The sequence below is a fragment of the Pseudomonas sp. P4_C8 genome (genome assembly GCF_056401975.1).
Genome location: NZ_JBFUIH010000010.1, coordinates 1 through 56,454 on the forward strand (window position 1 = coordinate 1; position 56,454 = coordinate 56,454).

Below are 56,454 nucleotides of genomic sequence, written 5' to 3' on the forward strand. Positions count from 1 at the left end.
GCCCAGAGCGTCTTCGCCTGCGACCTGAAAGACCTGCTTGGCAAGATCGACCGCCACTGTCGTACAGGCCGACACATCGGTTGAAGACAGGGACTGTTTAAGCGTCGTATTCTTTTTCATGGACTCGCCCTCGCTGCCGTTGGCTTCTTAGACTGCCACCGTGGCGCATTGACGCCTCGGCGTGGGCGAGTCCATCCAATTACAGGTAGAGCAGAATTCAATCCCCCAGTTTGAACACTAGTGCCTTCAAGCCACACTCAATGTCCGCATCCGGAAACTCCGGCGGATTCTCCAGCCGCTGTTCAAAGCGCAGGCTCGGTGCCTCACGCATAACGCCGTCGATGAGGAAGTCAGACCCGAACGCCGGGTCGTTCATGCAGGCCAGCACCGTACCCTCAGGGCTGAGCAGTTCCGGCAACCGGCGTAACACACGCTGGTAGTCCTTGGTCAGCAAAAAACTGCCTTTCTGAAAGGACGGCGGGTCGATGATCACCAGGTCATAAGGCCCCTTGCCAATCACCTTGCCCCAGGATTTGAACAGGTCATGGCCGAGAAAACTGACCTGGCTCAAGTCGTGCCCGTTGAGTCGGTGATTATCGCGGCCACGACTCAGGGCCGGGCTGGACATGTCCAGATTGACCACGTGCTCGGCGCCACCCTCGATGGCGGCGACCGAGAAGCCGCAGGTGTAGGCAAACAGGTTCAACACGCGCTTGCCCTGGGCATTGGCCCGCACCCAGTCGCGGCCGTAACGCATGTCGAGAAACAGGCCGGTGTTCTGCTTGCGGCCCAGGTCCACGCGATAACGCAAGCCGCCCTCGGTGATGGTCATCTCATCGATCACCTCGCCCAGCAGCCATTCGGTGGTGCTTTGCAGCAGATAACGATGTTGCAGCAGCAAGGTATGTGCGCCGGATTGGGTCCACTCGTGTGACTGGGTGATCTGCATCAACAGTCGTTTCAAATCTTCCAGCTGCGACGCTTCCGGCTCTTTGAACAGCGCGACCAGCACTACACCCTGCAGCCAGTCGACGGTCAACTGCTCCAGCCCCGGCCAGCAGCGGCCACGGCCGTGGAACAAGCGGCGGGTTTCTGCGGGGGCCGTTGCCAGTGCCATCAGCAAATGGGTGTGGAGGGTGGCGAGCGCGTCTGGGTTCATCGGGCAGGGTCGGCAATTTGAGGGGGCGGCATTTTAACCACAATTGCGGGGCAAGGCGCGTTGCAACGTGTCGAGAGTTATCACGTTTAATTTAACTTTACGTGAGGATTTGGCGATCTGTCCGCTCACATACTCGGCCCCATCGATCAACTGCCGGGAGCCAGACATGTCGCAGCTATCTGCTTCACCCCGCGTCAGCAGCCATCCGCGCTGGCTACGGCTGACCCATTGGCTGAACGCCCTGGCGGTGCTGGTCATGGTCACCAGCGGTTGGCGAATCTACAACGCATCGCCGATTTACGATTTCAGCTTTCCCAAGTCGATCACGCTCGGTGGCTGGCTGGGGGGCGCACTGCAATGGCACTTCGCGGCGATGTGGTTTCTCGCTATCAATGGCTTGATTTATCTGGCCTTCAACCTGTTCAGCGGTCGTCTGAAACGCCGTTTCTTTCCCGTTTCGCCCAAAGGTGTCTTGCATGACCTGTGGGCAGCGTTGCGAGGACGGTTGGGGCATGCCGACCTGAGTCATTACAACCAGGTGCAACGGCTGGCGTACCTGTTCGTGATGGTCGACATCACGCTACTGGTGGTTTCCGGGCTGGTGCTGTGGAAGTCCGTCCAGTTCCCGCTGCTGCGCGAGTTAATGGCGGGTTACGAAGGCGCGCGACGGGTGCATTTCTTCGCGATGTCTTTGTTGGTGGCCTTCGTTGCGGTGCATCTGGTGATGGTCGCGCTGGTTCCCAAAACGTTGTGGGCCATGATCGTCGGTCGCAAGGAGCAGGTATGAAAAAGCGCATCGAAAGTACCGGGCTGGACAAGTCATCGATCCTGACAGACGCCCGGAAAATCCTTGCCCCGCAGATCACCGACCGCTCGCGTCGCTCGTTCCTGCTGCGTGGCCTGACCCTCGGCGGTGTGGCGATGTTGTCCGGCTGCAACATCACCGACAACGAAAGCGTCGACACCGCGCTGTCCGCCATGTCCCGCTTCAACGACCGGGTGCAGGGCTGGCTGTTCAACCCCAACGCCATGGCACCGACCTATCCCGAGTCGATGATCACCCGGCCATTCCCTTTCAACGCCTACTACGGCATTGACGAGGCGCCGACAGTGGAAGAGGAGAGCTACCGACTGGAAGTCACCGGCCTGGTCGCGGACAAGCGCAGTTGGCGGCTCGAAGAACTGCGCGCCATGGCGCAGACCGAACAGATTACCCGGCACATTTGCGTCGAAGGCTGGAGCGCGATCGGCCGTTGGGGTGGCGTGCGGTTCAGTGATTTCCTCAAGCGCGTTGGCGCCGACACCGATGCCAAATATGTCGGTTTCAAATGCGCGGACGACTACTACACCAGCATCGACATGGCCACCGCGCTGCATGCGCAAACCTTGCTGACGCTGACCTACGACGGCGCGGTGCTGCCGCGCCAGTACGGCTTCCCCATGAAACTGCGCATGCCCACCAAGCTTGGCTACAAGAATCCCAAACACATTCAGGCGATTTTCGTCAGCAACACCTACAGCGGTGGCTTCTGGGAAGACCAGGGCTACAACTGGTTCGGTGGCAGCTGACACGCAACTTCACTTGTCCGCAACCTGAGCTTCAAGGAGTTTCATCATGAAAAAGTTAGCCACCACCGTACTGTCCATGTGCATCGCACTGGGCGCCGCAAGCGTGTTTGCCGCCGATACCACGAGCAGCGACAGCATGAGCAAGGACTCGATGTCCAAGGATGCCATGTCCAAAGACGCGACGATGAAGAAGGACTCCATGGCCCAAGACACGATGAAGAAAGACAGCATGTCCAAGGATGCAATGTCCAAGGACGCCATGAAAAAAGATGCCATGTCCAAGGACAGCATGAGCAAAGACGCCATGAAGAAGGACGCCGCGTCGCAGTAATCCAATACGACTCAATCCCTGTGGGAGCGAACCTGCTCCCACAGTTCTTGCAGCTTCACAGTTCCCACATTCCCATAGCTGTGTGCAGGGTATGACTTGAAGTCATGCCCTCATGACTTTTAATGGTTACAGCCCCGCAAACCCCCAGTGTTAAAAAATCGCAAACCAGCTCATCAACAACAAAAAAGAGCGTTTGCAACCATGACTCATCATCACTGCCGCGTCTTCGCCAGCGACCTGCTGCGCTCTTCGAACCCCGACATTTGCCACGCCAGGCCCGCTGCCTGCGTGCGCTTCTGATCAACCCAAACTCCCTGAAGAGTAACGACTCATGAAAGAACTCGACCTGTACATCGGTGAAGGTTTCGAAGGCCCGGGCGTAAATGCCGCGCACATCAATATTCTGATCGGCCCGCGCAACGGTCCGGCCGGCCAGGCGTTTGCCAACAGCCTGGCGTCCCCAAGCCAGGGGCACTGCCCATTCATGGTGATCGCCCAGCCAAACATTCCGGTCAAGCCAATGACCCTTTATGTCAACAAAGCGGCGATCAGCAGCGACCTGCACGGCAACGCCACCTGGGGCGCGTCCCAGGCCGGTATCGCCAAGGCCGTGCTTGAAGCGCTGCTGGACGGCACCTTGCCGCCGGAAGCCGAAGACGAATGGGCCATCGTCACCGCCAACTGGGTCAACCCGGCCTGCGATGACCTCGATGCGGTCTACCTGAACAACTACAACGCCTGCCGCACGGCGATTCGTGCCGCGCTGACCGGCAAGCCGGAAACCGCGCAACTGGCGGATGTGGTCAATCACATCAGCAACCCTTTCTACACGCCAAAAGCCTGAGGTCCGCGCCATGCAATACATTCGTTTGGGCAACTCCGGCCTGCAAGTCTCCCGCCTGTGCCTTGGCACAATGAACATGGGCACCCCGGACTGGAAGCCGTGGATCTTCGATGAGAAGAAAAGCGAGCCGATCGTCGCGCACGCGCTGGACAACGGCGTCAACTTCATCGACCTGGCGGACTTCTATTCCGCCGGTGTCGGCGAAGAAGTGGTGGGGCGCATCGTCAAGCGCCTGGTCCGTCGCGAAGACCTGGTGATCACCACCAAAGTCGGTTACGGCACCCGCATCGGGATCAACGCCAGCGGCCATTCGCGCAAGCACATCATGGACAGCATCGACGCCTCGCTGAAGCGCCTTAACATGGACTACGTCGATGTGTTCATGCTGCATTACTTCGATGTGAACACGCCGGTCGAAGAAACCATGAGCGCGATGAACGACATCGTGCGCTCCGGCAAAGCGCGCTACATCGGCGTCTCGACCATGCTCACCGGGCAATTGGCGAAGATTCTCATGGCTTGCGAGCGCAACGGTTGGGTCAAGCCGATCAACATGCAGCTGCAATTGAACTGCGCCTACCGCGAAGAAGAGCGCGAGATGATCCCGTTCTGTCGTGATCAAGGCCTGGGCGTCTCGGTGTTCAGCCCGCTGGCCCGCGGATTGTTGACCGGCGATGTGCAGTCGACGCGCAACCAGACCGATTTTTTTACTCAGCAGATGTACAGCGACGAAGCCTCGTTCGAAATCGCTCATTCGGTGCAACGCGTGGCCCGCGCCCGTGGCGTTTCGAATGCGCAAATCGCCCAGGCTTGGGTGGCCAACCATCCGGGTGTGGATTGCATGTTGGTGGGCGCAGACACCACCGAGCAATTCGACAGTGCGCTGGCCGCGCTGGACACCCAGCTCGACGCTGAAGAACTGCACGAGCTGGAACGCAATTACACCCCGTGCGACGTGATCAACGATTACACCGCCGGCAAACGAATTTTGCGTTCGGCACGTCCGGGTCTGGAACGCTTCACCCTCACCGAGGCTGTCGCATGAGCGCGCTGATCCGCACTGGCAATTTCATCGACGGTCAATGGTCGTCCGGTGGTCCGAGCTACTCGGTATTCAACCCGGCCAACGGCGAGTTGATCACCGAAGTACAAAAGGCCGGAGCCCAAGAGACCCGCCTGGCCATTGACGCCGCCAACCGAGCGTTACCGGCGTGGCGCAAGCTCACCGCCAAGGAACGCAGCCAGAAGCTCAAGCGCTGGAGCGAGTTGATGCTGAGCAACCAGAAGGATCTGGCGACCCTGCTCAGCCGCGAACAAGGCAAGCCGTTGGCCGAAGCCATGGGTGAGGTGGTCTATGCCGCGAGTTTTCTGGAGTGGTTTGCTGAAGAAGCCAAGCGCGCTTACGGCGACGTGATTCCGAGCCACAAGGCTGATGCACGGATCATCGTGGTCAAGGAAGCCATTGGCGTGGTCGCCGCGATCACCCCGTGGAATTTCCCTTTGGCCATGGTCACGCGCAAGGTCGGCCCGGCATTGGCCGCCGGTTGCACGATGATCCTCAAGCCTTCGGAAGAAACGCCGCTGTCGGCCTTTGCACTGGCGGTGTTGGCAGAGCAGGCCGGTATTCCGGCGGGTGTGTTCAACATTGTGTCTGGCGATGCGGTCGCGATTGGTGGTGCGCTGCAAGCGTCCAGCATTGTGCGCAAACTGTCGTTCACCGGCTCCACGCGCACTGGCAAATTGCTGATGCGCCAGGCGGCGGACACGCTGAAAAAGGTCTCGCTGGAACTGGGTGGCAACGCGCCGTTCATTGTCTTCGACGACGCTGATCTGGACGCTGCGGTCAAAGGCGCGATGGCCTCGAAGTTCCGCAACACCGGGCAGACCTGCGTCTGTGTTAACCGTTTCTTCATTCAGGACGGCGTCTACGAAGCCTTCACCGGCAAACTCGCGGAAGCCGTTGCGGCGATGCGCGTGGGCAGTGCGCTGGACGGCGAAACCGAGCAAGGCCCATTGATCAACGCAGCGGCGCTGGCCAAGGTCGAACTGCACGTCGACGATGCGCTGGAGAAGGGCGCCAAGCTGTTGTGCGGTGGTCGTCGTCATGCGCTCGGCGGTACGTTTTACCAGCCGACCATCCTCGCCGAAGCCAGCAGCGAAATGCTGATCGCGCAGGAAGAAACCTTCGGCCCGGTGGCAGCCTGCTTCCGTTTCAAGGACGAAGCCGAAGTGCTGCAAAAGGCCAACGACACGCCGTTTGGTTTGTCGGCTTACTTCTACAGCCGCGACATCGGTCGCGTATGGCGCATGGCCGAAGGCCTGGAAGCGGGCATGGTCGGCATCAACGAAGGGATCATTTCCACGGAAGTGGCGCCGTTCGGCGGCATCAAGGAATCGGGCCTCGGTCGCGAGGGTTCGAAGTACGGTCTGGATGACTATCTGGAAATCAAATACTTGTTGATGGGTGGTCTGTAACCTCCCAAAAACCCTGTGGGAGCCAGCTCGCTCCCACAGTTGAAACGATTGATTTCATTTCTCCGTCAATAACAACAATTGGAGAGTTATATGTCCGTTAAATCGGTACATATCGATGACCTGCCCATTGGTCGATTTCATATCAAGATCGCCGGGCTGACCTTCGGTGCCCACTTCACCGATGGCTATATCCTGGGCCTGATCGGTATCGCCTTGACGCTGCTCAATCCGCAAATGCAGCTCGATGCGTTCTGGCAGGGCCTGATCGGTGCATCGGCACTGATCGGCCTGTTCCTGGGGAGTCTGTTTTTTGGCTGGTTTTCCGATCGCGTTGGTCGACAGAAAATTTTCCTGGTCAGTTTCCTGCTGATCGCTGTGGCGTCGGTCATGCAGTTTTATGTCGAAACGGCCATTGGCCTGGTGCTGTGTCGGATCCTGATCGGTATCGGCCTGGGCGGCGACTATAGCGTTGGACATGCCATGTTGGCCGAGTTTGCGCCGAGAAAGCACCGTGGGATATTGCTCGGCTCGTTCAGTGTCGTCTGGACTTGCGGCTATGTTGCCGCGACCTTCATCGGGACGGCGATGCTCAGCCTGGGCGACGATGCCTGGCGCTGGATGCTGGCATCCTCGGCGATCCCGGCGGTGGTGATTTTGATTGCCCGCATTGGCACGCCGGAATCGCCGCGCTGGCTGGTCAATCAGGGCCGTATCGCCGAGGCGCGAGCAGTCGTCAAAAAATTCCTGGGTGATAATGTCGAACTCGACGAAACCCGCTCCACCGAAACCCGCTCCGGTTATGCCGTGCTGTTCAGCCGTGAATATCGCAAGCGCACGGCGTTCAACTGCCTGTTCTTCGTCTGCATCGTCATGCCGTATTTTGCGATTTACACCTTCCTGCCGACGATTCTGCAGAAAATGGGACTGGCCGAAGGCTTCGGCACTGAGATGATGCTCAACCTGCTGTTGATTCTCGGCGCACTGATCGGCATTTGGTGCACGGTAAAGTTTTCCCGTCGCGGCTTCCTGATCAACTCGTTCATCATTCTGGCGGTGGCGTTGTTCCTGCTGGCGGTGTTGCCGAGCAGTGCGGCCTGGCTGATGGTGTTGGTGTTTGGGGTGTTCACCTTGGTGCTGTCGGCGGTGAGCAATCTGGTGGGGGTGTTCCCGGCCGAGAGCTTCCCGACGGAAGTGCGCGCCAGCGGTATCGGCCTGGCCACGGCGGTCAGCCGTCTGGGTTCGGCGGTAAGTACCTTTCTACTGCCGCTGAGCGTGGCCGGGATCGGCATGAGTCCGACAATGGCCATTCTGGCCGGGGTTCTCGCGTTCGGGGCCTTGATTTCCTGGGCGTGGGCTCCTGAGACCAAATCCCTGACCCTGAGCCAGGCAGGCAAGGCGCAGAGCCCGGTGGAGGGTGGTGCAGCGGCGGTGGTGAAAGTGGCTGCGCAGATCTAAGGACCTGATAAAGATCCAAATGTGGGAGTGAGCCTGCTCGCGATGACGGAGTGTCAGTCGACATCAATATTGACTGATCCGCCGCCATCGCGAGCAGGCTCGCTCCCACAGTGGTATGGGGGGCTCAGGGATTACTGACCAACCCCAACCAATCCGTAAACAACCGCACCTTCGACAACCCCTGTTTGTCATTCGCCACATCCAGCCAATAGCCATACGGCCCGATCACTTCCACCGGGGTAATCGGCAGCAGGCTGCCATTGGCCAACTCTTTCTCGATCATCTGCCGATCAATCACCGCCAGCCCACCACCGGCGAGCGCGGTGTGAATCACCTGATCCAGCGTGCTGAATTCCAGTCCTTGCTCCGCATCGACATCGTCCCGTCCCGTCGCTGCCAGCCAGTTTTCCCAGACCTTCAAGCGTTTGCCATCGTGCAGGATGTGCAGCAAAGGAAACTTCCGCAGATCCGGCGGTTGCCCCTCGCTAAACAACTCCGGACTGGCCACGGCGATGTGCCGCTCCATCACCAGCAATTGACTGCTGCAATGGCTGGCGGCTTCGAGACCGAAGCGGATGTGGCAATCGATCTCGGCGAGGCTGTCGTGGCCGGCCTGGTTGGTCACGCTCAGGCTGATGTCAGGATAGCGCTGGCAGAACACGCGCAAATGCGCGGACAACCAGCGTGTCGCCCAGGTCGGCGGCGCGAGGATTCTCAGGCGCTGGCGCAGGTTGGGCACGCGCACGGCTTGCAGGGCACGTTCAATGTGGTCAAAGGCTTGCGCCAGGTGCGGGGAGAGGGCGATGCCGGATTCGGTCAGCGACAAGCCCTGGGGCGTGCGCACGAACAGCGCGACACCAAGGTAGTCTTCCAGTTGCTTGATCTGTCGACTGACCGCCCCTTGAGTGACGTTCAGGGCCAGCGCCGCCTGGCTGAAACTGCGATGGCGCGCGACCTCTTCGAAGACGCGCAGCATATTGAGCGAGGGCAGTTGACGCATCGAAGGAGGGCTCCGTACCGGTCTCCGGTGTTGCGTCGGGCCGGGCTATTGTTTTTATCGGTATGGTTATGAGTACCTATCTGACTATTGGCAACGGGCTGATGCAAGTGTTGTCTGCACTGACGCCTTCGCGGGCAAGCCCGCTCCTACAGGTTTAGTGTGCGCCGCAAATCACTGTAGGAGCGGGCTTGCCCGCGAAGGCGTCCTCAAAGACGCTAAAAATGCTGGATCAGAAGTAATACCCGACGTTCATATACACCTGATTCTCCCACTGATCACTCCCGCCAGCCCCCAGACTCTGGGTATAGCTGCTACCCCCAATGTACGGATCGTTTTTGCCAAACAACCATTCCGTAGCGACCCACAATTTGCTCACTGAAAACGAGCTGCCCACGATCATCCGTTCAGAGGTCTTGAACCCGCTTTCGGATTTGTCGAAGGCGCTGTAGTTGGCGTACACCTTGACCCCGCTGACCTGATCGAACAGGTATTTGCCGGTCACGTCGTAACTGAGATCTGCCACGTACAGGTTGCCGCGACTGGCGACGTTGTACGTGCCGTCATAACCGCCGAAAGTGACCAGTTCATCGGTGCCAGGGTTGCGCGGCGACATCTCTTGTCGCGCGGCCTGCAACTGCACGCCCCATGGGCCGTTTTTGCCCATGTAATGCACGGCTGCGGCATTACGCCGGCCGTTGTCATCGGTGTCCTGGTTTTGAAGGGATGACGTCAGGCCGGAGAGGCCAATTTCCGATTTCCACGGTCCCAGATCCAGGGCTTTGGCCACCCGTAGCGCTACGGCGTGGCGTTCCTGGTTGTTGCTGCCGTCGGTGACGTAACTGTCGGCTTCGGAGACAACGCTGGAGTAGGTGGCGCCGTTGCTGGTGCCTTTGCCTTGCCACGCCGGGCGCAGGTAGTAACCGGTCTGGATGTTCCAGTCGCCGATTTGCTGGATGTACTTGGTGCCGACTTCTGACAGGTCTTCCACACCGATGACGTTGCCCAGGGTTTCGAAGAAGGTGCTGCCAAAATACGGCTGCAAACCGAAAGGCACCTGGTTCAGGCCGACCTGGACCTGTTGGTCCGGGTTGAACTTGTAGCCGATCCACGCCGTCTCGGCGAATTGGACGTCACCGACTTTATCGGTGTACTGATACGGGTAGGCTCGACCGTAAAAACGGTACTTGGCCGCGCCGATCCAGGTGTCGGAGTTGTACTTGGCCGAGAGGAAGGCCGTGTCGAAATTTAGTTTCTGAATGTCACGGTCGGGGTCATAGTCCCAGCGCACACGAACCGCGCCGCCGAGGTCGAGGTTGTCGGTCACTTGCACGGCCATGGCAGGGGCCGCAAAGGTGCAGAGCAGAGCGATGTGCAACGGACTAAGGCGCAGAGAAGCAGGGAAGGGCATGGGCAACTCTCGGTTATTTTTATATGAGATGCCGGCCAGTCTTGCGATCAATGGTGTGTTGAACAAACGATAAAAAATGTGCAGAAACCTTCCTCAGATGCATGTTACTGAGAAAATCCTGTAGGACAATTTCTGGCGGTCGTGGGATGCTTGGCCGATCAGATACCGCTTTCGAGTGCTTTACATGAAACGCAAAATGCCCGGTCTTAATGCCCTCAAGGCGTTTGAAGTGGCCGGCAGCACCGGTAGTTTTACCCGCGCCGCCGAGTTGTTGAACGTGACCCAGAGCGCGGTCAGTCGCCAGGTGCGTCAGCTGGAAGAACAGCTCGGTGAGAGCCTGCTGGAGCGCCGCCACCATCACCTGGAACTGACCAGCGCCGGGAAAGTGTTGTTGCGGGCGCTGCATCAATCCTTTGACAAGATCGAGCTGACGGTGCGCAGCATCCAACAGAAAACCCATTCCAATCGCCTGCACATCAACGCACCGCCGACCTTTACCAATCGCTGGCTGATGCCGCGCCTGGGGCGCTTGCGGGAAAAACATCCTGAGTTGGAGTTGAGCATTACCACGCGTTTGCAGGATAGCCTGGCGGAAACCAGCACCCTCGATTGTGCGATCCGTTTCGGCGATGGCGAATGGGATGGCCTGAACAGCTCGATGCTGATCCAGGAGCGGCACATCGCCGTGTGCTCCCCGACCTTGTATGCGCGGGAGTGGAGCGAGCAGGGCATTGACCTCAATCGCCTGACATTGCTGCATGTGCTGGCCCGTGAAGACCAGCGCTACCTGACCTGGAAACATTGGCTGGACGCCGCACGCATCACCGGGGTCGACACCCAGGGCGGCTATGAATTCGACTTGCTGGACCTGGCGATTCGCGCGGCCATCGACGGCCTGGGCATTACCATCGCCGACTGGCACATGGTCGCCCCGGAACTGGCCAGCGGGCAGTTGACTCAGGTGCTCAACGTGCACGTGGATGGGCACCAGTCCTACTGGCTGGTGACCCGGCCGGAGCAGACCCTGATGCCGCAATTGCAGGTGTTCAGTCAGTGGTTGCAGGAAGAAATCTGGTTGGCACAAAGACAACTCGAACCCTCAACCGCCGCCCTCTAATCCACACAGATCCCCTGTAGGAGTGAGACCGGCTTGCCGGCGATAGCGTAGTGTCAGGCGATGAAGTTGTCGGCTGATACACCGCTATCGCGAGCAGGCTCACTCCTACAGTAAATCCCATTGCTTTGGGGGTAACCTGCATTTTTCGAATGTTTGCCCGCTCAATAAATCGTTTGTTCAACTCGCTCGGGATGCCAAGACTGGTCGAACTGGATAAAAACAACGATGGGCGATGCACATGCGACTCGAGCGAAATTTTGTTAACGGCCAATTCATCGAACCTGCCAGCGACGCGCTGATCGCAGTCTATAATCCTGCGACCGAAGCACTGGTTGGCCACGTCTCGGCGGCCACTGCTGTGGAGGCGGTCAATGCGGTCGAAGCCGCTGCCGCCGCGCAAAAGGTCTGGGGCAAACTCACCAGCATCGAGCGCGCCGAACACCTGCGCTCCTTCGCCGATGCCCTGGATGCCTGCGCTGAAAACATCGGTGCTGCCCTGGCCGCCGAATCCGGCAAAAGCGTTGCCGATGCCAGCAACGAAGCCCGTTACGCCGCGCAGATCACCCGTTATCACGCCGAGTGGGCACGCCGCATTGAAGGCGAGATCATTCCCAGCGACTCCCCGAACGAAAACCTGTTTCTGCACCGCGAGGCAATTGGTGTGGTTGCCTGCCTGATTCCGTTCAACTACCCGGTCTATACACTGCTGCGCAAAATCGCCCCGGCGCTGATTGCCGGCAACACCGTGGTGGTGCGCCCAAGCAACAACACACCGACCTCGGCGTTTGAAATCGCCAAGGCCGTGCAGCAATCCGGATTGCCGGCCGGGGTGGTGAACATCCTGACCATGGACCACGCGACTGCCGCCGCCGTTTGCACTCATAAGGCGGTCGGCCTGATCACCCTGACCGGCAGCGTCAACGCCGGGCGCATCGTGCTCGATTACTGCAAGGCCAACATTGCCAAGCCATCGCTCGAGCTGGGCGGCAAAACCCCGGCGATCATCGAAGCGGATGCCGATCTTGAAGCGGCCGCTAGCGCCATCGTCGCCTCGAAGACCACCCACTGCGGTCAGTTGTGCACGGCCGTGGAGCGGGTCTACGTGCAGGAAAGTGTCTACGACCAATTCCTCGCGCTGCTGAAATCGAAAATCAGCGCCGTGAAGTTTGGCGACCGCGCCACCGACGCCAGCCAGATGGGGCCGTTGGTCAACGCCAGTTCGCAACAGAACATTCACGCCATGGTCGAACGCGCCATCGCGGACGGCGCGGTCCTGGAAACCGGTGGTTTTATCCCACAAGGCAAAGGTCATTTCTACCCGCCGACCCTGCTCAGCGGCTGCCGTCAGGACATGGAAATCATCCAGGAAGAGATCTTCGGCCCGGTGTTGCCGGTGCTCAAGTACGGCGACATCGACGAAGCCCTGGCAATGGCCAACGACCATCAGTTCGGCCTGTCCTCGGTGCTGTACACCGAGAACTACCGCACCACGATGAAAGTCGCCAACGCCATTGAAGCCGGCGAGCTGTACGTCAATCGCACCCCGGCCGACCCGTATCAGGGCTTCCACGCCGGCTGGAAACGTTCAGGGCTGGGCGGCGATGACGGCAAGCACGGCATGCTCGAATTCACCCAGACCCGTCTCGTGGTCATGAAGTACTGATCCACCAGGCACACGCTTCACGCAGCACCCATAAAAACAATTAACAGGGCTGCCCGGACCACCGGGCAGCCAGAGGTCACCTAGATGTCCAAGCATGCATCCACTGCTGCCGCTGTTCAGGGTTCGAACGCGGGTTCAATAAGCCACAGTGACAAGGGAAGTCGCTATTTCCAATTGATGCTATTGGTACTGGCCGCCGGTGCGATCTACCCGATCCTGTACCTGCGTCAGGTCTACCAGACCACCATGCTCGACGTGTTCCAGATCAGCCACAGCGAGCTGGGTTATCTGTACTCGATGCTCGGTACGATTTTCCTCCTCAGCTACTTGCCTAGCGGCTGGCTGGCTGACCGCATCGCCCCACGCTTTTTGATTTTCTTCTCGCTGGTCGCCACCGGTGCCTTGGGCCTGTGGTACTCCACCGCGCCGTCGATGACCGGGTTGATGATCATCTTCGGTTGCTGGGGCCTGACCACCGGCCTGACGTTCTGGGCTTCGGTACTCAAGCGCGTAAAAATGATTGCGCATCACACTGAACAGGGTCGGTTCTTTGGCATCCTCGATGGCGGTCGCGGCCTGGTCGAAGCGTTGCTGGCCACTGTCGCACTGGCCCTGTTTGCCTTCGCCACCGAAACTCGTGGCGAGTCGGCGGCAGAGGGCTTCAAACACGTCGTCTATCTCTATGCCTTTACTTGCATCGCCATCGGTTGCGTGCTGGTGTTGATCAAAGACCCAAAGTCGATGGACGACACCGCGCCGGTGGAGAAGGGCAAGTACAACCTGCTCAGCGACCTGGCCACCCTGGTGAAAATCCCTGAGTTGTGGCTGGTGACGGCCATCGTGTTCTGCGGTTATCACATCTTCTGGGCCACCTACAGCTTCTCCGATTACCTGCAAGGCGGCGGCATGACCGCGGTCATGGCGGGCACCATCACCACCCTAAAATTGTGGATGCGCCCGATTGGCGGGATCGGCGGTGGTTGGCTCGGTGACAAGTTTTCGAACATCTCGGTGCTGATCGTGGCGCTGTTCTGCGCGACGTTGGCGATGGTCGGCCTGGTCGTGTTCCCGGCGCTCAACAGCATGGGCCTGCTGATCGGCACGGTGATTTTCATCGGCCTGATGACCTACGCCATTCGTGGTTTGTACTGGGCGATCCTCGACACCTGCAACATTCCGCTGCGCATCACCGGCCTGGCCATTGGCATTGTCTCGGTGGTCGGTTACCTGCCGGACGCGTTCATTCCCTTGATCAACGGCTACCTCACTGAGCATTACCCGGGTGCCTTTGGTTACAAGCTGTATTTCAGCTACATCGCATTCGTCGGCCTGCTCGGGACCTTCGCGGCCCTGACCTTGCGCGCTCGTATCAATCGTAAATCTTTGAACAAGACTTCTTTGAAATAAGCAGGTGTCTGTGATGAAAATCGTCGCCTTAGAAACCCATATCGTCGCCGTTCCGCCACCGCACATCGGCGGCATGTATTGGTTGTTCGTCAAAATCAAAACCGATTGCGGCATCGAAGGTGTGGGCGAAATCTACGCCGCGACCTTCGGCCCCAAAGCCATGTTGCCGATCATCGAAGACGTGTTCGAACGCTACCTGCTCAACCAGGACCCGCACCACATCGAACGCTTCTTCCGCCAGGCCTATTCGAGCGGTTTCACCCAGCGTCCGGACCTGACCATGATGGGTGTGGTCAGCGGTCTGGAAATGGCCTGCTGGGACATCATCGGCAAAGCGGCGAACAAGCCGGTGTATGAACTGCTGGGCGGCAAGGTCCACGAACGCCTGCGTTCCTACACCTATCTCTATCCGGTGAACAGCAAGGGCGAGTACGACTACGACGACCCGGACCTGGCGGCCGAGTGCGCCATCGAGAACATGAACAAAGGCTTCACCGCCGTGAAGTTCGACCCGGCCGGGCCGTATACCGCGTACTCCGGGCACCAGATCTCCCTGGAAGTGCTTGAGCGCTGCGAAACCTTCTGCCGCAAGATCCGCGAAGCGGTGGGCGACAAATGTGACCTGCTGTTCGGCACCCACGGGCAAATGGTCCCGTCCTCGGCGATTCGCCTGGCCAAGCGCCTGGAGAAGTACGACCCGCTGTGGTTCGAAGAACCGGTGCCGCCGGGGCAGGAAGACGCCATGGCGCAGGTCGCGGCCAAGACCTCGATTCCGATTGCCACGGGCGAGCGACTGACCACCAAGTACGAATTCTTCAAGCTGTTGCAGGCCGGTGGCGCGTCGATTTTGCAGATGAACGTCGCCCGCTGCGGTGGTCTGCTGGAAGCGAAAAAGATCGCCAGCATGGCCGAAGCCTATTACGCGCAGATCGCCCCGCACCTCTACAACGGGCCGATTGGTGCGGCCGCGAGTTTCCAGTTGGCGACCTGCACGCCGAACTTCCTGATCCAGGAAAGCATCATGACCTGGGGCGGGTTCCATGCCGAAGTCCTGACCAAGCCGCTGCAATGGGAGGACGGCTACATCATCCCGTCCACCGAGCCGGGCCTGGGCGTGGAGCTGGACATGGACGTGGTGCGCAAGCATTCGCCGTACACCGGCGAGCGCCTGCACCTGCAAATGGCGCCGACCCCGGCGGACGTCAAAGACACATCGCCAGCCAGAGGCTGACAGGCCTGACGCGGTTCCTGTGGGAGCCAGCCTGCTGGCGATAGCGGTGGATCAGTCGACATTGATGTTGAATGTCAGGCCGCCATCGCCAGCAGGCTGGCTCCCACAGGGGATCGCATCGTCCATCCGAATTTTGTACAACGACTTACGCGGTAACCCTGCATGACATACGACTACATCATCGCTGGCGCTGGCGCCGCAGGCTGCATCCTTGCCAACCGGCTCTCGGCCAGCGGCAAACATTCGGTGTTGCTGCTGGAAGCGGGCGGCAAGGACAGTTCCCTGTGGTTCAAGATCCCGGTCGGCTTCGCCAAAATGTATTACAACCCGACCTTCAACTGGATGTATTACAGCCAGCCACAAAAGCAGCTGAACAGCCGCGAAATCTACGCACCACGCGGTAAAGTGCAGGGCGGTTCGGGATCGATCAACGCGATGATCTACGTCCGCGGCCAAGCCCACGATTTTGATGATTGGGCGGCCAACGGCAACGAAGGATGGGGCTTCAAGGACGTCCTGCCGTATTTCCGCAAACTGGAAAACCATCCGCTGGGCGACAGCGAATACCACGGCTCCAGCGGCCCGATCAGCATCACGCCGATGAAGGGCCAGACCCATCCGATTTGCGATGTGTTCCTCAAGGGCTGCGACGAGCTCGGCTATCCGCACAGCGACGATTTCAACGGGCCAAAATTCGAAGGCTCGGGCATCTATGACGTCAACACCAAAAATGGCCAACGTTGTTCCAGCAGCTTTGCGCATCTGCACCCGGCGCTGTCTCGGTCGAACCTGACCGTTGAGCATTTCGCCCTGGTGGATCGCGTGTTGTTCGATAACGACCGCGCAACCGGGATTTCCATCACCCAGCACGGCGTGGTGCGAACCTTCACCGCCAACAAGGAAATCATCCTTTGCGCCGGTGCAGTAGACACGCCGAAGATCCTGCAACTGTCCGGTGTCGCGGATCAGGCGCTGCTGGCCAAACACAAGATCCCGATGGTCAAGCATCTGCCGGCGGTGGGGCAAAACCTGCAGGATCACCTGTGCGCCAGTTACTACTACAAGGCCAATATCCCGACGCTCAACGATCAACTGAGTTCATTGTTCGGTCAGTTCAAACTCGGTCTGAAATACCTGTTCACCCGCAAGGGCGCGCTGGCGATGAGTGTCAATCAGGCCGGCGGATTTTTCCGTGGCAATGAGCAGCAGACCCACCCGAACTTGCAGCTGTACTTCAACCCGCTGTCGTACCAGATCCCGAAAAACAATAAGGCCAGCCTCAAGCCGGAGCCGTACTCAGGCTTTCTGTTGTGCTTCAACCCGTGCCGGCCGACCAGTCGCGGGCACATCGAGATCGCTTCGAAAAACCCGCGGGACGCAGCAAGGATCGACCCGAACTACCTGAGCACGCAAAAAGACATCGACGAGGTCATCCAGGGCAGCCGCTTGATGCGCAAAATCATGCAGGCACCGGCGCTCAAGCGCATCACGGTTGAAGAGGTATTGCCGGGGCCAGTCGTCGAAACCGACGAACAGATGTTGCAATATTTCCGCGAAAACAGCGGTTCGATCTACCACCTGTGCGGTTCCTGCGCGATGGGGGCGGACGAGCAGAAGTCTGTGGTCGACAAACGATTGAAAGTCCATGGGCTGGAAGGATTGCGCATTGTCGATGCATCGATTTTCCCTAACGTGACGTCCGGCAATACCCACGCGGCGGTGTTGATGGTGGCAGAGAAGGGCGCCGATCTGATTTTGCAGGACGCCTGATTTCGTCGCCTCTGAGTATCAAAAATGAATTTCCGCCAAGACTGCTGCTCATAATTGATAGAGAGCGGATTTAGCGCGCGAAAATCATGGGTGTATTCAGGGAGTGGCAAAATCATGGGGCCAGTATCGACGGCAGGCACGAACGTTTCTGGCGGGTTGATTCTTGTGGTCGAAGACGATCCGTTGATCCTGGAATTTCTCTGCGAAATCCTCCAGGAAGAAGGGTTCGTGGTTAAGTCACAGACTAGCGCGGATGCCGCTTCAGCGTACCTGGAGCAGCACTCCGACAATGTCCGTCTGTTGCTCACCGACATCAGCATGCCGGGCACGCTCAATGGCGCTGACCTCGCCAATCAGTTTGGCGACCGCTGGCCAGACAAGCCGATCATGATCATGTCCGGTTTCGAAACACCACAAAGCTCCGGCGTGAGGCATTCAGTCTCGTTTATCAAAAAGCCCTGGGCGCTCGGCCAATTGCTGGACTGTGTCGAAGGCGCCTTGAAGTCCAAGCCCGTCAGCTGAAGCGCTATTGCGCCTCCTGAGCCCGTCTCGCAAGTAAATGCTACATTGCTGGCTTACCTGCCTGGCCCTTGCGAAAGGAAGCTGATCCTTGTCTGCTCATCCATCCGTTTTCAACACTCCTTACCGCGCCTTCCTGTTCGATATGGACGGCACTGTCCTCAACTCCATCGCCGCCGCCGAGCGGATCTGGACGATCTGGGCCTTGCGCCACGGGGTGGATGTCGCGTCCTTCCTGCCGACCATTCACGGCGTGCGCGCCATTGATACGGTCAATCGCCAGGGGTTGCCGGGGGGTGATGCCGAATCTGAAGCGGCGTGGATTACCCAGGCGGAAATCGAGGACGTGGAAGGCGTAGTCGAGGTTCGTGGTGCGGCGGCTTTCCTTCAGGCCTTGCCGGCCGGTAAATGGGCAATCGTGACCTCTGCACCAAGAGCACTGGCCTTGCGCCGGATGGCGGCGGCGGGGATTCCCGAACCTGATGTCATGGTGACGGCCGAAGATGTCAGCGCCGGTAAACCGGATCCTGCGGGGTATCGACTGGCGGCGAAACGGTTGGGTGTTGAGGTGACGGAGTGTTTGATCTTTGAAGACGCCACGGTAGGGATTCTGGCAGCGGAAGCGGCAGGGGCGGATTTGGTGATCATCACCGAGACGCATGAGCATGCGATTCAGACGCAACATGCAACGTTGGCCAATTATCAGTCGGTAACCGCATCTGTGGACCCTGACCACCATATCCGCCTCAAATAAATCTAATTGTAGGAGTGAGCCTGCTCGCGATAGCGGTGGATCAGTCATATCAATACCGACTGATCCACCGCTATCGCGAGCAGGCTCACTCCTACATGGATCGGTGTCGTGGCTAATAGATTCCGGGAATCAGCCGCCAGGTGTTGGCGCAATAACTGTCGTACTCACCACCAAACTTCGCCCTCAACAGCGCTTCCTCAGCGTGAATCCGCGCAATCAGCGGCATCACTGTCAACGCCGCCAGCAACAGCCCGACACCCGAACGAAACGCCAGCGCCCAGCCCACGGCAATCACCAACATTCCCAGGTAGCTGGGGTTGCGCAGGCGTCGATAAATCCCGTCAGTGACCAGCCTGTGCCCCGGCTGAATCGCCACCAACCCGCTGAAGCGCTTGCCCAGCACAAACACGGGCCACAAGCGTAACGCACCGCCAGCGATGAACAGCAACGCACCGATCCAGCGCAGGCCTTCACCGCCGAATGTCCAGACGTCAATCCGGTCGGTGTAGGCAGGCAAGAACCCGCTGAGCAATCCAATCACCCCGAACGCCGGAAGCACCCAGCGATTGGCCCGGTCCTCACGTTCGCCGGAACTCAAGTTGACCTCGGTGAACAGCGAAGCCACGGTCATCACCACGGTCGCCAAGGCAACCACCACTAACGGCGCATGTGTAAAAAATGCCGCAAACCCGCCCAATCCCCACACCGCAAGACCGAGGTAGGCGAGGGTGCCGACGATGGCGAAAAACGCCAGTTTGGGCGAGATTTTCATGAGCACCTCGTGATGTGCAATGACCCTTTTCAGCTTAGAGGCCCGATGTTGCTCACGCGTTCAACCCGGACCTGGCATTGCGCCGAATCACCTGCGGCGGTTGGCCGAATGCCCTAAGGAAGGCTTCGCGCATGCGGCGCCGGTCAGTGAAGCCGACCTCGGTGGCGATCTGATCGAGGGTCAGGCGCCCGCGTTCGAGCATCTGCCGCGCCACCTCCAGTCGCAAGTTTTCGATGGCCCTGGCCGGCGTTTGCCCGGTCTCGGCGCGAAAGCTGCGGCTGAATTGCCGAGGGCTGAGGCGCGCCACGTCTGCCAGTTGCTCCACCGACAGGGGCGAGGCCAGGTGTTCCCGGGCATAGCCGAGAACGGTCTGAATGCGGTCGGATTTTGGCGCCAGTTCGAGCAACGCCGAATGCTGGGACTGGCCGCCCGCACGACGCTGATACATCACCAGTTTCTGTGCCACGGAACGCGCCAGTTCCGCGCCGTGATCCTTCTCGACCATGGCCAGCGCCAGGTCGATGCCGGCGGTCATGCCGGCCGAGGTCCAGATCGAGCCGTCAACCACGTAGATGCGGTCTTCTTCCACTTTGATCAATGGGAATCGCGCTTGCAGCTCCCGGGCATAGGCCCAATGCGTGGTGGCCCGCCGTCCATCGAGCAGACCGGCCTGGGCCAGTACAAATGCCCCCGAACAGATCGACGCCATCCGCCGTGTGGTGTCCACGCGGCGGCGCAGGTATTTCAGTACGCCTTCGGGCGACTGTTCGATGATGGCATCGCCGCCGACCACGATGACGGTATCGAACACCCGTTCATCGAAGGCCTGGGTTCCGACACTCAAACCACCGGAGGCGCGCAGCGTGCTGCCGTCTTGTGAGATCACACTGACGTCATACAGCGTCTCACCGGCGCTGAAGTTGGCGTACTCGAACACCGACATGGCGGCCAGCGCCATGGACTGGAAACCCTCGAACACCACAAATGCCACGGCAGTCATCGCTAGACCCTCAAAAGGACATGTCCTGAAAACGTACTTTAAACGTCATTTGAGACAAGTGTAAGAGGCTTTATAACGGTTCACACCCGGCGAACTGTTCGCCTCACTGTGAAGGAAACTCAACATGGCTCTCTCATCCAAAGGCACAGCACTGATTACTGGCGCTTCTTCGGGTATCGGCGCGGTGTATGCCGACCGTCTAGCCCGCCAGGGTTACGACCTGATTCTGGTTGCCCGCAGCCAGGCCAAACTGAATGCGCTGGCTAACCACCTGAGTAACGAAACCGGCCGAGCGGTGGAAGTGGTCGCGGCCGATTTGAAAGTCAAAGCCGATGTGCTGCAGGTCGAGGAAATTTTGCGTAACGACGCCAGCATCACCTTGCTGGTCAACAACGCCGGTGTGGGCGCGGTCATGCCGCTGCTGGGCAGCCCGGTCGATGAGATGGAAGAGATGATCACCCTCAACGTCACCGCGCTGATGCGTCTGGCGTATGCGGTGGTGCCAGGCTTTGTCGCGCGTGGCACGGGAACCGTCATCAACATCTCGTCGATTGTTGCTTTCGCGCCGGAAATCCTCAATGGCGTGTACGGCGGGACCAAGGCCTTTGTGCTGGGCCTTAGCCAGTCGATGCACCGCGAACTGGCGGATAAAGGCATTCGTGTCCAGGCGGTACTGCCCGGTGCGACGGCGACCGATTTCTGGAGTGAGGCCGGCAACCCGGTGGAAAACCTGCCGCAAGAGATCGTGATGTCGGCGCAAGACATGGTCGACGCCGCGCTGGCAGGCCTGGCGAAGGGCGAAGTGGTGACCATTCCGAGCCTGCACGACGGCGAACAGTGGGATCGTTACGAAGCCCAGCGTCAGACCCTTTCCGGGTTGTTCGGCAACTCCAGCGCTGCACCGCGCTATCGCTAAAACAGGGGCGGGGGGCAGGGTGAACTAAGCTTGGATAAGAAGGGTTCACCTTTGGGACACCCGCGATGCTGCACATCAGAACGCCGTTGATCCTGCATTGGGGGCTGTCGACCCCGACCCGACGGATCTGGCTCAAGATGGAAAACCTGCAACCCAGTGGTTCGTTCAAGCTGCGTGGCATGGGGCTTCTGTGCAGTCAGGCCAAGGCGCAGGGCAAACGCCGAGTTGTTTGTCCTTCGGGCGGCAATGCCGGTTTTGCCACCGCCATTGCCGCCGCCAGCCTGGGGCTGAGTGCCTGCATTGTGGTGCCGCACACGACCCCTGAGACGACCCGCGCCAGGATCAGAAAAACCGGCGCTGAAGTCATTGTCCATGGCAAGGTCTGGGACGAAGCCAATCAAAGGGCAAGAGAGCTCTCGCAGGACGCGGACACCGAATACGTGCCGGCCTTCGATCACCCGGTGTTGTGGGAAGGGCACAGCACGCTGGTGGATGAAGTCCTGGAAGTGTGTCCTCAAGTGGATGTGATGGTGACATCGGTAGGGGGCGGCGGATTGCTGGCGGGCATCCTCACGGGGTTGATTCGCCATGGCCGCACAGACTGCCGGATCATCGCCTGCGAAACCGAGGGCGCCGCGTCTTTTGCGGCCGCCGTGGAAGCAGGGCATCCCGTCAGGTTGCCACGCATCGACACCGTGGCGACCTCGCTGGGTGCGGCGCAAGTCGCGGCCTGGCCGGTGCAGCACATCCAGGACTTTGCGCACCAGTGCGTTGTGCTTAGCGATGAGRATGCAATCATGGGCGTGGTTCGTTTCGCCAGTGACATGCGTCAGTTGGTGGAACCAGCGTGCGGTGTTTCATTGGCGGTAGCGTACCTGGACCATCGAGCCATAGCCGATGCGCACGACGTGGTGATCGTGGTCTGTGGTGGGGTGAGTGTCAGTGCGCAATTAGTCGCTGGCTGGGCACGCCTATCCGGTAGGCGAGCGAAGTAGGGCTGGAAACGCTATTGATGTGTCACAAGCCCTACCGCTGTTTTAAGGCTTTCATTTACCGGCGGAATCGCCTTCCTGCACCAGGATGGCCCGGGCCAGGTCTTCATCGCTGGCATTGAGGCCGGGATTGTCCTGACGAATTTTCTTCAACACCGACTCCAGATAAACCCCGCGAATCGCACCGCCACTGGCAACGAAGCTCGAGGCGTCATCCTGAGCGGGAATCAGCAGCTTCTTATCTTTGAATGTCGAGTACAGCGAGGCTGAGACCCCGGCTGAAGTGGCAACATCTCCCGCATCCACATCAGCCATAGCCGAACCGAAGGGTAAACACAGCATCAGTGAGGAAATAATAATCAGACGGCGCATGACGGTGTCCTCTGAAAGCGTGAAGCAAATAGGAAGTACCTCTAAGGTTAGGATGCGCGGCGATCGCCAGGAGTTCCTTATCGCCGCAATATCGTTCAAAACCGCAGTGTTGCTCCGGTTATCAGCCACTGATCACGTTCCCCTGTCAGGTTACGTTCCGCCACCACATCAACGTCGATACGCTCGCCAAGGTGAAACCGTGGTCCGGCCTGCCACGCCTGATCAACACCCCGTTGGCCTGATCGCGGCATCATCCACCACGTACGCACCGCCGGCCGCTTTGGCGTTGGACATCACCGTCAGGAGTGCGATCAGGCTCAGGGTGATACTGACGAACAACACATTGCGCCGCACCTTTCGGCCTTGCACGGGCGGCAGACTGCGTACAAAAGACATCAATTCACGAGTCGGTTTCTGCATGAGGTTTACCTCGAAGTTTCATTGGAAAGCGGCCCCCTCTAACTGCAAACCCCTGTAGCAGCTGTCGAGCCGGCGAGGCTGCGCCCGGCTTCGCAGCAGTCGTCCAGTCAGAACTCACGGTGCGTCAGGCAGACCGCGCGAATCGGATTCGCGACTGCTTCGCAGCCGGACGCAGCCTCGCGGGCTCGACAGCTGCTACAAGGGCTGCGTTGTGTTTGGGGTGGCTAGCGATAGGGTTTGCAGACCGGCCGCCCGGGCTTGGGCGAGCAGTGCTTCGGTGTCTTCGCCGCCGGGCAGGGCAATCACCACGTCCGGTCGGCTGTCGCGCAACATGAACTGGTTGCGCAAGCGCTCTGCCGACTTTCCGTGGCGTTGCCAGTTAGGCGGGTAACGCACAAGGTCGATGCCCTGTTCTCGCGCCCATTCTTCGATTTCGCCGCCCAGGTGCCGGTTACCGCCATGGATCAGCACACGCACCGGGTGCGCGCGTTGGAAGGCGTCGAGCACCCGTCGGCACTGGCCAYTGTCGGCGTAATGGCGACCCGCACAGATCAGCAGGCGCATGACGGGGTTTCCTTCGCCGGATCGTTGTTCTCGATCACCCGCTCACCCGCGCGTTCGAGCAGCGGATAGGCGAGGGCGGCGATGTGGTGGTGCACGCGGCGGTAATCGCGCAGCACGCGCTGGAAGATGTCACCGGATTCGGCCCAGGTGTTTTTGTCTTCCTGCAACTTGCGAAAATGCTCACGGCTGGCGTGCGCTTCGAGTTCTCTGACGGTTTCCTTGCGACTGATCAGTTGATGGGCGGTGGCAATGTCTTCGCGCAGGAACACGCTGATCGCCAGGCTCAGGCTTTCCAGCAAGGCGTCGTGCAGCGGGGCGATGTTGCCCAGCTCGAACGCCGAGAACTGTTCGCCACGGCGCACCCGGCGCATCGCCAATTGCGCGAGGCTGCTGGAGAGAATGTCCGCCGCGTGTTCGAGGTTGATCACGAACAAAAGGATTTCCTGGGCGCGATCGGCATCGTCGTCGCTGATGCCTTCCTTGCCGATGTCGGCCAGATAGGCACGAATCGCTGCGCTGAGCAGGTCCAGGGATTGATCGATGCGTCTGACGTCGTCGACGCAGGTCGGCGCCGAGGTGTGGAACACCTGCAACAGGCGCCCGAGCATCGCCGAGAACATATCGGCCATGCGCAGGGCTTCCCGGGCGGCGTTGGACAAACCGATGTTGGCCACCTCCAGTCCTGCCTCGTCCAGGTAGTGCGGCATTCCGGGATCGACTTCCCGCACCGGATCCGGCAGCAGCCGGGTGAGGGCGTTGGCGAGTACGTCAGTCAAGCCGATGAACACCAGCGCCAACAACAAGTTGAAACCGCTGTGCAGGACCACGACCAGCGTCGACGGATTCAGGCTCGTCTCGGCCAACAGTCCGGCAAACGGCAACACCGCCAGCGCACCGACCACCCGCACCAGCAGATTACCCAGCGGCAAACGTCGACCGACGCTGGATCCAGCGTTGATCACTGACGGCAAGGTACCGCCAATGTTTACACCCAAGACCAACGCAACCAGGGTGGTCGCCGAGAGCATGCCGGTCGCGGCCAGCGAGACGATCAGCAACACCACGGCCACGCTGGAATGGCAGAGCCAGGTGAGCAGCAGCGCCACCAACAGTGCAATCAGCAGGTCGCCGTCCAGGCTTTGCATGATCAGCTGAAACACCGGCGTGGTTTCGACGTGCGCCAGGGTGGAACCGAGCATGTGCAGGGCCAGCAGCATCAGCCCCAGGCCGATCAGCGCACAGCCGACACTTTCAAAGCGTGAGTCATCGCGCAGGCGAAAGACGATCAACCCCGTCAGCAACATCAGTGGCATGAGCATCGACATGTCGAGGCTCAGCAGTTGCACCACCAGGGTCGAACCGATATTGGCGCCCAGCATCATGGCCAGCGCCGGGGCCAGCGCGAGGGTGCCGGCGGCGGTGAACGAGGTCGCCATCAGGCTGACGGCGGTGCTGCTTTGCAGGAGGCCGGTGATGCCGATCCCCGACAGCAATGCCATCCAGCGATTGTTCAGGTTGTGGCCCAGCCACTGGCGCAATGGCGAACCAAAGCCGCGCAGTAACGCCGAAGAAATCATGTGAGTGCCCCACAGCAGCAATGCGATGGCGCCTGCGAGGTTGATCAGTAGAGTCGTTCCCGACATGAGAACTCTCCTTATTCCGTGTCGCATTGATCGAAGGCCGAACTCAAAAACCTGTAGGAGCTGAGCTTGCTCGCGATAGCGGCAGACCAGCCGATATTGGTGTCGACTGACACACCGCTATCGCGAGCAAGCTCGGCTCCTACAAGGGGGTGTTCAAGTCATCAGAACCACTGCTTGAAGCGGCGGATGTAGATCGTTTTCATGACCTGCGCGAAGACGCAGTAGCTGAGCAAGGTGCCCACCAACCAAGGGAAGTACGCCCACGGCAATGGCTGCAAACCGACCAGCGTGCCCAGCGGCGAGAACGGAATGTAGATGCCCAGCACCATCACCAACCCGGTCATCAGAGTCACCGGCAACGCCGCCGTGCTTTGGAAGAACGGGATCTTCTGTGTGCGCAGCATGTGCACCACCAGCGTCTGGGACAGCAGCCCTTCGATGAACCAGCCGGACTGGAACAGGCTCTGCATTTCCACGCTATTGGCAGCGAACACGTACCACATCAGCGCAAACGTGGTGATGTCGAACACCGACGAGGTCGGCCCGATCCACAGCATGAAACGGCCGATGTTCTTCGCGTCCCACTTGCGCGGTTTGCTCAGGAACTCCTTGTCCATCTTGTCCCAGGGCAGCGCCAGCTGAGAGATGTCGTACATGAGGTTTTGCAGCAGCAGGTGAATCGACAGCATCGGCAAAAACGGGATGAACGCACTGGCCACCAGCACCGAAAACACGTTGCCGAAATTGGAACTGGCGGTCATGTTCAGGTACTTCATGATATTGCCGAAGGTTTCACGGCCCTTGAGCACGCCTTCTTCGAGCACCATCAGGCTCTTTTCCAACAGGATGATGTCGGCCGACTCCTTGGCAATGTCAGTGCCACTGTCCACCGAAATACCGACGTCGGCATCGCGCAGGGCAGGGGCATCGTTGATGCCGTCACCGAGGAAACCCACGGTGTGACCGTTGGCTTGCAACGCCTTCAGCACCCGGGACTTTTGCAGCGGCGTCAGCTTGGCAAACACCGTACGTTCTTCGACACGCAGCTTGAGGGTGGTGTCGTCCATGTTTTCGATGTCCTGGCCGAGCAGCGGGGTGCCCGGTTCCAGGCCGACGTCGCGGCAGATCTTGCAGGTGACGACAGCGTTGTCGCCGGTCAGCACCTTGACCGTCACGCCCATGTCCCGCAGCGCCGCAATGGCCGGGCCTGCGGTTTCCTTGGGCGGATCGAGGAAGGTCAGGAAGCCGCGAATCACCAGCTCGCGCTCATCCTCGGTGGTGTACTGGTTTTTGCTCTGCGCTTTCGGGATCTCGCGGGTGGCAACCAGCAATACGCGGAAGCCGTCCTCGTTGTATTCGTTGGCCAGGGCCAGCAGGTCTTTGCGGCGCTGATCATCGAGGGCGACGACGCTGCCGTTTTCATGGAGGTGACTGGCGATGGACAGCATTTCCTCGACCGCGCCTTTGCACACCATCAGGTGATCGTCGCGGCTGTCCTTGACGATGATCGACAGGCGCCGACGGACGAAGTCGAACGGCAACTCATCAACCTTGCTGTAGGCAAACGGCACCCGAAACTTTGGGTTGCTGTTGGCGAATTGAACCACCGCCTGGTCCATCAGGTTTTTCAGGCCGCTTTGGTGATGACTGTTGAGCCACGCCAGTTCGAGGATCGCGTCGTCGCGCCGGCCGTGGCTGTCGACGTGGTGCTCCAGAATGATCTTGTCCTGGGTCAGGGTGCCGGTCTTGTCCGTGCACAGCACGTCCATCGAACCGAAGTTCTGGATCGCATTGAGTCGCTTGACCACCACTTTGCGCTTGGCCATGGCCATCGCGCCTTTAGCGAGGTTGGCGCTGACAATCATCGGCAGCATTTCCGGGGTCAGCCCGACCGCCACAGCCAGTGCAAACAGAAACGCGTCGCTCCAGTCGCCCTTTGAGAAGCCGTTGAGCAGGAACACGATCGGCACCATCACCAGCATGAAACGGATCAACAGCCAGCTGACACTGTTCACCCCACGGTCGAACGCCGTTTGTACCCGCGAGCCGACAATGGCTTTGGCCAGCGAGCCGAAGTAGGTGCGCGAGCCGGTCGCGACCACCACGGCATTGGCGGTGCCGCTGACCACGTTGGTGCCCATGAAGCAGATGTTCGGCAGGTCGAGCAGGTTCGACTGATCGGCTGCGTTACCGGTCGCGGATTTCTGTGCGACGTTACCCAGCGTGTCGTATTTCTCCACCGGCAAGGCTTCACCGGTGAGTACCGCCTGACTGATGAACAGGTCGCGGGATTCGATCAGGCGAATGTCCGCCGGGATCATGTCACCGGCGCTGAGTTGCACGATATCGCCGGCCACCAGCTCGCGCATCGGTACTTCACGCGGCACCGCACGGCTGCCGCTTTGCTCGCGCCGCAGCACGGTCGCGGTGGTGCGCACCATGGCCTTCAACGTTTCGGCAGACTTGGCGGAACGGTATTCCTGCCAGAACCGCAGCAGGCTGCTCAAGGTGACCATGGTCATGATGATAATGACCTTGGTCAGGTCGGCTTCGTCGCCTTCGCCCTGACTGATCGGCAGCCAGTAATCGGTGAAGAAACTGATGCCGGCCAGAGTCAGCAGGACATAGATGAAGGGATTGTGCAGGGCTTTGAGCAGTTGGACGAGGGCGTGAGGCGGCTTGTCGTGGGCCACTTCGTTGTAGCCCCCACGCGCCAGCCGGCCTTCGGCTTCCAGTTCGGTCAGGCCGTCAGCGGTTGCATTGAGGTTGGCGAGGGTCACGGCCAGGCCATTTTGGGCTTCTCGTGCGGCGCGCATCGACAGTTTGGCGATGTCGCTGCTGGCACCTTTGGCGCGGGTATTCGGGGATTTTACTGTGGTCATCGCGTGTGCTCCTGCCGCTGACTTGCGGCACGACACACAGCCGGCTCACCCAACTACAGGCGAGCGAATGTATGTCGAGCCGCAAACAAGCGATCGATGTCAGAAGTAATGTTTTGTTGTTTTAACGTTCGCTGGCTATCAATGGAAAAGTGATAGGCAGCGAACCGTCTACTGGCTTCGTCCATAACTAACTCCAATTAACTGGTGTTTTAAAAGGCAATAAGAAGTTGTCAGTTTCCATTCTCGGGGAACCGTTATAGGAAGGACTTTAAAGTGCCTTCAAATCAACTGAATGTGCGGCCTGTCAGGCTCGGCTTCGCAGCCGGAAGCGGCGCGCGATGCGTCGACTCGGTGGTTCCGGGCTGTCGTCCAGGCTCCAGCGTTGCTGAAGCCTACCCGTCATCGGGCAGACGCGCCAGTTGGCACGCGGGAGTGCCCTGGCAGGGGAAGAAGGGCTGGAAAGCGGCGCAATGGCGCGGTTCGCGAGCGTAGGCTCACGGCTGGGCTTGACCCGCATGGTCGAAGCAAAGGCGCGTACGCCGGGCATTACAGTGGTGGTGAAGTTCATAACATGCCTCTGGACCGGACGGACGCCGGTGAGGCAAGTTACGGTGGAGCATCAAGCTCTAGCGCAGCTCACCCGACCGAAAAGTCGAGTCCCGTCATTTTCTGGGTTATGTGCCAGATTCTGCAGTTTCGCAGTAACCCGACAGCGACTAGATACTGTGTCCATTGGATTCTTTTGTGAGTTGAAAAAAGGCCTTCGTCGAAGGCCCGGGCAATTTACTCAGGGTGGTTGGATACGTCAACCTTAAATACCCGATTAGTAGTGTATTAAATGGAAAAAGCGGCGGGCTCTATGATTGATTCAGCTAAATGACAGAGAGTTGTCGTTCATGTGACGGAAGCGGAAGAACTTGCTGGCGGCCGATAACAAGTTTCCGTCGGCTCCCTTCAATGCAGTGCTAACGTTAGTGCCTTCGCAAAGTCAGGAGCAATTGAGCGTGGATATCGAGTGCGTGGTGGTCGGCGCCGGTGTGGTCGGGTTGGCGGTGGCCAGGGCGTTGGCCCGTAGTGGTCGGGAAGTGATCGTGGTCGAAGCGGGCGAGGGCATTGGGGGAGGGATCAGCTCACGTAACTCGGAAGTGATTCACGCCGGAATCTACTACCCGACTGGCAGCCTCAAGGCGCAGTTGTGCGTGGAGGGCAAGCAGCGTTTGTATGCCTTCTGCGATGAACACGGGGTTGATTATCAGCGTTTGGGCAAACTGATCGTGGCCACCGATGACCGCGAGTGTGCGGCCTTGCGCGTGTTGTTGGAGCAGGGCCGGCGCAATGGCGTCGATGACTTGCAATGGCTGGATGCGGCGCGAGCCCGGACGCTTGAACCGGCGCTGTCCTGCGTGGCTGCGCTGTGGTCGCCTTCCACCGGGATTATCGACTCTCATGCGCTGATGCTCGCACTTCAGGCCGATGCTGAGGCCGGCGGCGCGTCGGTTGTCTTGCGCACACCACTGGAGTCAGTCCGTTGCACCGGGCAAGGTTTCGAGTTGCAGTTGGGCGGCGTACAGCCGATGACCCTGAGCTGCCGTGAGTTGATCAATTGCGCTGGATTGTCCGCGCCGCCGTTGGCGAGTCGCATCGAAGGCCTGGCGCCGCAGCACGTTCCAACCGCCCGGCTGTGCAAGGGCAGTTATTTCAGCTTGAGTGGCCGGGCGCCGTTTCGGCATCTGGTCTATCCGGCGCCGGAAAGTGCCGGGCTGGGTGTGCACATGACCCTCGACCTTGGCGGTCAAGCGCGCTTCGGCCCGGACGTCGAATGGGTCGACCATATCGATTACCGCGTCGACCCGCGCCGGTCCGAGGGTTTTTATGAGGCCATTCGACGTTACTGGCCTGGTCTGCCCGATAACAGTCTGCAACCCGCGTACAGTGGCATTCGCCCGAAAATAAATGGCCCTAATGAACCGGCCGCCGACTTCACTATCAGCGGCCCGGCCGAGCATGGCGTGCCGGGGCTGGTGAACCTGTTTGGCATCGAATCACCGGGCCTGACCAGTTGCCTGGCGCTGGCCGATCGGGTGGTGGAGCGCCTTTCCCCCAAGTCAGTCGACGACACAATCCTGTAGCAGCTGTCGAGCACCGCGAGGCTGCGTCCGGCTCGGTCCGCGCTCGGGCGAAGCAGTCGTGAAATCAGGCGACGCGGTGTTTCAGAAAGGCCGCGTGTGCAGGGTTTACGACTGCTTCGCCCGAGCGCGGACCGAGCCGGACGCAGCCTCGCGGTGCTCGACAGCTGCTACACGGCGGCTACACAGAACGCATCGCGAAGGTGCCGGTTATCAGCCTTTGCGATGCCGCCCGCCGAGCGGGCTATGCTTTGCAGTGCGCCCATCACCATGGGAGATCTCTCATGATCAACGTACGCACTGCCCGCATGCTTGCCGATTACAAAAACTGGGCCGACCAGCGCCTCTTTGACAGCCTGGCCGCATTGCCGGCGGGGGAGGTCAGTAAAGAACGCGTCTCGGTGTTCAAAAACATGATCGGCACCCTGAACCACATCTACGTGGTGGACTGCATCTGGCAAGCTCACCTCGAAGGCCGAGGGCACGGCTTCAAAACCTCACATGATCTGTTGCATGCCGACCTTGGCGAACTGCGCATGGCACAACGGGAGATCGATCACTGGTACTGCGACTGGAGCGAACGGCAGACCGAGGCGTCGCTGGATAAAACCGTCGAGTTTTCGTTTGTGTCGGGCGAAAGCGGCACCATGAGCGCAGGCGCGATACTGATGCACGTGGTCAATCACGCCAGCTATCACCGTGGTTGGGTGATCCAGATGTACTTCGAAATCCCGGCCATGCCACCGGTCACGGACCTGCCGGTGTACCTGCGCGAGACCCAACCGACAGCGTTCACGTTGCTGCATGCCCCGGCAGTGGAGCCGACATGTAGTGTGCAATTTTCGAACGCAACCAGCGTTCTGCCGGATCGTTATCGTTGACGCCGTTCCAGACCATGGACAGCTCGGACAGCACGATGTCAAACGGCGGGTCGTCGGCACGCAACTGGCTACTGCCTTCGATCAACGCACACGCGGCGTAATCCGGCACCGTGGCCAGCATGTCGGTGCCGGCCAGCAGCGCCCTTAACCCAGCGAATTGCGGCACCGCCAATACCACCCGCCGTGAGCGACCGATACGGGCCAGGTCGTTGTCGATGGCCCCGGTCAAGTCCCCGGAAAACGACACCAGTGCATGCGGCCGGTCGCAGAACTCGTCCAGCGTCAGGGGCCCGGGCCGGTTATCACCGCGCAAAATCTTCACACTCAAGTCGCGCAACTTCTTGCGCTTGGCGTTGGCCGGCAGCTCCGTGGTGTAACTGATCCCGACAGAAATTTCGCCGCTGGCGAGCATCGATGACATCAGCAGATAATTCACCCGGCGCACCACCACCACAACGTTCTGCGCCTCCTCGCGAATCTGCTTGAGCAGCGGCGGAAACAGGCCGAACTCGGCGTCATCGGACAGGCCGATGCGAAACACATCACGGCTGGTGGCCGGGTCGAAATCCTTGGCCCGACTGACCGCACCGGAAATGGTGTCCATCGCCGGTTGCAACTCCTTCAGAATCACCAGCGCACGCGGGGTTGGCTCCAGTGTGCGACCGTTGCGCACCAGCAACGGGTCATCGAACAGGTCGCGCAATTTCGCCAGTGAGGCACTGACGGCGGGCTGGCCGAGGAACAGCTTCTCCCCGGCGCGGGTCAGGTTTTTCTCGAACATCAGGGTTTCGAAAATCACCAACAGGTTCATGTCCACGCGGCGCAGGTCGTTGCGGTTCATGTTGGAGGCTCGCAGGATTTGAGGGTCTGTTCAGTAAAGCATCAAACCTGAGAGGGTCATTAAACGGCGATGTTTAACACACATCTCCAGACACTCTGTGAGGCTACACAACCTTGCGCCGTTGCCTACGACTGCGCCAGAATCCGCCGGCTTGTGCGCCTTGGGCCGGGACTTTACTGTTTGCCGGTCGCTGAAAAACAGCGATCGGGTTTGGTAGCCCGGCTGACTTAGTGCATAGCACACCTGATGCAGCCCCTGCGGTCTGCGTCTTTATGGTGGCCATGCGCAGGGCGCTTTCGAGCGCGCCGGTTTCCAAGTCACCGGTCTACCAACCCGCGTATGGTCACCACCTCTTCGTTTGGTAGCGAAAGTGATGGCTCCTCTGTTCTGATTTGGAGTTTCACTATGTTCAAGATCACACCTAACCCGCCAGAAACCGACACCGACGACGTTTCCCCCTACGAATCCACCGATTCCAAAAAGCTCAACACCGCCGCCGACCGCGCCCTCGATTACTACCTCAAACCGGTCATCCCCAAAGACACGCCACGCAAACCCAGCACCATCTACTTCGTCGGCCCCGACACCGATAACGAATCCCTGCTGGTCAACGCCTGTGAGACGTTGGCGTCAGCGAGTGTCATGTTGAGCGATTTCGCGGGGCAACTGAACGGTACACAGCGCCACACCTTGCTTGGCATTCAACATTCCGTGATGTTGGGTGAACTGGCGGTGAACCGGATGCTGGATAACTTCGATCCGCAAAGCTAAGGCCACAACTGCATGGCTGATAGCTGAGTTTTGCGGTGCTTGTCCGGGCCTTATCGCGAGCAGGCTCACTCCTACACTGATCTCGGCTCAAGCCGAATCCGGTTCCGTCAGCACCTTCCTGAACGTCTCCACCAACGGCCGCAAATTAATCCGGTGCCACGCTGCCCACAACGGCGTGGTAAACGAAATCCACGGCACTTCCCGCAGCACTACACCCGGTGGTGCATTGCGGCTCAGGCCTTTCTGAATCATCGCTATCCCCAACCCTGACGCCACCAGCCCCAATGCGGTGAACGGTTCGGTGGCTTCCATGCGGATGTCCGGGGTGAAGCCGGCGCGGATACAGGCGCTGACGAAGTCGTCGCGGCTGGTGACGTTCTGGCGGTGTTGCACGCCGATCCATTCCTGATCGGCCAGGTCGGCCGGGGTCAGTTCCGACTGGTGGGCGAGGGGATGGTGCTCGGGCAGGGCCAGCAGCATCGGATCGTCCAGCACCTGAAAACCCAGAAGATCCGGATCATCAGCGACGGGCGGTTCGCCGACCAGGGCGATATCCAGACTACGCTGGCGCAGTCCTTCGAGTTGCTCGACGGAGCTCAGGTTGTACAGCGCGACATGCACGTTCGGCCGGTCGACGCGCAACACGCGCAAGGCATTCGGCAGCACGCCGGCATGCATGGCGTTTTCGATGTAGCCGATGCATAAGCCGCCTTCTTCGCCGCGACCGAGGCGTTTGCCGAGGGATTCGAGGCGATTTGCATGGGTCAGTAGGGCACGGGTTTCAGCGAGAAACGTCTGGCCGTCGCGGGTCAGGCGGATGCGTTGCTGGCTGCGTTCGAACAGGGTCAGGCCCAGGCGTTCTTCGAGCTGGGCGATCTGCCGGCTCAGCGGCGATTGGGAAATGTGCAGGCGTTCGGCGGCGCGACCGACGTGTTCTTCTTCGGCGACGGCGAGGAAGTAGCGCAATTGGCGAATGTCGATCATTTCAGACCTATAGGGACTCAAGTGCTGCGCATTATGTCTTGGACGGTCCGACTGTCGCAATCTAGGATCTGCTCAACGGTCAGGCAACTGACCACTGAAACTGACGAGGATTGAATCATGAGCTTGAAAGACAAACTGCCCGGCGCGCTGGGTTTCGGCACGGCGCCATTGGGCAATATGTTTCGCGCCATTCCTGAAGAAGAGGCGCTGGCCACTGTGCACGCCGCCTGGGATGCCGGCGTACGTTACTTCGACACCGCGCCGTTCTACGGTTCGGGCCTGTCGGAAATCCGCTTGGGCAACGCGCTGGCCCAGTACAACCGCGACGACTATGTGCTGAGCAGCAAAGTCGGCCGGGTCATTCTTGATGAGGTCGAAGACGCCGCGGCCCGTGATCTGGGTGAGAAGAGCGGGGTGTTCGAACACGGTCGCCCGAACAAGATCGTCAACGACTACAGCGCCGACGCCACACTGCGCTCCATCGAAGACAGCCTCAAGCGTCTGCAAACCGACCGTCTGGACATCGTCTGGGTGCATGACATCGCGCAGGACTTTTATGGCGATCAATGGCTGGAATACTTCAATCAGGCCCGCACCGGCGCGTTCAAAGTGCTAACCCGTTTGCGCGAAGAAGGCGTGATCAAGGGCTGGGGGTTGGGCGTGAACAAGGTCGAGCCGTGCGAGCTGACCCTTGATCTGACCGAAGCCCAACCCGACGGCTTCCTGCTAGCGGGTCGCTACACTCTTCTCGACCACGATCGAGCGTTGCAACGTTTGATGGACGCCGCCCTGGCGCAGAAGGTCGAGATCGTGGTCGGTGGTCCTTACAGTTCGGGCATTCTGGCTGGCGGTGCGCACTTCGAATACCAGAAGGCCAGCCCGGCGATCATCAACAAAGTCGAGCACATCAAACGCATCGCCGCCGCTCATGGTGTCGACATCAAGGCTGCGGCGTTGCAGTTCTCGTTGGCCAACCCGGCCGTGGCGGCGGTGATTCCGGGGTCCAGCCGTCCGGAGCGAATTGCTGAAGACGTGGCGGCGCTGTCGGCGGTTATTCCCGCAGCTTTCTGGCAGGCGATGCGCGACGCAAAACTGGTGTCCGACCGCGCGCCATTGCCGATCACAGGAGTTTGAGCATGAAGATTGATCTGAGTGGAAAACTCGCCATTGTCAGCGGCAGCACCGCCGGCATTGGCCTGGGCATCAGCAAGGCGCTGGCCGAATCCGGCGCCACGGTGGTGGTGATCGGCCGTGAGACGGTCAAGGTCGAGCAGGCGCTGGCGAGCATTCGTCAGAGCGTGCCGGGTGCGCAATTGCGCGGCCTGACCGCCGACCTGGGTACTGCCGAAGGCGCCGAGCTGTTGTTTGCTGCCGAACCGCGCGCCGACATTTTGGTGAACAACCTCGGGATCTTTAACGAGGTGGATTTCTTCGACACGCCAGACAGCGAGTGGACGCGGTTTTATGAGGTCAATGTAATCTCCGGCGTACGCCTGTCCCGGCATTACGTGCCGGACWTGGTCAAGCAGGGCTGGGGCCGGGTGATTTTCCTGTCCTCGGAATCCGGGATCGCGATCCCGGCCGACATGCTCAACTATGGCGTGACCAAAAGCGCCAACCTGGCGGTGTCCCATGGCCTGGCCAAACGCCTGGCGGGCACTGGCGTGACGGTCAATGCGATCCTGCCCGGCCCGACGCTGACCGATGGCCTGGAGCAGATGCTCAAGGACGCTACTGCCGAATCCGGCCGCAGTGTTCGCGAAGAAGCTGATGCGTTCGTGCGCAAGGCGCGGCCGACGTCGATTATCCAGCGAGTGGCGAATGTCGAAGAAGTCGCCAATTTGGTGGCTTACATCGCTTCGCCGCTGTCCTCGGCCACGACCGGCGCGGCATTACGCGTCGACGGTGGTGTCGTCGACAGCATGGCGATTTGAAAACTATTCATTTAGAGAGAGCTTTACATGGCGACTGCATCAGCGTTTATCGATATCCCGGCCTCGGCCGATGAGGTGTGGCAATTGATCGGCGGCTTCAACTCGCTGCCGGACTGGCTGCCGTTTATTCCCAAAAGCGAGTTGAGCGAAGGCGGGCGCGTGCGCAGTCTGCAAACCGCGGACGGCGCGGTGGTGGTTGAGCGGCTGGAGGTGTTTGACAACGCCGGAAAGACGTACAGCTATTCGATTCTGCAGGCGCCGTTTCCGGCCACCGCGTATTTGGCGACGATCCGCGTTGAAGCGCAGGGGCAGGGGGCTCGGGTGACGTGGTCGGGGCGGTTTGAACCGGTGGGTGTTAGTGAGGAAGAAGTGGTTGCGTTGTTCAACGGGATTTATCAGGGGGGGCTGCAGGCACTGCGGGCCAATTACCCGGCCTAGAAATACGAGTTGACCTTGTAGCAGCTGCCGAGCCTGCGAGGCTGCGTTCGGCTGCGAAGCAGTCGTGAAATCAGGCAACGCGGTGTATCTGACAGACCGCGTGCTCAAGTTTTACGACTGCTCCGCAGCCGAACGCAGCCTCGCAGGCTCGGCGGCTGCTACAAGGGTTGTGTCAGGGCTGAGTTTTTGCAATCAAGCACCAACCGCGCGCCACCGAGTTCGCTGCTGCCCACCTCCAGCGCAAACCCATGCAGGCTGGCAATCGCCGCGACAATCGACAATCCCAAACCAAACCCGCTTTTCTGATGGCCCCCCTCAGCACGATAGAAGCGTTGAAACACCGCCTCGCGTTCGGCCTCTGGAATGCCCGGGCCGGAGTCGAGCACTTCAATTCGCGTAAATCCACCTTCACGGACCCCGCGCAATATCACCTCGCCCCCCGGCGGTGTGAACTTGATCGAGTTACTCAGCAAATTCGCCACAGCTTCGAACAACAGCGCTCGATCCCCGTTAAGCGCTGGCAAGCTCGCTGGCAATTGCAGGGTGAAATTCAGTTCGCCTTCTTCTGCCAGCGGCAGGTAAAAGTCGTGCAGCTCTTGCAGCAACGGCACCGGGTCCAGTTGCACAAAACCTGACCGACGCTGGCGATCTTCCAACTCGGAAATCCGCAGCAACCCGCGAAAGCGCGCCATCAGTGTGTCCGCTTCACCGAGCACGGAATCCAGTTGCACGGCCAGCGTCGAGCCGTCTTCAGCCTGTTGCTGAATCCGGTACAGCTGCGCCCGCAGGCGTGTCAGCGGGGTGCGCAGGTCGTGGGCGATGTTGTCGCAGACACCCTTGACCTCGTGCATCAACCGCTCGATGCGTTCCAGCATGGCGTTGACGATGGCGGCGAGCATGTCCAGTTCATCGCGGCGATTGGACAAGGGCAGGCGTCGGGTCAAATCACCGGCGACGATGGCTTCGGCGCTGGCCTGGATCGCACGGATACGTCGCAGGGGGCGGCGCCGCAACAAGTGCCAACCGACAATGCCAGGAATGATCGTCAGCGTGACGCCCCAGAGCAACGCATGAAGGATGATCCGGGTGACAGCGAACAACGAACCGTTGTCGCGCACCAGCACTAGCCAGCGACCGTCCCGGGTCTGGGTCGCGACCGCGTCGCAGCTGTCGGCGGGCAGGGTCGGGTCGTCGGAGTCGGCGCAATCGCTGAGCATGTGGATCTTGCCGTCCAGCGGCAGGCCTTCGGGCATTTGGCGAAGTGCACCGCTGAGGTAGCGGTGCTGAGCATCGAACAGGCCATAGGCGTCGATGCCGCGAATGTCGAAGGTCATGCTGACGGCGAGGGCGTCCGCCAATTGTTCGCCCTGAAAGTGCGAAAACAAATGCTGACGTTGCATCAGCGAATGCTTGGCCAGGTTGTCCAGGTAAGCGGACACCTCGTAGTACATGACGCCCATGAGGATCGCGCTCCAGACCACAAACAGCGAGCTGTAGAGCGCCAGCAAGCGGCTGCTGGAGGAACGCCAGCCGTTAGACGGGTTCGGCAATGACATAACCCGAGCCTCGCACGGTCCGAATCAGTGGGGCCTGGCCTTGTGGGTCAATTTTCTTGCGCAAACGGCCGATGTGCACGTCGATCAGGTTGGTGCCGGGGTCGAAGTGGTAGCCCCAGACTTCTTCAAAAATCATCATGCGCGATAGAATCTGCCCGGTGTTGCGCATCAGGAATTCGAGCAATTTGTACTCTGTCGGCAGCAGCGTCAGCAGCAGGCCGGCGCGGCTGGCTTCGTGGCTGATCAGGTTGAGTTCCAGGTCAGCCACTCGCAGTGTGGTGGCCTGGGCGGTCACGGTGTTCTGACGGCGCAGCAGCACTTCAACGCGGGCGGCCATTTCATCGGTGGCGAACGGCTTGGTCAGGTAATCGTCACCGCCCGCGCGCAAGCCCCGCACCCGCTCATCGACGTCGGAGAGGGCGCTGATCATCAGGATCGGCGTGGCCACGCCCATGGTCCGCAACGTGGTGACAATCGCCAGCCCATCGAGCTCCGGCAGCATTCGGTCGAGGGTGATCAGGTCGTAGTCGCCACTGACCGCACGCTCCAGGCCTTCACGGCCATTGTCGACCCAATCGACATCGAGGCCGTGGCTGCTCAATTCGGCGACGATTTCCCGGGCGGTCACGGCGTCGTCTTCGATGGTCAAGATGCGGGTCATAGGGCTGGCCTGATTAGCGGTTCTCAATGATGTGCAGCATTTTGCCAAGAAATGATTGAAGGCTTTCTAAATAAAACTTCATGCACTTATTATTTCATTCAATGCAGAAAACCCGTCGTGTTGACGTGTTCCTTGCAAATCGCATGAGAAATAGAAGTTAAATCTTTATAGGCTATTGAAAAACAACGATTTATTTAGTTTTTGCGTCTGGCACGGTGACTGCAATGCTCCATTCGAAGAGTTGTTACACCATCTTTCCTGCCTGGAGCGATACAACAATGAATAGATCTTCTGATGGTTTCTATCCGGTCGCAGAAGAAACAAGCACGCTCTCGAGTGTGTCCTGATTCGCTGAGGCTCATTGCCTCTGCCGCTTCTGCCTCTGGTGGAAGCGGCGTTTTGCTGTGTGCTTGACTGTAGGAGCATGGCTTGCCCGCGATGGCATCAGCACTGTCACCACAGGACTTAAACCTTACTCGCCTCCTGCTCCTCCAACTGATCCGACTCAAACAATTTAGCCAGCTCAGCCCGCGCTTCCTGCGCGGTCTGCAACACCTTCGCGGCATCGTCATAAACGGCATGCTGCGCCTCCAGCACCTGCTCATCGTGATGCTTGAAGCGCTTGATCCGCGCATCGGCCTGGGCCTGGGTCAGCCCCAGGCCAACCAACGTGCGCCGGCTCATTTCCAGGCTCGAGTAATAGGTTTCTCGAATCGCCTCGGCGCCAAGATCCACCAGGCGATGCACATGCTGGCGGTTACGTGCTCGAGCAATGATTTTGATGTGCGGATACAACCGATGCACCACCTCGGCGGTCTTGATGTTGGTGTCCGGATCATCGGTGGCGATGACAAAATATTCGGCCTGTTCGACCTTGGCTGCGCTGAGGATTTCCGGGCGCATCGGGTCGCCATAGAACACCGGCACACCGCCGAAACTGCGGGACAGTTCGATGGTTTCCACCGAGGTGTCGAGCGCCACGAATTTGATGTTTTGCGCCCGCAGAATCCGCGCCACGATCTGCCCCATTCGGCCCATGCCGGCAATCACCACACGCGGCGCATCGGTGTCGATTTTACGAAATTTTTCCGGAACCACGACAGGTTGCACCTTGGGCGAATAGAGCCGTGCGCACAGCAGCAACAACAGCGGCGTCACCGCCATGGACAGGGTGATCGTCAGCACCAGCAAGTCGTACAGGTGCGGCTCGAACAAGCCCTGATCGCGGCCGATCTTGAACACCACAAATGCGAATTCACCACCAGCCGCCAACACGATGCCCAGACGCAGCGCATTGACATTGCCCAAGCCACCGGCCAATCGACCCACGATAAACAGCAGCGGCAGTTTGATTGCGATCAGCAGTAACGTCAGCCCGAGCACTGCAATCGGCGCGCTGAGCAGCAAGCTCAGGTTGGCCCCCATACCGACGCTGATGAAGAACAACCCCAGCAGTAGGCCTTTGAATGGTTCGATCTGCGCTTCCAGTTCATGCCGGTATTCGGAGTCCGCCAGCAGCAACCCGGCGAGGAACGCGCCAAGCGCCATGGACACGCCGACCAGGTCCATCAGCCACGCCGTACCGATCACCACCAGCAGCGCCGTCGCAGTGGACACCTCCGGCAAACGAGTCTTGGCAACCACGCGAAACACCGGGCGCAACAGATAGCGTCCGCCGATCACCACCACCGCAATGCTGGCCAACACTCGCAAACCATGATTCACATTGTCGGCCGCGGTGCTGGCGTGATCGCCACCCGCCAGCAGCGGGACCATGGCGATCAGCGGGATCGCGGCGATGTCCTGAAACAGCAGAATCGCAAACGCCAACCGGCCGTGAGGGCTGGTCAGTTCCTTGCGCTCAGCCAGGCTTTGCAAGCCAAACGCGGTGGACGACAAGGCTAGGCCAAGGCCCAGCACGATGGCGCTGTTCAGCGGCTGACCGAAGACGAACAGCGCCAGTACGCCAATCACCAAACCCGTCAGCAGCACCTGCGCCAGACCCACGCCGAACACTGATTTGCGCATCACCCACAAGCGTCGCGGCGACAGTTCCAGGCCGATGACGAACAACAGCAACACCACGCCGAGTTCAGAGATGTGGCTGACACTTTGCGGATTGCCAATCAACCCCAGCACGGACGGCCCGATGAGGACGCCGGCAAACAGATAACCCAGCACGGCTCCCAATTGCAGGCGCTTGGCCAAGGGCACGGTGAGCACCGCCGCGCACAGAAATACGACAGCGGCTTGCAACAGGTTGCCTTCATGGGGCATGACTTACTCCAACACTCGATACGGCGGGGCGCCAAGGATAAAGGCTGCGGCGAAATGCGTCAGCCTTTACGCGCCGATAAACGGCTATCGCTGGCAAGCCAGCTCCTACAGGAGAACGCGCTTACCTGTAGGAGCTGGCTTGCCAGCGAAGATGCCCGAGCAGACAACCGTGCAATCAAATAAATGCCCCGAGATGGGCCATCCCCCGAACCACGTATACCGCTATCGCGAGCAGGCTCGCTCCCACAGGGGAATGCGGTCACCTGTAGGAGCTGGCTTGCCAGCGAAGACGCCCGACCAGACAACCGTGCAATCAGATAAACGCCTCGATATGTGCCATCCCCCGAGCCACATACTCATTCTTCTCACCCACCGGCGCGAAGTTGTGCAACACCTCCCGAGCCGCTTCAGTGCCTTTCAGTCGAGCTAGAAACCACACCGCCAAATACTGCGCCGACAAACAACCACCTGCCGTCGCGACATTCCCATTGGCATAAAACGCCTGATTGACGACATTTACACCAGCCGCCTGCACCCACGGCTTGCTGATGGCATCGGTGCAAGCGGGGGCGTCGCCGAGCAAGCCGAGCTTTGCCAGTAAAAAGGTGCCAGAACATTGCGCAGCCAGTAACTGCCGGCCTGGATCGAAACGCAGTTGATCCATGATCGCCGAATTCTCAGCTACTTCACGAGTCTTGCGTCCGCTCCCAACCAGCACAGCATCCGCCTGGCAAGCCTCGGCCAGATCAATCTGCGCATCAATGGTCAAACCATTCATGGACGTGACACGCGGCGTCGGCGAAGCGATGCTCACGCGCCAGTCCTTGTCTCCCAGCAGCGACACCCGGCTGAGCATGCCGTAAGCGATCAGGGAATCCAGTTCGTTGAAACCGTCGAAGGTCAGAATGGCAATGTGCATGGCGGTCAGTCCTGAGTGTGTTCACGCAGCCTACGCCGAGCCGAGGCGCAATCCCCGGTACAGTCAGGCGCAGAATCATCGCAACAGTAAGGAATGATTTTTCGCAAGCACAGTACCCCGGTGGAGCGTTCAAGCCCTATTGGCCGGGAGCTCGCACAGGGCTCTCGAAGCCCAACCGATACTGATTATTCCCACTGCGCTTGGCCTCATACATCGCCAGGTCCGCAATATGAATCAGCCGGTCCATGCTTGGCGCATGGTCCGGGTACACCGCGACCCCGAGACTGGTGCCGATGTGGCGCTGGTCGTTACCGATGATGATCGGCGGTGAAAGTTCGACGAAGATTTTCTGGCAGATGCTGCGCGCTTCATCCTGCAGGCAGATGTCCTGAGGCAATCCTTGGAGAATGACCACAAATTCGTCGCCGCCGATTCGGGCGACGGTGTCGGTGGAACGCAATATTTTTTTCAACCGGGCGGCCGTGGCGATCAGGACGCGGTCGCCGGCCGCATGGCCGTAGTGATCGTTGATGGCCTTGAAACCGTTGAGGTCGACAAACACCAGCACAACCCGTGTGGCGCCGATACGGGCTTGTTCCAGTGCCTCGGACAAACGTTCTTCCAGCACCAGTCGATTGGGCAGCCCGGTCAGTGGATCGTAATGAGCCAGGTATTGCAGGTAACTGGCGGAAGCTTTTTCCTCTGTGATGTCGCGCACTACGCCCATCATTTTGATGGTGGCATCGTGGTCGTTCTTGACCACGTTGCCGGTCTCTCGCAACCAGTGAATGCTGCCGTCGGGCCAGACGACGCGGTATTCTTCGTCATGGTTTTCCCCGGTTTCAAGGCAACGCAATTCCCCGGCGCGCACGCTGGCGCGGTCCTCCGGGTGTACGCAGGAGCAAAACAGGGCGTAGGAGGGTGTCACTTCGCCGATCTTGAAGCCGAACATGCCGTAGATCGCGTCCGACCAGTAGAGCTTGTCGGTGTCGACGTCCCAGTCCCAGGTGCCGATACGGGCGAAGTATTGACTGCGTTTGAAGCGTTCGGCGTCGCCATCCTGACGCACGGACGGTCCCTCGGACAGGCTGGCAATCAGTGCACGACACTCGCCCAGTTGTTTTTTCAGCGAGCGCTCTCGATAGATCATCGCGATGAGCAGGGCAAGCATGACTGAGCCAATGGCTGCGCTGATCCAGAGCAGATTCATTCAGGGAGAGTCATTGGGTATTAAACCGAGGGAAACGTTGGTGCTTATGTTAGTTCACCGGACCGCTTGGTTGCAGTCGCTTTCTATCTAGCGAGCGCTAGACTTGATGTGCAGCGATTGTCCCATTCCGATAAAGGAACCTGAAGAGTTGCAAGCAGGATGATTTTCTGGGAAAACCACGACCCTCGAATACCGCAAACAGACCAACATCGTCATGAATGAACAACTGCAAATCATCGACCTCCAGCCAGGCGACGGCAAAGCCGCCGTCAAAGGCGCGCTGATCACCACCCAATATCGTGGCTGGCTGGAAGACGGCACCGAGTTCGACTCGTCCTATAGTCGTGGCAAACCTTTCCAGTGCGTGATTGGCACTGGCCGGGTTATCAAAGGGTGGGATCAGGGGATTATGGGGATGCAGGTGGGCGGCAAGCGCAAATTGCTGGTGCCGGCGCATCTGGCCTATGGCGAACGGACGATGGGCAAGATTACGCCGAACTCGAACCTGATTTTCGAGATTGAACTGCTGGAAGTGCTGACGCGGGATGATTGACTGAGGCTTGGGATGAAAGGATTTTTTTGGCGAGGTGGCTTGTCGGGGACTAACCTTCAGCCCTGAAACGCCTCCCGATACGCATACAACCCCGGTGTACCGCCGGTCATCACAAACAGCACATTGTCACCGGATCGGAAGCCTCCTTGAGTGAGATCGGCCAGCAACCCGGCGAACGCTTTCCCGGAATATACCGGGTCGATCAACAGCCCTTCAGCGCGAGCCATCAAACGCACCGCGTCCAGCATGGCCGGTGTCGGCAGGCCGTATCCATCGCCCAACTGACTGCCGTCGATGACGATCTCTGAAGCCTGAACACTGGCGCTGCTGCCAAGTAAAGACAGTACATCCTGGGTCAGTTGCAGGGTTCTGGCCGCTGAGGTATCCCTGTCTGATAAAACCGAGTACGACTTCACCAGCGAAGTACCTCGATCCAGCAACTGAAACCCGGCCGCGAGCCCGGCGTGGGTGCCGGCGCTGCCGTTGGGTACCACGACCTGATTGAAGGTGAGGCCGAGTTCGGTTTCTTGTTGCGCAATCTCCTCCGCGCAGCGCGCATAGCCAAGAGCGCCCAGCGGTGTCGAGCCGCCCGTAGGAATCACCAGTACCTTGTGCCCGGAAGCCCGAAGGTGTTCGGCGCGTTTCTCGGCTTCGGCAAGTGAATCGCTGCCACCGGCCAGCACGCAGATGGAGGCGCCGAACAACTGGTCGAGCAGGACGTTGCCGTTGAGTTCGTAGCCCACTTCCGTTTTCGGGACTTATCGGGTGAGGATCAGTTCGCAGGCGATACCGAGGCGGGCACACACCGCAGCGGTCAGCCGCGCATGGTTGGATTGAAGGCCGCCGATGGTGATGACCGTTTCGACCCCGGCCGCCAATGCTGCGCCGAGATGAAATTCGAGTTTGCGCAGTTTGTTGCCACCACCGCCAATCAGCATGTGATCATCGCGCTTGAGGAACAGGCCGATGCCTTGCGCCTTCAAACCCAACTGCTGCTCAAGGCGTTCAGCGCGCTGGATGGGCGTCGGGCCTTGCAGAAGGTCGGCCCGGGCAAAAGAACTTAATGACTTGTCCAGAAGGGTTTGCATCAATGCTGGCTCGATGTTCAATGTTATTACGGTGACTCTAGGGAGAAAGCCCCTGCGGATAAACACATCGCCGGTAACAACTCTTTTAACCTGATGTATTTAATGCAGGCATGATCATGGCCAAACTCAGGCCAATGGAAGTCTTCGTCGCGGTGGTCGAGGCGGGGAGCTTCACCGACGCCATGTTATGGGAGGGCGCGTGTCGCCAATCAACGAATATGCAGCTGTTCAACTGCTGGACGAGGCTTTTCGGCACTGGACCGGCCAGGGTCTGCCGGCCCCTGAATCACTGACCGGAACGGAACGCTTGCACTGGTTGCACGAGCACGCGCCTTACAGCCTGTTAGCCCATGGCACTGAAGACGATCCTCGTTTCTTCTATGCCAATGAACAGACGCTGGCCAGTTTCAAATACGATCGCTCGCAGTTCCTTGGTATGCCGTCACGGTTCAGCGCTTCACCGTTGGACCGAGCCACGCGCCAGACATTGCTGGAACAGGTTACGGTCAACGGAATTGCTCACGGCTATAGCGGCTGGCGGGTGGACAGGGACGGCAATGCCTTCATGATTTACGAAGGCAAAGTCTGGACCCTGATCGATCAGCACGGCGAGCATCGGGGGCAGGCAGCATTGTTCTGGCCGGATAGAGCGCGCGTTGGTGTAATTGATTGACAGGTTTTGAATGATGCGTCGTTTGTCATGACGTCTTCGCGGTCTCACGCCACATCACGAAACACCGGAATCCGCCCATTCAACGAAGGCCGGTACTCCCAGGCTAACCGCTCCAGCGCAGGCTGGTGCGCCAGAATCTCCCGCAACGTCGCACTGGCAATCCCCAACGCCAATACTTGCCCCGGACACTGATGCCGCCCCGCGCCAAAGGTAAAACTTCGGCGCTGCGGGCGATCCAGACGAAAGACGTCGGGGCTGTCATTCAGCTGCGGATCGCGATTGGCCGACGCCAACAGCACCAGAACCACATCGCCCGCATGCAGGCGCACGCCCTCAATCTCACAGGGCGCGGCAACAAACCGGCGAGTGTTTTGCACCGACGGGTCAAAACGCTGGGTTTCGGCAATCAAATCATCTACGCAGCCCTGCTGAAGCGATGGATGTCGAATCACCGCCAACAGCGCATTGCCGATCAGCCCCGCAGTGGCTTCAAAGGTCTGGGAAAACAGGCCAATCAGATTGGCGATCAGCGTTTCCTGGTCGCCAGCGAAGCGCTCGCGAATCCCGGTGAGCAGTGGGCTTTTATTGTCCGGGTCGTCGAGCAACTCAATGAAGTAACCTCGTAAATGTTCAGCGGCAGCCTGTGCTGCGTTGAGTTGCGCCTGAACGCTGAGCGACGACAGGCATGCCACGAAATCCGCTGTCAGCTCGCTGATCGTCCGACCCTGAGCCGGCGTGAACCCCAGCAGTGCCGCCACCACGCACACCGGCCCGCGAAACATGGCGTTGTACAAACCGTCGACGTCCGGCGTGATCAATCGCGCCGCCACCAACGCATTGACTTCATCCCCATCAATCAACCCTAGCCCTGGCTCAATCGCCGACCTCGGGCAGCGCTGCCGTTCACCTTCATTCATCCGCATCAACTGCCCGAACACCTTGCCCGCCAGGCCGCCGGCAATCGCCTTGGGCACCGGTTCGGCGACCGGCCGGACATGGCAATCAGGGTGTGCCAGTACGGCGGCGACCGCTCGGGCGCTGCTGGCCACCCACATTTTCAGTCCTTCGTGAAAAATCAGTCCTCCTTGGTCACGCAATTGCGCGTAATAGGGATAAGGGTCGGCATGAGTCGCAGCGATGATCGGGTCCATGGGTCGCAGCCTCGTTCGGGGTGGGGAAAGTGTTGCTACTATCTCCAGTCCGAAAGGCCCTTGATTCGTCCGGGAGCGAAATATGAACGTAGAACAACACGACATCGGCGTCTCTCACGTAGCGGCAGCCATCGCGGAGCCGGCCCGGACGAAAATCCTCTGTTCGCTGATGGACGGCCACGCCCGCACCAGCACCGAACTGGCGGCGATTGCCGAGGTAAGCGCCTCCACCGCCAGCGCGCACTTGTCCAAACTCAAGGAACTGGCGCTGGTGCGGCTGCACGTGCAGGGCCGCCATCGTTATTACAGCCTGGCGGACAAACGCGTGGCCCAGGCACTGGAAGCGCTGATGGTGATCGGCCAGAACACCGCGCCGACGTTCAACTCGCGCACGCCGGATCGCCTGCAATTCGCTCGCACCTGCTACGACCACATGGCCGGCACGCTGGCGGTGTTGCTGCATGACCGGATGCTGGAGAAAGGCTGGTTGTTGGAAACCGATGAGCAGGCTTATCGGTTGAGTGACAGCGGCGAGGCGCTGTTTGAAGGATTGGGCATTGAGGTCAAGGACCTGAGTACGCTACGCCGCCGTTTCGCGTGTCCGTGTCTGGACTGGAGCATGCGTCGGCCGCATCTGGGTGGCTCGTTGGGGGCGGCGTTGCTGCAATCCGCGATCAAACGTAAGTGGGTGACGCAGGACCTGGACAGCCGGGCGTTGACGTTGACGGCGATGGGGCGCAAGGCGCTTGGCGCGCAGTTCGACTTGGTGCTGCCGTCTTCAAACGGATCATCAATGCCTATTGATAAAAGGCATCAAGAGATTTCCGCTACCCATTGAATTGTAAGAATAACTCTGACAAATCGAAGGCGAAAAAAAGCCCGGCTATCCAATCGATAGCCGGGCTTTTTTGCTCAAGCTCAAGCGAACAGCAGTGTCAGATCAAACCTTGACGATCCAGCCCGCCGGCGCTTCGATGTCGCCGGTCTGTACACCGGTCAGCTCTTTGTAGAGCTTCTGGGTGACCGGGCCGACTTCGGTTTCGCTGTGGAACACGTGCAAGTGGTCGTTGTAGCTGATGCCGCCGATCGGGGTGATCACGGCCGCGGTACCGCAAGCGCCGGCTTCTTTGAAGTCCGAGAGCTTGTCGATGAACACGTCACCTTCAATCACTTCCATGCCCAGACGCGATTTGGCCAGTTCGATCAGCGACAGGCGGGTGATGCCTGGCAGGACCGACGGCGAGTTCGGGGTGACGAACTTGTTGTCGTGGGTGATCCCGAAGAAGTTGGCAGAACCGACTTCTTCGATCTTGGTGTGGGTCATTGGGTCCAGGTAGATGCAGTCAGCGTAGTGCGCTTTCTTGGCCTGGGAACCTGGCATCAAGCTGGCGGCGTAGTTGCCACCGACCTTGGCCGCGCCGGTGCCTTGTGGGGCTGCACGGTCGAAGCTGGAGATCAGGAAGTTGTGCGGGGTCAGGCCGCCCTTGAAGTAGGCGCCGACCGGAATGGCGAAGATCGAGAAGATGAACTCGGGGGCGGTACGTACGCCGATGTTGTCACCCACGCCGATCACGAACGGACGCAGGTACAGCGCGCCGCCGGTGCCGTAAGGCGGGATGAAACGCTCGTTGGCGCGGACCACTGCTTTGCAGGCTTCGATGAACTGTTCGGTTTCGACGAACGGCATCAGCAGGCGTGCACAGCTGCGCTGCATGCGCAGGGCGTTCTGGTCCGGGCGGAACAGGTTGATCGAACCGTCCTTGCAACGATAGGCCTTCATGCCTTCGAAGCATTGCTGGCCATAGTGAAGGGCAGTGGAGCCTTCGCTGATGTGCAGCACGTTGTCTTCGGTCAGGGTGCCTTTGTCCCACTCGCCATTGCGCCAGTACGACAAGAAGCGCTTGTCTGTCTTGATGTAGTCAAAACCCAGCTTGTCCCAATTGATGCTTTCGTTACCCATGACACCCTCTATCACTGAACAACCGCCGAAACGGTTCAAGGCTTCTGACGTTTTTTGGATGGGGACAACAATACTTCATTCCGAGGTGGTTTCGCAGCCTGCAATTCGATCTCTGCGACCATCGATACGTCCCGTGTAGCAGCTGTCGAGCCCCGCGAGGCAGCGTCCGGCGACGAAGTCGTCGCATTCCAGCTGGCTCGGTGTACCTGAAAGCACTGGGTGGCAGGTTTTGCGACGACTTCGTCGCCGGACGCTGCCTTGCGGTGCTCGTCAGCTGCTACAGGGTTTTGCGTCCGGATTTACAGGTGCAACGCATGGCCGAGGGCACGCAAAGCCGCTTCTTGAACAGCCTCGCCCAGCGTCGGATGCGCATGGATGGTGCCGCCGATGTCTTCCAGCCGCGCGCCCATTTCCAGGCTTTGCGCGAACGCCGTAGACAGTTCGGAAACCCCCGCACCCACCGCTTGCCAGCCGACAATCACATGATTGTCCCGACGAGCGACAACCCGCACAAAGCCGCTTTTCGATTCCAGCGTCATCGCCCGGCCATTGGCCGCGAACGGGAAGCTGGAGACGATGCAGTCCAGACCGGCGGTCTCGGCCTCATCCGGGGTCTTGCCGACCACCACCAGTTCCGGGTCGGTAAAGCACACGGCCGCGATGGCGGTGGGGTTGAACTCGCGGGTTTTACCGCTGATCAGTTCGGCCACCATCTCGCCCTGAGCCATGGCCCGGTGCGCAAGCATCGGTTCGCCGCTCAGGTCGCCGATGGCGTATACGTTGCGCATGCTGGTCTGACAGCGGTGGTCGATCTTGATCGCCGAGCCGTTCATGTCCAGGTTCAGCGCTTCGAGGTTCCAGCCCTGAGTATTGGGTTTGCGGCCCACGGCCACCAACACCTGATCGGTTTCCAGATTCAGAGTGTCGCCATCCGGACCCAATACTTTCAGTAAGTTGCTTTCTGAATCAAAGCCTTGAACGCTGTGCTTCAAGTAAAGCTTCACGCCGAGTTTTTTCAGTTCGTCGTGTACCGGCTGAGTCAGTTCGGCATCATAGGCGGGCAGGATGCGTTCCTGCGCCTCGACCACACTGACCTCGGCACCGAGCTTGCAATAGGCAATCCCCAGCTCCAGACCGATATAGCCGCCACCGACCACGGTCAGCCGTTTTGGCACGGACTTCGGCGCCAGGGCTTCGGTGGAGGAGATGATCGGGCCGCCAATCGGCAGCATCGGCAGGTTTACGCTTTTCGACCCGGTGGCCAGCACCAGGTGCTCGCACTGAATACGCGTGTCGCCGACGTCGACGGTTTTGCCGTCGACGACCTTGGCCCAGCCTTGAATCACTTSGACTTTGTTCTTTTTCAGTAGCGCTGCGACGCCAGTGGTCAGGCGATCAACGATGCCATTCTTCCACTCGACACTCATGGTGATGTCGAGGGTCGGCGCCGAAACGCTGATGCCCAAAGCCGAATGCTGGCTGTGGTGTTGCGTCTGGTGAAACTGCTCGGCCACGTGAATCAACGCCTTGGACGGGATGCAGCCGATGTTCAGGCAGGTGCCGCCCAGGGATTCGCCTTCTACCAAAATGGTGGAAATGCCCAGTTGACCGGCACGAATCGCCGTCACATATCCGCCAGGGCCGCCGCCGATGATCAGCAGTGTGGTGTTCAGAGATTGCATGCCTTACTCCACAAACAGGGTAGCGGGTTGTTCGAGCAAGCCGCGAACGGCCTGGATGAATTGCGCCGCGTCCATGCCATCGACCACGCGGTGATCGAAGGAGCTGGAGAGGTTCATCATCTTGCGAATCACGATCTGGCCTTTGACCACCATCGGGCGTTCGACGATTTTGTTGACGCCAACAATCGCCACTTCCGGCAGGTTCAGCACCGGGGTGCTGACGATGCCGCCCAAGGCGCCGAGGCTGGTCAGGGTAATGCTCGAACCGGACAATTCATCGCGGCTGGCCTTGCCATTGCGTGCGGCGGTGGCCAAACGGGAGATTTCGGCCGCGTTGTCCCACAGGCTGCGGGCTTCGGCATGACGGACGACCGGTACCATCAAACCGATGTCGGCCTGGGTGGCGATGCCCACATGCACCGCGCCGAGGCGGGTGATGACTTGGGCTTCGTCGTCGTAACGGGCGTTGATCTGCGGGAAGTCGCGCAGGGCGACCACCAGAGCGCGGACCAGGAACGGCAGCAAGGTCAGCTTGCCACGGGTTGCGCCGTGTTTTTCGTTCAGGTGTGCGCGCAGCTCTTCGACGGCGGTGACGTCGATTTCTTCGACGTAACTGAAGTGTGCGGCACGCTGGGTGGCGTCCTGCATGCGCTGGGCAATCTTGCGGCGCATGCCGATGACCGGGATTTGCTCTTCGTCATTACGCTGGGCGTAAGCGGAGGTCACGGTCGATGCATTCGACTGACCTTGCGCCAGATAGGCGTCGAGGTCTTCGTGCAACACACGGCCGGCAGGGCCGCTGCCACGTACCAGGCGCAATTGAATGCCGAGGTCCAGCGCGTGTTTGCGCACGGCCGGGGAGGCCAGCGGACGTTCGTCGGCCTCGCGAGCCACCATCGGGCCTTGGCAAACGGCGGCTCGCGGCGCTGCGGCAGCGACCGGTTTGCTTTCCACCACGGCTGCAACTTTAGGCGCTGCAACCGACGCTTCTTTAACTGGAGCAGGCTGCGCCGACTCTTTAACGTTGCCCGCGCCTTCCACTTCAATGCTGATCAGGATGCTGCCAACCGCCATGACTTCGCCGGGCACACCGCCCAGCGCGATCACCTTGCCGTGGACTGGCGAAGGGATGTCGACCATCGCCTTGTCGGTCATCACATCGGCCAGCACCTGATCTTCGACGACCATGTCGCCGACCTTGACGTGCCATACCGACAATTCAACTTCTGCAATGCCTTCACCAATGTCCGGCATTTTAATAACGTGCGTGCCCATTCAGACCTCCATTACCCGATGCAAAGCCGCGCCCACACGGGACGGACCAGGGAAATACGCCCACTCTTGCGCGTGCGGGTAGGGAGTGTCCCAACCGGTGACGCGTTCGATAGGCGCTTCCAGGTAGTGGAAGCAGTGCTCTTGCACCAGCGCGACCAGTTCGGCGCCGAAGCCACAGGTACGGGTCGCTTCGTGAACGATCACGCATCGGCCGGTTTTCTTCACCGATTTGACGATGGTGTCCAGGTCCAGCGGCCACAGGCTGCGCAGGTCGATGACTTCAGCGTCGATGCCGGTTTCTTCAGCCGCCACTTGCGACACATAAACGGTGGTGCCGTAAGTCAGGATAGTCACGTCCTTGCCCGGACGGGCAATGGCGGCGACGTCCAGCGGCACGGTGTAGTAACCGTCCGGAACCTGTGCGGCCGGGTGTTTCGACCAAGGGGTTACCGGGCGATCGTGATGGCCGTCGAACGGGCCGTTGTACAGGCGTTTTGGCTCAAGGAAGATCACCGGGTCATCGTTTTCGATGGAGGCGATCAGCAGACCTTTGGCGTCGTAGGGGTTGGACGGCATGACCGTGCGCAGACCGCAAACCTGAGTGAACATCGCCTCGATGCTCTGGCTGTGGGTCTGGCCGCCGTAGATGCCGCCGCCGCAAGGCATGCGCAGGGTCATCGGGGCGGTGAACTCGCCGGCCGAGCGATAACGCAGGCGGGCGGCTTCGGAAATGATCTGGTCCGACGCCGGGTAGACGTAGTCGGCGAACTGGATCTCGGCCACCGGGCGCAGACCGTAAGCGCCCATGCCCACGGCGACACCGACGATACCGCTTTCGGAAATCGGCGCGTCGAACACACGGGAGGTGCCGTACTTGGTCTGCAGGCCTTCGGTGCAACGGAACACGCCGCCGAAGTAGCCAACGTCCTGGCCGAAGACTACGACATTGTCGTCACGCTCAAGCATCACATCCATGGCCGAGCGCAGGGCCTGGATCATGGTCATGGTGGTCGTAGTCATGGCGGTTTCCAGCTCAATTTTGTTGTTGTGGTCGTTCATGTCAGATCCCCAACTCTTGACGCTGGCGCTTCAAGTGCTCCGGCATCTCTTTGTAGACGTCTTCGAACATGGTCGCGGCGCTTGGAATCTGGCCACCGGCGAGGGTGCCGTACTGTTCGGCTTCTTTCTGTGCGGCAATGACTTCGGCTTCCAGCTCGGCGCTGACGGCGGTGTGTTCCTCTTCGGACCAGTGACCGACCTTGATCAGGTGCTGCTTGAGGCGCGCAATTGGGTCGCCCAACGGGAAGTAGCTCCAGTCGTCGGCAGGACGGTACTTGGACGGATCATCGGAGGTGGAGTGTGGGCCGGCGCGGTAGGTGACCCACTCGATCATGGTCGGGCCGAGGTTGCGGCGTGCACGTTCGGCGGCCCAGGCAGAGGCGGCGTAGACCGCGACGAAATCGTTGCCATCAACCCGCAGGGAGGCAATGCCGCAGCCGACGCCACGACCGGCAAACGTGGTGGCTTCACCGCCGGCAATGGCCTGGAAGGTGGAGATTGCCCACTGGTTGTTGACCACGTTGAGGATCACCGGCGCCCGGTACACGTGAGCGAAGGTGAGGGCGGTGTGGAAGTCGGATTCGGCGGTGGCGCCGTCGCCGATCCAGGCCGAGGCGATTTTGGTGTCGCCCTTGATCGCCGAGGCCATGCCCCAGCCCACGCCCTGTACAAATTGGGTGGCGAGGTTGCCGGAAATGGTGAAGAAGCCGGCGTCTTTCACCGAGTACATGATCGGCAACTGGCGGCCCTTGAGCGGATCGCGCTCGTTGGACAGCAGTTGGCAGATCAGGCCCACCAGCGGCACATCGCGGGCCATCAAGATGCTTTGCTGACGATAGGTGGGGAAGCACATGTCGTCGATGTTCAAGGCCAGGGCCTGGCCGCTGCCGATGGCTTCTTCGCCGAGGCTCTGCATGTAGAACGACATTTTTTTCTGACGCTGGGCGACGACCATGCGGTTGTCGTAGATCCGGGTCTTGAGCATGGCGCGCATGCCTTTACGCAGGATCTCGACCGGTACGTCTTCAGCCCACGGACCGTGGGCATTGCCCTGGTCGTCGAGCACGCGAATCAGGCCTTTGGCCAGGTCGGCGGTGTCGGCGGGTTCAACGTCGATGGAAGGTTTGCGCACCGTGCCGGCGTCGGTCAGACGCAGGTAGGAGAAGTCGGTTTTGCAGCCGGGACGGCCCGAGGGTTCGGGAACGTGCAGTTGCAGCGGTTCGTACGCTTGTTTCATGGCTTCTACGCTCGATCTTGTGAATTTCTTGTAGTGAGCTGACCGTCATTCCTCTGTGGAAGAATTCTTGTCCTACAACAATCATAGGCCCGGCGAAGAAGAATATTTATCTCTGTTTCGTTGCACTGAAGATCATTTAAGGATAAAAAATCTGAATAAACATAAAAAACAGGTGGTTTTGTCTCATGCGCAAACTGGACCGTACCGATATCGGCATTTTGAACAGCCTTCAAGAGAATGCGCGCATCACCAACGCCGACCTCGCACGCTCGGTCAATCTGTCGCCGACACCGTGCTTCAACCGGGTCAAGGCGATGGAAGAATTGGGCCTGATTCGCGAGCAAGTGACGCTGTTGGATGCGGACCTGTTGGGGCTGCACGTGAATGTGTTCATTCACGTCAGTCTGGAGAAACAGGTGGAAGAGGCGTTGCAGCATTTCGAGGAAGCGATTTCGGATCGCCCGGAAGTGATGGAATGCTATTTGATGGCCGGCGACCCGGACTATTTGATTCGGGTATTGGTGCCGACCATCCAGTCGCTGGAGCGCTTCATGATGGATTTCCTCACCAAAGTCCCTGGCGTGGCGAACATTCGTTCGAGCTTCGCCCTCAAGCAAGTGCGCTACAAAACCGCGCTGCCGTTGCCGGCGAATGGCCTGACCCTGTCCAACTAACCCCAATCCCGGCCATTGGGTTTTGTCTGGAAAATCGCAGACGCAGCCTCGCGTTGCTCGACAGCTGCTACGCGGAGGGTAGGGGGAGTCAGAGTTTGTTGGTGGGATTTGTAGCAGCTGTCGAGCCCCGCGAGGCAGCGTCCGGCGGCGCAGCCGTCGCAAACCCGGCAATCGAGTTTTGTCAGGCAAACCGCAGACGCAGCCTCGCGTTGCTCGACAGCTGCTACGCAGAGGGCGGGGCGTCATAGTTGGTTGATGGGGATTTTCAGGTAGGTCACGCCGTTACTCTCGGCTGGGGGCAAATTTCCGGCCCGCACATTCACCTGAATTGCTGGTAGCAACAGGTTTGGCATGCCCAACCCGGCATCGCGTCGAGTGCGCATTTCGACAAACGCCGCCTCATCAATACCGTCATGCACGTGAATGTTGCTTTTGCGCTGTTCGCCGACTGTGGTCATGCACAGGGATTTGCGACCTTCGGGCGGGTAATCGTGGCAGACGTACAGACTCACACTGGCCGGGAAGGCCAGCAGTTTACGAATCGAAGCATATAACTGGTTGGCGTTGCCGCCGGGAAAGTCGCAGCGTGCGGTGCCCACATCCGGCATGAACAAGGTGTCGCCGACCAGAATCACATCATCGTCAATCAGGTAAGCCATGTCCGCCGGGGTGTGGCCGGGCACATGCAGGGCGGTGGCCTTGAGATTACCGATCATGAACGACTCGCCCGGCGCGAACAGATGATCGAACTGCGAACCATCAATGCGAAATTCCGGCTCCAGGTTGAACAGGCTTTTGAACACGCCTTGAACCTTGCTGATCGACTCACCGATCGCTATTTTGCCGCCCAGTTCGCGGCGCAGATAAGGCGCGGCAGACAGGTGATCGGCATGGGCGTGGGTTTCCAGCAACCATTGCACCTGCAATTGATGTTCGCGGATGAACGCGATGATTTTGTCTGCCTGGACGGTGTGTGTCCTGCCGGCTGCCGGATCGTAGTCGAGCACCGGGTCGACGATGGCGCATTGGCCGCCATCGGCTTCGTAGATCACGTAACTGTAGGTCGACGAGGCGGGGTCGAGGAAAGCTTCAATCAAGACAGGCATGGTGAAAAATTCTATGTGAACAAGTACCGAGGGTAGATTCATTTTCCCTGCATTGACCAGCCCCGAATCAATTCAATTGATGAAAAAATTTGCGCGGGCTCTATCCTGTCTGTCATCGATACCGGGCGTTCCCGGCCTTTTTCCGCAGATCACGAGTGGTTTATGTTGCTGGCAAGTTTTTTTGGGATGGTCATGGGCCTGGTCCTCGGGTTGACCGGGGCCGGTGGCGGCATTCTTGCGGTGCCGGCCCTGGTACTGGGGTTGGGTTTGACCATGACCCAAGCGGCGCCCGTCGCCTTGTTTGCGGTAGGCAGTGCGGCGGCGGTCGGGGCGATTGACGGGTTGCGGCATGGCCTGGTGCGGTACCGCGCGGCGTTGCTGATCGCGCTGCTCGGCGCGGTGTTTTCCCCGGTCGGCATCTACTTCGCCCATCAGTTGCCGGAAAAAATCCTGATGATTCTGTTTAGCCTGCTGATGGTCATGGTCGCTTGGCGGATGCTGCGCCGTGAGCGTCAGGAAGCGGGGCCGAGCGATCACGGTCACGCCAACTGGGGGCAGAAAAACTGCATGCTCGATCAACAGACCGGGCGTTTTTCCTGGACCGCCAAATGTACCGCGACCTTGGCTTCGCTCGGCGCGGTGACGGGCGTGGTGTCCGGGCTGCTCGGCGTGGGCGGTGGTTTTCTGATCGTCCCGGCGTTCAAGCAACTGACCGACGTGCAGATGCGCGGGATCGTCGCCACGTCCTTGATGGTGATCAGCCTGATTTCCGCCATCGGCGTGATCGGCGCGTTTCAGGCCGGCGTACGCATCGATAGCCTCGGCGTCAGCTTTATCGTCGCCAGCATTGTCGGCATGATCATTGGCCGCAAGCTGTGCGCGAAGGTCCCGGCGCGGGCGTTGCAAGTTGGTTTTGCCAGCGTCTGCCTTGTGATTGCCGCTTATATGCTGTTCAGGGCCGGCGTCTAAAAACAATACCCTGCATGTGGGCCCGGTCGGGTCCACAGCGACGGTCACCACCACTCTCATCCCATCGAAGCGTCTGACTGCTACCCAAGTAGCATTCGTTGCGCTCCACGGGTTTCGTAAACTCCCTGCTCAACCATACGCACCTGCGGGAGGCGACGATGCAGCA

Annotated in this window: 53 protein-coding genes and 1 pseudogene (1 of these 54 only partly in view); 28 read left to right on the forward strand and 26 right to left on the reverse strand. The window is 59.7% G+C overall.

The window, feature by feature from the left end:
• Positions 1-217: 217 nt before the first annotated feature.
• Positions 218-1,159 (reverse strand): class I SAM-dependent methyltransferase, encoded by a 942-nt coding sequence (locus AC1DWM_RS08420; RefSeq protein ID WP_223515921.1) that lies wholly within the window; start codon positions 1,157-1,159, stop codon positions 218-220.
• A gap of 166 nt (positions 1,160-1,325) precedes the next feature.
• On the opposite strand from AC1DWM_RS08420, the gene AC1DWM_RS08425 reads away from it, so the two are divergent.
• From AC1DWM_RS08425 to AC1DWM_RS08455, 7 genes are all read left to right on the forward strand, one after another.
• The gene (locus tag AC1DWM_RS08425) at positions 1,326-1,946 is read left to right on the forward strand and encodes a cytochrome b/b6 domain-containing protein (protein ID WP_477794999.1); all 621 of its coding nucleotides are present in this window, start codon (positions 1,326-1,328) and stop codon (positions 1,944-1,946) included.
• On the forward strand, positions 1,943-2,728 hold the full coding sequence (locus AC1DWM_RS08430) for a molybdopterin-dependent oxidoreductase (protein ID WP_223515915.1): 786 nt from the start codon (positions 1,943-1,945) through the stop codon (positions 2,726-2,728). The genes AC1DWM_RS08425 and AC1DWM_RS08430 overlap by 4 nt, the downstream gene beginning before the upstream one ends.
• 46 nt (positions 2,729-2,774) lie before the next feature.
• The gene (locus AC1DWM_RS08435; protein ID WP_223515912.1) at positions 2,775-3,059 is read left to right on the forward strand and encodes a pentapeptide MXKDX repeat protein; all 285 of its coding nucleotides are present in this window, start codon (positions 2,775-2,777) and stop codon (positions 3,057-3,059) included.
• A gap of 331 nt (positions 3,060-3,390) precedes the next feature.
• A complete protein-coding gene (gene fae / locus AC1DWM_RS08440) occupies positions 3,391-3,903 on the forward strand; it encodes a formaldehyde-activating enzyme (RefSeq protein WP_008043405.1) in 513 nt (170 codons plus the stop codon).
• 10 nt (positions 3,904-3,913) lie between these two features.
• Positions 3,914-4,948 carry an aldo/keto reductase gene (locus tag AC1DWM_RS08445; RefSeq protein WP_477795000.1) on the forward strand — a complete coding sequence of 345 codons (1,035 nt, stop codon included), beginning with the start codon at positions 3,914-3,916 and terminating at the stop codon, positions 4,946-4,948.
• Positions 4,945-6,378 carry an NAD-dependent succinate-semialdehyde dehydrogenase gene (locus tag AC1DWM_RS08450; protein ID WP_477795001.1) on the forward strand — a complete coding sequence of 478 codons (1,434 nt, stop codon included), beginning with the start codon at positions 4,945-4,947 and terminating at the stop codon, positions 6,376-6,378. The genes AC1DWM_RS08445 and AC1DWM_RS08450 overlap by 4 nt, the downstream gene beginning before the upstream one ends.
• A 90-nt stretch (positions 6,379-6,468) precedes the next feature.
• Entirely contained in the window at positions 6,469-7,833 is a 1,365-nt protein-coding gene (locus AC1DWM_RS08455) for an MFS transporter (RefSeq protein ID WP_477795002.1), read from the forward strand.
• Between the two features lie 124 nt (positions 7,834-7,957).
• Here AC1DWM_RS08455 and AC1DWM_RS08460 read toward each other — a convergent pair whose 3' ends face one another.
• On the reverse strand, positions 7,958-8,833 hold the full coding sequence (locus AC1DWM_RS08460) for a LysR substrate-binding domain-containing protein (RefSeq protein WP_477795003.1): 876 nt from the start codon (positions 8,831-8,833) through the stop codon (positions 7,958-7,960).
• A 229-nt stretch (positions 8,834-9,062) separates the two neighbouring features.
• Complete coding sequence (locus AC1DWM_RS08465; protein ID WP_477795004.1) at positions 9,063-10,241, reverse strand: hypothetical protein; 1,179 nt, start codon at positions 10,239-10,241, stop codon at positions 9,063-9,065.
• Positions 10,242-10,425: 184 nt separating this feature from the next.
• Between AC1DWM_RS08465 and AC1DWM_RS08470 the strand changes: the two genes are divergently transcribed.
• The 7 genes from AC1DWM_RS08470 (at position 10,426) to AC1DWM_RS08500 (ending at position 18,702) form a co-directional block, all read left to right on the forward strand.
• Positions 10,426-11,358, forward strand: a complete 933-nt coding sequence (locus AC1DWM_RS08470; RefSeq protein WP_223517013.1) for a LysR substrate-binding domain-containing protein — start codon at positions 10,426-10,428, stop codon at positions 11,356-11,358.
• 238 nt (positions 11,359-11,596) lie between these two features.
• Positions 11,597-13,021: an aldehyde dehydrogenase gene (gene aldA, locus AC1DWM_RS08475; protein ID WP_223517019.1), complete on the forward strand. Its 1,425-nt coding sequence runs from the start codon at positions 11,597-11,599 to the stop codon at positions 13,019-13,021.
• A gap of 84 nt (positions 13,022-13,105) precedes the next feature.
• Entirely contained in the window at positions 13,106-14,428 is a 1,323-nt protein-coding gene (locus AC1DWM_RS08480; protein WP_223517011.1) for an MFS transporter, read from the forward strand.
• Positions 14,429-14,441: 13 nt separating this feature from the next.
• Complete coding sequence (locus AC1DWM_RS08485) at positions 14,442-15,659, forward strand: mandelate racemase/muconate lactonizing enzyme family protein (RefSeq protein WP_477795005.1); 1,218 nt, start codon at positions 14,442-14,444, stop codon at positions 15,657-15,659.
• A 162-nt stretch (positions 15,660-15,821) separates the two neighbouring features.
• Positions 15,822-17,429 carry a GMC family oxidoreductase gene (locus AC1DWM_RS08490; protein ID WP_223517007.1) on the forward strand — a complete coding sequence of 536 codons (1,608 nt, stop codon included), beginning with the start codon at positions 15,822-15,824 and terminating at the stop codon, positions 17,427-17,429.
• 114 nt (positions 17,430-17,543) lie between these two features.
• Positions 17,544-17,951, forward strand: coding sequence for a response regulator (locus AC1DWM_RS08495; protein WP_223517005.1), 408 nt, complete (start codon positions 17,544-17,546; stop codon positions 17,949-17,951).
• A gap of 88 nt (positions 17,952-18,039) precedes the next feature.
• Positions 18,040-18,702 carry an HAD-IA family hydrolase gene (locus AC1DWM_RS08500; RefSeq protein WP_477795006.1) on the forward strand — a complete coding sequence of 221 codons (663 nt, stop codon included), beginning with the start codon at positions 18,040-18,042 and terminating at the stop codon, positions 18,700-18,702.
• Between the two features lie 112 nt (positions 18,703-18,814).
• Here AC1DWM_RS08500 and AC1DWM_RS08505 read toward each other — a convergent pair whose 3' ends face one another.
• Both AC1DWM_RS08505 and AC1DWM_RS08510 read right to left on the reverse strand, forming a co-directional pair.
• Complete coding sequence (locus AC1DWM_RS08505) at positions 18,815-19,474, reverse strand: methyltransferase family protein (protein ID WP_223517002.1); 660 nt, start codon at positions 19,472-19,474, stop codon at positions 18,815-18,817.
• Between the two features lie 52 nt (positions 19,475-19,526).
• Positions 19,527-20,474, reverse strand: a complete 948-nt coding sequence (locus tag AC1DWM_RS08510; protein ID WP_477795007.1) for a GlxA family transcriptional regulator — start codon at positions 20,472-20,474, stop codon at positions 19,527-19,529.
• 124 nt (positions 20,475-20,598) lie between these two features.
• Between AC1DWM_RS08510 and AC1DWM_RS08515 the strand changes: the two genes are divergently transcribed.
• Together AC1DWM_RS08515 and AC1DWM_RS08520 are read left to right on the forward strand one after the other, a co-directional pair.
• Positions 20,599-21,390, forward strand: coding sequence for an SDR family NAD(P)-dependent oxidoreductase (locus tag AC1DWM_RS08515; protein WP_477795008.1), 792 nt, complete (start codon positions 20,599-20,601; stop codon positions 21,388-21,390).
• 65 nt (positions 21,391-21,455) lie between these two features.
• Complete coding sequence (locus tag AC1DWM_RS08520) at positions 21,456-22,385, forward strand: pyridoxal-phosphate dependent enzyme (protein WP_477795009.1); 930 nt, start codon at positions 21,456-21,458, stop codon at positions 22,383-22,385.
• 51 nt (positions 22,386-22,436) lie between these two features.
• On the opposite strand, the gene AC1DWM_RS08525 is transcribed toward AC1DWM_RS08520, so the two are convergent.
• The 6 genes from AC1DWM_RS08525 to AC1DWM_RS08550 form a co-directional block, all read right to left on the reverse strand.
• Positions 22,437-22,754, reverse strand: coding sequence for a DUF2388 domain-containing protein (locus tag AC1DWM_RS08525; RefSeq protein ID WP_223516998.1), 318 nt, complete (start codon positions 22,752-22,754; stop codon positions 22,437-22,439).
• A 222-nt stretch (positions 22,755-22,976) separates the two neighbouring features.
• On the reverse strand, positions 22,977-23,174 hold the full coding sequence (locus AC1DWM_RS08530; protein ID WP_223516997.1) for a hypothetical protein: 198 nt from the start codon (positions 23,172-23,174) through the stop codon (positions 22,977-22,979).
• A gap of 195 nt (positions 23,175-23,369) precedes the next feature.
• Positions 23,370-23,738 carry a DUF2493 domain-containing protein gene (locus tag AC1DWM_RS08535; RefSeq protein ID WP_477795010.1) on the reverse strand — a complete coding sequence of 123 codons (369 nt, stop codon included), beginning with the start codon at positions 23,736-23,738 and terminating at the stop codon, positions 23,370-23,372.
• On the reverse strand, positions 23,726-25,381 hold the full coding sequence (locus tag AC1DWM_RS08540; protein ID WP_477795011.1) for a Na/Pi cotransporter family protein: 1,656 nt from the start codon (positions 25,379-25,381) through the stop codon (positions 23,726-23,728). Before AC1DWM_RS08540 ends, AC1DWM_RS08535 begins: the two co-directional genes overlap by 13 nt.
• Before the next feature lie 161 nt (positions 25,382-25,542).
• Positions 25,543-28,263, reverse strand: a complete 2,721-nt coding sequence (mgtA, locus tag AC1DWM_RS08545) for a magnesium-translocating P-type ATPase (protein WP_223516994.1) — start codon at positions 28,261-28,263, stop codon at positions 25,543-25,545.
• Between the two features lie 304 nt (positions 28,264-28,567).
• Positions 28,568-28,831 carry a hypothetical protein gene (locus AC1DWM_RS08550; protein WP_223516993.1) on the reverse strand — a complete coding sequence of 88 codons (264 nt, stop codon included), beginning with the start codon at positions 28,829-28,831 and terminating at the stop codon, positions 28,568-28,570.
• 430 nt (positions 28,832-29,261) lie between these two features.
• On the opposite strand from AC1DWM_RS08550, the gene AC1DWM_RS08555 reads away from it, so the two are divergent.
• Positions 29,262-30,392: an NAD(P)/FAD-dependent oxidoreductase gene (locus tag AC1DWM_RS08555; RefSeq protein WP_223516992.1), complete on the forward strand. Its 1,131-nt coding sequence runs from the start codon at positions 29,262-29,264 to the stop codon at positions 30,390-30,392.
• Positions 30,393-30,673: 281 nt separating this feature from the next.
• A complete protein-coding gene (locus AC1DWM_RS08560; RefSeq protein WP_223516991.1) occupies positions 30,674-31,270 on the forward strand; it encodes a DinB family protein in 597 nt (198 codons plus the stop codon).
• Here the strand turns inward: AC1DWM_RS08560 and AC1DWM_RS08565 are convergent.
• The gene (locus AC1DWM_RS08565) at positions 31,182-32,111 is read right to left on the reverse strand and encodes a LysR substrate-binding domain-containing protein (RefSeq protein ID WP_223516990.1); all 930 of its coding nucleotides are present in this window, start codon (positions 32,109-32,111) and stop codon (positions 31,182-31,184) included. The two genes, AC1DWM_RS08560 and AC1DWM_RS08565, sit on opposite strands and share 89 nt — an antisense overlap.
• Positions 32,112-32,516: 405 nt before the next feature.
• Here AC1DWM_RS08565 and AC1DWM_RS08570 point away from each other — a divergent pair, with 405 nt between their 5' ends.
• Positions 32,517-32,882 (forward strand): DUF6124 family protein, encoded by a 366-nt coding sequence (locus AC1DWM_RS08570; RefSeq protein ID WP_223516989.1) that lies wholly within the window; start codon positions 32,517-32,519, stop codon positions 32,880-32,882.
• 87 nt (positions 32,883-32,969) lie between these two features.
• Here AC1DWM_RS08570 and AC1DWM_RS08575 read toward each other — a convergent pair whose 3' ends face one another.
• Positions 32,970-33,866, reverse strand: coding sequence for a LysR substrate-binding domain-containing protein (locus tag AC1DWM_RS08575; protein ID WP_223516988.1), 897 nt, complete (start codon positions 33,864-33,866; stop codon positions 32,970-32,972).
• 117 nt (positions 33,867-33,983) lie between these two features.
• Between AC1DWM_RS08575 and AC1DWM_RS08580 the strand changes: the two genes are divergently transcribed.
• Genes AC1DWM_RS08580 through AC1DWM_RS08590 form a run of 3 tightly spaced genes read left to right on the forward strand, consistent with a single transcriptional unit; the run spans position 33,984 to position 36,238 of the window.
• The gene (locus AC1DWM_RS08580) at positions 33,984-35,000 is read left to right on the forward strand and encodes an aldo/keto reductase (RefSeq protein ID WP_223516987.1); all 1,017 of its coding nucleotides are present in this window, start codon (positions 33,984-33,986) and stop codon (positions 34,998-35,000) included.
• 2 nt (positions 35,001-35,002) lie between these two features.
• Positions 35,003-35,800, forward strand: coding sequence for an SDR family NAD(P)-dependent oxidoreductase (locus tag AC1DWM_RS08585; RefSeq protein ID WP_477795012.1), 798 nt, complete (start codon positions 35,003-35,005; stop codon positions 35,798-35,800).
• Positions 35,801-35,827: 27 nt separating this feature from the next.
• Positions 35,828-36,238 carry an SRPBCC family protein gene (locus AC1DWM_RS08590; RefSeq protein WP_477795013.1) on the forward strand — a complete coding sequence of 137 codons (411 nt, stop codon included), beginning with the start codon at positions 35,828-35,830 and terminating at the stop codon, positions 36,236-36,238.
• A gap of 158 nt (positions 36,239-36,396) precedes the next feature.
• Here the strand turns inward: AC1DWM_RS08590 and AC1DWM_RS08595 are convergent, their stop codons facing one another.
• The 5 genes from AC1DWM_RS08595 to AC1DWM_RS08615 all read right to left on the reverse strand — a co-directional run bounded on the left by AC1DWM_RS08595 (position 36,397) and on the right by AC1DWM_RS08615 (position 42,861).
• Positions 36,397-37,794 (reverse strand): sensor histidine kinase, encoded by a 1,398-nt coding sequence (locus AC1DWM_RS08595; protein WP_223516982.1) that lies wholly within the window; start codon positions 37,792-37,794, stop codon positions 36,397-36,399.
• The gene (locus AC1DWM_RS08600; protein WP_223516981.1) at positions 37,772-38,455 is read right to left on the reverse strand and encodes a response regulator transcription factor; all 684 of its coding nucleotides are present in this window, start codon (positions 38,453-38,455) and stop codon (positions 37,772-37,774) included. Before AC1DWM_RS08600 ends, AC1DWM_RS08595 begins: the two co-directional genes overlap by 23 nt.
• Positions 38,456-38,920: 465 nt before the next feature.
• Positions 38,921-40,732 (reverse strand): monovalent cation:proton antiporter-2 (CPA2) family protein, encoded by a 1,812-nt coding sequence (locus AC1DWM_RS08605; protein WP_477795014.1) that lies wholly within the window; start codon positions 40,730-40,732, stop codon positions 38,921-38,923.
• 313 nt (positions 40,733-41,045) lie between these two features.
• Complete coding sequence (locus AC1DWM_RS08610; protein WP_477795015.1) at positions 41,046-41,651, reverse strand: DJ-1/PfpI family protein; 606 nt, start codon at positions 41,649-41,651, stop codon at positions 41,046-41,048.
• Positions 41,652-41,787: 136 nt separating this feature from the next.
• Positions 41,788-42,861: a diguanylate cyclase domain-containing protein gene (locus AC1DWM_RS08615; protein ID WP_477795016.1), complete on the reverse strand. Its 1,074-nt coding sequence runs from the start codon at positions 42,859-42,861 to the stop codon at positions 41,788-41,790.
• 214 nt (positions 42,862-43,075) lie between these two features.
• On the opposite strand from AC1DWM_RS08615, the gene AC1DWM_RS08620 reads away from it, so the two are divergent.
• Positions 43,076-43,414 (forward strand): FKBP-type peptidyl-prolyl cis-trans isomerase, encoded by a 339-nt coding sequence (locus tag AC1DWM_RS08620; RefSeq protein ID WP_223516973.1) that lies wholly within the window; start codon positions 43,076-43,078, stop codon positions 43,412-43,414.
• Between the two features lie 56 nt (positions 43,415-43,470).
• Here the strand turns inward: AC1DWM_RS08620 and AC1DWM_RS08625 are convergent.
• A pseudogene (locus tag AC1DWM_RS08625) lies at positions 43,471-44,502 on the reverse strand (D-cysteine desulfhydrase family protein).
• Positions 44,503-44,689: 187 nt separating this feature from the next.
• Here AC1DWM_RS08625 and AC1DWM_RS08630 point away from each other — a divergent pair.
• Positions 44,690-45,175 carry an MEKHLA domain-containing protein gene (locus tag AC1DWM_RS08630; protein WP_477795017.1) on the forward strand — a complete coding sequence of 162 codons (486 nt, stop codon included), beginning with the start codon at positions 44,690-44,692 and terminating at the stop codon, positions 45,173-45,175.
• A gap of 44 nt (positions 45,176-45,219) precedes the next feature.
• Here AC1DWM_RS08630 and AC1DWM_RS08635 read toward each other — a convergent pair whose 3' ends face one another.
• On the reverse strand, positions 45,220-46,326 hold the full coding sequence (locus tag AC1DWM_RS08635) for a cytochrome P450 (RefSeq protein WP_477795018.1): 1,107 nt from the start codon (positions 46,324-46,326) through the stop codon (positions 45,220-45,222).
• Between the two features lie 82 nt (positions 46,327-46,408).
• Here AC1DWM_RS08635 and AC1DWM_RS08640 point away from each other — a divergent pair, with 82 nt between their 5' ends.
• Positions 46,409-47,164: an ArsR/SmtB family transcription factor gene (locus tag AC1DWM_RS08640; protein ID WP_477795019.1), complete on the forward strand. Its 756-nt coding sequence runs from the start codon at positions 46,409-46,411 to the stop codon at positions 47,162-47,164.
• 102 nt (positions 47,165-47,266) lie between these two features.
• Here AC1DWM_RS08640 and AC1DWM_RS08645 read toward each other — a convergent pair whose 3' ends face one another.
• The 5 genes from AC1DWM_RS08645 to AC1DWM_RS08665 all read right to left on the reverse strand — a co-directional run bounded on the left by AC1DWM_RS08645 (position 47,267) and on the right by AC1DWM_RS08665 (position 53,539).
• Positions 47,267-48,286, reverse strand: coding sequence for a branched-chain amino acid aminotransferase (locus AC1DWM_RS08645; protein ID WP_223516966.1), 1,020 nt, complete (start codon positions 48,284-48,286; stop codon positions 47,267-47,269).
• Between the two features lie 299 nt (positions 48,287-48,585).
• Positions 48,586-49,968 (reverse strand): dihydrolipoyl dehydrogenase, encoded by a 1,383-nt coding sequence (gene lpdA / locus AC1DWM_RS08650; RefSeq protein ID WP_477795020.1) that lies wholly within the window; start codon positions 49,966-49,968, stop codon positions 48,586-48,588.
• Between the two features lie 3 nt (positions 49,969-49,971).
• Positions 49,972-51,243: a dihydrolipoamide acetyltransferase family protein gene (locus AC1DWM_RS08655; RefSeq protein ID WP_477795021.1), complete on the reverse strand. Its 1,272-nt coding sequence runs from the start codon at positions 51,241-51,243 to the stop codon at positions 49,972-49,974.
• Entirely contained in the window at positions 51,244-52,302 is a 1,059-nt protein-coding gene (locus tag AC1DWM_RS08660) for an alpha-ketoacid dehydrogenase subunit beta (protein WP_007948485.1), read from the reverse strand. It abuts the gene before it with no gap.
• Between the two features lies 1 nt (position 52,303).
• Positions 52,304-53,539, reverse strand: coding sequence for a 3-methyl-2-oxobutanoate dehydrogenase (2-methylpropanoyl-transferring) subunit alpha (locus tag AC1DWM_RS08665; protein ID WP_223516960.1), 1,236 nt, complete (start codon positions 53,537-53,539; stop codon positions 52,304-52,306).
• 185 nt (positions 53,540-53,724) lie between these two features.
• Here AC1DWM_RS08665 and bkdR point away from each other — a divergent pair, with 185 nt between their 5' ends.
• Positions 53,725-54,213: a Bkd operon transcriptional regulator BkdR gene (bkdR, locus tag AC1DWM_RS08670; RefSeq protein ID WP_223516958.1), complete on the forward strand. Its 489-nt coding sequence runs from the start codon at positions 53,725-53,727 to the stop codon at positions 54,211-54,213.
• Between the two features lie 242 nt (positions 54,214-54,455).
• On the opposite strand, the gene AC1DWM_RS08675 is transcribed toward bkdR, so the two are convergent.
• Entirely contained in the window at positions 54,456-55,319 is an 864-nt protein-coding gene (locus AC1DWM_RS08675; protein WP_223516956.1) for an MBL fold metallo-hydrolase, read from the reverse strand.
• 162 nt (positions 55,320-55,481) lie between these two features.
• Between AC1DWM_RS08675 and AC1DWM_RS08680 the strand changes: the two genes are divergently transcribed.
• Positions 55,482-56,288 (forward strand): sulfite exporter TauE/SafE family protein, encoded by an 807-nt coding sequence (locus AC1DWM_RS08680; RefSeq protein ID WP_223516955.1) that lies wholly within the window; start codon positions 55,482-55,484, stop codon positions 56,286-56,288.
• A gap of 158 nt (positions 56,289-56,446) precedes the next feature.
• Positions 56,447-56,454, forward strand: partial view of a nitric oxide-sensing protein NosP gene (gene nosP / locus AC1DWM_RS08685; RefSeq protein ID WP_477795022.1) — the start only. The gene runs 1,156 nt beyond the window's last position; only the first 8 of its 1,164 coding nucleotides appear in the window; its start codon is at positions 56,447-56,449; the stop codon falls past the right edge of the window.

Excerpts from the sequence above, each read along its gene's own strand:
- AC1DWM_RS08420 (WP_223515921.1), bottom strand. The coding sequence starts at position 1,159 with ATGAACCCAGACGCGCTCGCCACCCTCCACACCCATTTGCTGATGGCA.
- AC1DWM_RS08425 (WP_477794999.1), top strand. The coding sequence starts at position 1,326 with ATGTCGCAGCTATCTGCTTCACCCCGCGTCAGCAGCCATCCGCGCTGG.
- AC1DWM_RS08430 (WP_223515915.1), top strand. The coding sequence starts at position 1,943 with ATGAAAAAGCGCATCGAAAGTACCGGGCTGGACAAGTCATCGATCCTG.
- AC1DWM_RS08435 (WP_223515912.1), top strand. The coding sequence starts at position 2,775 with ATGAAAAAGTTAGCCACCACCGTACTGTCCATGTGCATCGCACTGGGC.
- fae (WP_008043405.1), top strand. The coding sequence starts at position 3,391 with ATGAAAGAACTCGACCTGTACATCGGTGAAGGTTTCGAAGGCCCGGGC.
- AC1DWM_RS08445 (WP_477795000.1), top strand. The coding sequence starts at position 3,914 with ATGCAATACATTCGTTTGGGCAACTCCGGCCTGCAAGTCTCCCGCCTG.
- AC1DWM_RS08450 (WP_477795001.1), top strand. The coding sequence starts at position 4,945 with ATGAGCGCGCTGATCCGCACTGGCAATTTCATCGACGGTCAATGGTCG.
- AC1DWM_RS08455 (WP_477795002.1), top strand. The coding sequence starts at position 6,469 with ATGTCCGTTAAATCGGTACATATCGATGACCTGCCCATTGGTCGATTT.
- AC1DWM_RS08460 (WP_477795003.1), bottom strand. The coding sequence starts at position 8,833 with ATGCGTCAACTGCCCTCGCTCAATATGCTGCGCGTCTTCGAAGAGGTC.
- AC1DWM_RS08465 (WP_477795004.1), bottom strand. The coding sequence starts at position 10,241 with ATGCCCTTCCCTGCTTCTCTGCGCCTTAGTCCGTTGCACATCGCTCTG.
- AC1DWM_RS08470 (WP_223517013.1), top strand. The coding sequence starts at position 10,426 with ATGAAACGCAAAATGCCCGGTCTTAATGCCCTCAAGGCGTTTGAAGTG.
- aldA (WP_223517019.1), top strand. The coding sequence starts at position 11,597 with ATGCGACTCGAGCGAAATTTTGTTAACGGCCAATTCATCGAACCTGCC.
- AC1DWM_RS08480 (WP_223517011.1), top strand. The coding sequence starts at position 13,106 with ATGTCCAAGCATGCATCCACTGCTGCCGCTGTTCAGGGTTCGAACGCG.
- AC1DWM_RS08485 (WP_477795005.1), top strand. The coding sequence starts at position 14,442 with ATGAAAATCGTCGCCTTAGAAACCCATATCGTCGCCGTTCCGCCACCG.
- AC1DWM_RS08490 (WP_223517007.1), top strand. The coding sequence starts at position 15,822 with ATGACATACGACTACATCATCGCTGGCGCTGGCGCCGCAGGCTGCATC.
- AC1DWM_RS08495 (WP_223517005.1), top strand. The coding sequence starts at position 17,544 with ATGGGGCCAGTATCGACGGCAGGCACGAACGTTTCTGGCGGGTTGATT.
- AC1DWM_RS08505 (WP_223517002.1), bottom strand. The coding sequence starts at position 19,474 with ATGAAAATCTCGCCCAAACTGGCGTTTTTCGCCATCGTCGGCACCCTC.
- AC1DWM_RS08510 (WP_477795007.1), bottom strand. The coding sequence starts at position 20,474 with ATGACTGCCGTGGCATTTGTGGTGTTCGAGGGTTTCCAGTCCATGGCG.
- AC1DWM_RS08515 (WP_477795008.1), top strand. The coding sequence starts at position 20,599 with ATGGCTCTCTCATCCAAAGGCACAGCACTGATTACTGGCGCTTCTTCG.
- AC1DWM_RS08525 (WP_223516998.1), bottom strand. The coding sequence starts at position 22,754 with ATGCGCCGTCTGATTATTATTTCCTCACTGATGCTGTGTTTACCCTTC.
- AC1DWM_RS08530 (WP_223516997.1), bottom strand. The coding sequence starts at position 23,174 with ATGCAGAAACCGACTCGTGAATTGATGTCTTTTGTACGCAGTCTGCCG.
- AC1DWM_RS08540 (WP_477795011.1), bottom strand. The coding sequence starts at position 25,381 with ATGTCGGGAACGACTCTACTGATCAACCTCGCAGGCGCCATCGCATTG.
- mgtA (WP_223516994.1), bottom strand. The coding sequence starts at position 28,263 with ATGACCACAGTAAAATCCCCGAATACCCGCGCCAAAGGTGCCAGCAGC.
- AC1DWM_RS08550 (WP_223516993.1), bottom strand. The coding sequence starts at position 28,831 with ATGAACTTCACCACCACTGTAATGCCCGGCGTACGCGCCTTTGCTTCG.
- AC1DWM_RS08560 (WP_223516991.1), top strand. The coding sequence starts at position 30,674 with ATGATCAACGTACGCACTGCCCGCATGCTTGCCGATTACAAAAACTGG.
- AC1DWM_RS08565 (WP_223516990.1), bottom strand. The coding sequence starts at position 32,111 with ATGAACCGCAACGACCTGCGCCGCGTGGACATGAACCTGTTGGTGATT.
- AC1DWM_RS08570 (WP_223516989.1), top strand. The coding sequence starts at position 32,517 with ATGTTCAAGATCACACCTAACCCGCCAGAAACCGACACCGACGACGTT.
- AC1DWM_RS08575 (WP_223516988.1), bottom strand. The coding sequence starts at position 33,866 with ATGATCGACATTCGCCAATTGCGCTACTTCCTCGCCGTCGCCGAAGAA.
- AC1DWM_RS08580 (WP_223516987.1), top strand. The coding sequence starts at position 33,984 with ATGAGCTTGAAAGACAAACTGCCCGGCGCGCTGGGTTTCGGCACGGCG.
- AC1DWM_RS08590 (WP_477795013.1), top strand. The coding sequence starts at position 35,828 with ATGGCGACTGCATCAGCGTTTATCGATATCCCGGCCTCGGCCGATGAG.
- AC1DWM_RS08595 (WP_223516982.1), bottom strand. The coding sequence starts at position 37,794 with ATGTCATTGCCGAACCCGTCTAACGGCTGGCGTTCCTCCAGCAGCCGC.
- AC1DWM_RS08600 (WP_223516981.1), bottom strand. The coding sequence starts at position 38,455 with ATGACCCGCATCTTGACCATCGAAGACGACGCCGTGACCGCCCGGGAA.
- AC1DWM_RS08605 (WP_477795014.1), bottom strand. The coding sequence starts at position 40,732 with ATGCCCCATGAAGGCAACCTGTTGCAAGCCGCTGTCGTATTTCTGTGC.
- AC1DWM_RS08610 (WP_477795015.1), bottom strand. The coding sequence starts at position 41,651 with ATGCACATTGCCATTCTGACCTTCGACGGTTTCAACGAACTGGATTCC.
- AC1DWM_RS08615 (WP_477795016.1), bottom strand. The coding sequence starts at position 42,861 with ATGAATCTGCTCTGGATCAGCGCAGCCATTGGCTCAGTCATGCTTGCC.
- AC1DWM_RS08620 (WP_223516973.1), top strand. The coding sequence starts at position 43,076 with ATGAATGAACAACTGCAAATCATCGACCTCCAGCCAGGCGACGGCAAA.
- AC1DWM_RS08630 (WP_477795017.1), top strand. The coding sequence starts at position 44,690 with ATGGGAGGGCGCGTGTCGCCAATCAACGAATATGCAGCTGTTCAACTG.
- AC1DWM_RS08635 (WP_477795018.1), bottom strand. The coding sequence starts at position 46,326 with ATGGACCCGATCATCGCTGCGACTCATGCCGACCCTTATCCCTATTAC.
- AC1DWM_RS08640 (WP_477795019.1), top strand. The coding sequence starts at position 46,409 with ATGAACGTAGAACAACACGACATCGGCGTCTCTCACGTAGCGGCAGCC.
- AC1DWM_RS08645 (WP_223516966.1), bottom strand. The coding sequence starts at position 48,286 with ATGGGTAACGAAAGCATCAATTGGGACAAGCTGGGTTTTGACTACATC.
- AC1DWM_RS08655 (WP_477795021.1), bottom strand. The coding sequence starts at position 51,243 with ATGGGCACGCACGTTATTAAAATGCCGGACATTGGTGAAGGCATTGCA.
- AC1DWM_RS08660 (WP_007948485.1), bottom strand. The coding sequence starts at position 52,302 with ATGAACGACCACAACAACAAAATTGAGCTGGAAACCGCCATGACTACG.
- AC1DWM_RS08665 (WP_223516960.1), bottom strand. The coding sequence starts at position 53,539 with ATGAAACAAGCGTACGAACCGCTGCAACTGCACGTTCCCGAACCCTCG.
- bkdR (WP_223516958.1), top strand. The coding sequence starts at position 53,725 with ATGCGCAAACTGGACCGTACCGATATCGGCATTTTGAACAGCCTTCAA.
- AC1DWM_RS08675 (WP_223516956.1), bottom strand. The coding sequence starts at position 55,319 with ATGCCTGTCTTGATTGAAGCTTTCCTCGACCCCGCCTCGTCGACCTAC.
- AC1DWM_RS08680 (WP_223516955.1), top strand. The coding sequence starts at position 55,482 with ATGTTGCTGGCAAGTTTTTTTGGGATGGTCATGGGCCTGGTCCTCGGG.